At 41.3% G+C, this 57,671-nt stretch carries 39 protein-coding genes, 1 tRNA gene and 3 pseudogenes (1 of these 43 running past the window's edge); 14 read left to right on the forward strand and 29 right to left on the reverse strand.

Going from position 1 to position 57,671, the window contains the following annotated elements:
- From PHF18_RS06715 to PHF18_RS06810, 20 genes are all read right to left on the reverse strand, one after another.
- Positions 1–226: GTP-binding protein (locus tag PHF18_RS06715; RefSeq protein ID WP_300100133.1), on the reverse strand; the 226-nt coding region annotated here is incomplete at its 3' end.
- Positions 227–299: 73 nt separating this feature from the next.
- Positions 300–869 (reverse strand): 30S ribosomal protein S7, encoded by a 570-nt coding sequence (locus PHF18_RS06720; RefSeq protein ID WP_300100138.1) that lies wholly within the window; start codon positions 867–869, stop codon positions 300–302.
- Entirely contained in the window at positions 866–1,294 is a 429-nt protein-coding gene (locus PHF18_RS06725) for a 30S ribosomal protein S12 (RefSeq protein WP_300100143.1), read from the reverse strand. The genes PHF18_RS06720 and PHF18_RS06725 overlap by 4 nt, the downstream gene beginning before the upstream one ends.
- 105 nt (positions 1,295–1,399) lie before the next feature.
- On the reverse strand, positions 1,400–1,825 hold the full coding sequence (locus PHF18_RS06730) for a NusA-like transcription termination signal-binding factor (RefSeq protein WP_300100146.1): 426 nt from the start codon (positions 1,823–1,825) through the stop codon (positions 1,400–1,402).
- Between the two features lie 20 nt (positions 1,826–1,845).
- Positions 1,846–2,142, reverse strand: coding sequence for a 50S ribosomal protein L30e (locus PHF18_RS06735; RefSeq protein ID WP_300100149.1), 297 nt, complete (start codon positions 2,140–2,142; stop codon positions 1,846–1,848).
- 247 nt (positions 2,143–2,389) lie between these two features.
- Positions 2,390–3,589: a DNA-directed RNA polymerase subunit A'' gene (gene rpoA2 / locus PHF18_RS06740; RefSeq protein ID WP_300100391.1), complete on the reverse strand. Its 1,200-nt coding sequence runs from the start codon at positions 3,587–3,589 to the stop codon at positions 2,390–2,392.
- Complete coding sequence (locus tag PHF18_RS06745; RefSeq protein ID WP_300100152.1) at positions 3,589–6,231, reverse strand: DNA-directed RNA polymerase subunit A'; 2,643 nt, start codon at positions 6,229–6,231, stop codon at positions 3,589–3,591. Before PHF18_RS06745 ends, rpoA2 begins: the two co-directional genes overlap by 1 nt.
- A 14-nt stretch (positions 6,232–6,245) precedes the next feature.
- Positions 6,246–8,060, reverse strand: a complete 1,815-nt coding sequence (gene rpoB, locus PHF18_RS06750) for a DNA-directed RNA polymerase subunit B (RefSeq protein WP_300100155.1) — start codon at positions 8,058–8,060, stop codon at positions 6,246–6,248.
- Positions 8,061–8,074: 14 nt separating this feature from the next.
- Positions 8,075–9,727 (reverse strand): DNA-directed RNA polymerase subunit B'', encoded by a 1,653-nt coding sequence (locus PHF18_RS06755; RefSeq protein ID WP_300100394.1) that lies wholly within the window; start codon positions 9,725–9,727, stop codon positions 8,075–8,077.
- Between the two features lie 156 nt (positions 9,728–9,883).
- Positions 9,884–10,120, reverse strand: coding sequence for a DNA-directed RNA polymerase subunit H (locus PHF18_RS06760; protein WP_300100158.1), 237 nt, complete (start codon positions 10,118–10,120; stop codon positions 9,884–9,886).
- Between the two features lie 86 nt (positions 10,121–10,206).
- Positions 10,207–10,283, reverse strand: a tRNA-Lys gene (locus tag PHF18_RS06765).
- A 567-nt stretch (positions 10,284–10,850) separates the two neighbouring features.
- Positions 10,851–13,634, reverse strand: a complete 2,784-nt coding sequence (locus PHF18_RS06770) for a PocR ligand-binding domain-containing protein (RefSeq protein ID WP_300100161.1) — start codon at positions 13,632–13,634, stop codon at positions 10,851–10,853.
- 465 nt (positions 13,635–14,099) lie between these two features.
- Positions 14,100–17,759 (reverse strand): PAS domain S-box protein, encoded by a 3,660-nt coding sequence (locus PHF18_RS06775; RefSeq protein ID WP_300100164.1) that lies wholly within the window; start codon positions 17,757–17,759, stop codon positions 14,100–14,102.
- 390 nt (positions 17,760–18,149) lie between these two features.
- Positions 18,150–19,385, reverse strand: a complete 1,236-nt coding sequence (locus PHF18_RS06780) for an adenosylhomocysteinase (protein ID WP_300100168.1) — start codon at positions 19,383–19,385, stop codon at positions 18,150–18,152.
- Positions 19,386–19,618: 233 nt separating this feature from the next.
- Positions 19,619–20,917: an amidohydrolase family protein gene (locus tag PHF18_RS06785; protein ID WP_300100171.1), complete on the reverse strand. Its 1,299-nt coding sequence runs from the start codon at positions 20,915–20,917 to the stop codon at positions 19,619–19,621.
- Positions 20,918–21,347: 430 nt separating this feature from the next.
- Entirely contained in the window at positions 21,348–21,992 is a 645-nt protein-coding gene (locus tag PHF18_RS06790; protein ID WP_300100174.1) for an HD domain-containing protein, read from the reverse strand.
- A gap of 25 nt (positions 21,993–22,017) precedes the next feature.
- Complete coding sequence (locus PHF18_RS06795) at positions 22,018–22,779, reverse strand: 4-phosphopantoate--beta-alanine ligase (RefSeq protein ID WP_300100177.1); 762 nt, start codon at positions 22,777–22,779, stop codon at positions 22,018–22,020.
- A 128-nt stretch (positions 22,780–22,907) separates the two neighbouring features.
- The gene (locus tag PHF18_RS06800) at positions 22,908–23,864 is read right to left on the reverse strand and encodes a prohibitin family protein (protein WP_300100180.1); all 957 of its coding nucleotides are present in this window, start codon (positions 23,862–23,864) and stop codon (positions 22,908–22,910) included.
- 571 nt (positions 23,865–24,435) lie between these two features.
- The gene (locus PHF18_RS06805; protein WP_367279163.1) at positions 24,436–25,125 is read right to left on the reverse strand and encodes a LysE family transporter; all 690 of its coding nucleotides are present in this window, start codon (positions 25,123–25,125) and stop codon (positions 24,436–24,438) included.
- Between the two features lie 303 nt (positions 25,126–25,428).
- Positions 25,429–26,298, reverse strand: a complete 870-nt coding sequence (locus tag PHF18_RS06810) for a hypothetical protein (protein ID WP_300100183.1) — start codon at positions 26,296–26,298, stop codon at positions 25,429–25,431.
- A gap of 87 nt (positions 26,299–26,385) precedes the next feature.
- Here PHF18_RS06810 and PHF18_RS06815 point away from each other — a divergent pair, with 87 nt between their 5' ends.
- Positions 26,386–26,586 (forward strand): hypothetical protein, encoded by a 201-nt coding sequence (locus tag PHF18_RS06815; protein ID WP_300100185.1) that lies wholly within the window; start codon positions 26,386–26,388, stop codon positions 26,584–26,586.
- Positions 26,587–26,591: 5 nt separating this feature from the next.
- Here the strand turns inward: PHF18_RS06815 and PHF18_RS06820 are convergent, their stop codons facing one another.
- Together PHF18_RS06820 and PHF18_RS06825 are read right to left on the reverse strand one after the other, a co-directional pair.
- Positions 26,592–28,514, reverse strand: coding sequence for a PINc/VapC family ATPase (locus PHF18_RS06820; protein WP_300100188.1), 1,923 nt, complete (start codon positions 28,512–28,514; stop codon positions 26,592–26,594).
- A gap of 177 nt (positions 28,515–28,691) precedes the next feature.
- Positions 28,692–29,126, reverse strand: a pseudogene (locus tag PHF18_RS06825) (hypothetical protein); the annotation flags it as partial.
- A gap of 172 nt (positions 29,127–29,298) precedes the next feature.
- Here PHF18_RS06825 and PHF18_RS06830 point away from each other — a divergent pair.
- From PHF18_RS06830 to PHF18_RS06870, 9 genes and pseudogenes are all read left to right on the forward strand, one after another.
- On the forward strand, positions 29,299–31,464 hold the full coding sequence (locus PHF18_RS06830) for a hypothetical protein (RefSeq protein ID WP_300100191.1): 2,166 nt from the start codon (positions 29,299–29,301) through the stop codon (positions 31,462–31,464).
- Positions 31,465–32,350: 886 nt separating this feature from the next.
- On the forward strand, positions 32,351–33,274 hold the full coding sequence (locus PHF18_RS06835; RefSeq protein ID WP_300100194.1) for a UDP-glucuronic acid decarboxylase family protein: 924 nt from the start codon (positions 32,351–32,353) through the stop codon (positions 33,272–33,274).
- 14 nt (positions 33,275–33,288) lie between these two features.
- Positions 33,289–34,173 (forward strand): glycosyltransferase family 2 protein, encoded by an 885-nt coding sequence (locus PHF18_RS06840; RefSeq protein ID WP_300100197.1) that lies wholly within the window; start codon positions 33,289–33,291, stop codon positions 34,171–34,173.
- Positions 34,174–34,182: 9 nt separating this feature from the next.
- A complete protein-coding gene (locus PHF18_RS06845; protein WP_300100200.1) occupies positions 34,183–35,178 on the forward strand; it encodes a lysylphosphatidylglycerol synthase transmembrane domain-containing protein in 996 nt (331 codons plus the stop codon).
- Positions 35,179–35,317: 139 nt separating this feature from the next.
- Positions 35,318–35,599 (forward strand): annotated as a pseudogene (locus PHF18_RS06850) (transposase); the annotation flags it as partial.
- Between the two features lie 176 nt (positions 35,600–35,775).
- The gene (locus PHF18_RS06855) at positions 35,776–37,275 is read left to right on the forward strand and encodes a hypothetical protein (protein ID WP_300100203.1); all 1,500 of its coding nucleotides are present in this window, start codon (positions 35,776–35,778) and stop codon (positions 37,273–37,275) included.
- A pseudogene (locus PHF18_RS06860) lies at positions 37,205–37,369 on the forward strand (IS21 family transposase); the annotation flags it as partial. The gene PHF18_RS06855 and the pseudogene PHF18_RS06860, both read left to right, overlap by 71 nt.
- A 1,027-nt stretch (positions 37,370–38,396) precedes the next feature.
- Positions 38,397–39,227, forward strand: a complete 831-nt coding sequence (locus PHF18_RS06865) for a VCBS repeat-containing protein (protein ID WP_300100206.1) — start codon at positions 38,397–38,399, stop codon at positions 39,225–39,227.
- Between the two features lie 741 nt (positions 39,228–39,968).
- Positions 39,969–41,594, forward strand: coding sequence for a NosD domain-containing protein (locus tag PHF18_RS06870; protein WP_300100209.1), 1,626 nt, complete (start codon positions 39,969–39,971; stop codon positions 41,592–41,594).
- A gap of 65 nt (positions 41,595–41,659) precedes the next feature.
- On the opposite strand, the gene PHF18_RS06875 is transcribed toward PHF18_RS06870, so the two are convergent.
- The 6 genes from PHF18_RS06875 to PHF18_RS06900 are packed head-to-tail and all read right to left on the reverse strand — an operon-like array spanning position 41,660 to position 49,766.
- The gene (locus PHF18_RS06875; RefSeq protein WP_300100212.1) at positions 41,660–42,826 is read right to left on the reverse strand and encodes a glycosyltransferase family 4 protein; all 1,167 of its coding nucleotides are present in this window, start codon (positions 42,824–42,826) and stop codon (positions 41,660–41,662) included.
- Positions 42,826–45,249 (reverse strand): glycosyltransferase family 4 protein, encoded by a 2,424-nt coding sequence (locus tag PHF18_RS06880; RefSeq protein ID WP_300100215.1) that lies wholly within the window; start codon positions 45,247–45,249, stop codon positions 42,826–42,828. The genes PHF18_RS06875 and PHF18_RS06880 overlap by 1 nt, the downstream gene beginning before the upstream one ends.
- 11 nt (positions 45,250–45,260) lie before the next feature.
- Positions 45,261–46,685: a methionine biosynthesis protein MetW gene (locus PHF18_RS06885; RefSeq protein ID WP_300100218.1), complete on the reverse strand. Its 1,425-nt coding sequence runs from the start codon at positions 46,683–46,685 to the stop codon at positions 45,261–45,263.
- An 18-nt stretch (positions 46,686–46,703) separates the two neighbouring features.
- Positions 46,704–47,927 (reverse strand): ABC transporter ATP-binding protein, encoded by a 1,224-nt coding sequence (locus PHF18_RS06890; protein WP_300100221.1) that lies wholly within the window; start codon positions 47,925–47,927, stop codon positions 46,704–46,706.
- Positions 47,927–48,706: an ABC transporter permease gene (locus tag PHF18_RS06895; protein ID WP_300100225.1), complete on the reverse strand. Its 780-nt coding sequence runs from the start codon at positions 48,704–48,706 to the stop codon at positions 47,927–47,929. The genes PHF18_RS06890 and PHF18_RS06895 overlap by 1 nt, the downstream gene beginning before the upstream one ends.
- The gene (locus PHF18_RS06900) at positions 48,696–49,766 is read right to left on the reverse strand and encodes a glycosyltransferase (protein ID WP_300100228.1); all 1,071 of its coding nucleotides are present in this window, start codon (positions 49,764–49,766) and stop codon (positions 48,696–48,698) included. Before PHF18_RS06900 ends, PHF18_RS06895 begins: the two co-directional genes overlap by 11 nt.
- 391 nt (positions 49,767–50,157) lie before the next feature.
- On the opposite strand from PHF18_RS06900, the gene gmd (PHF18_RS06905) reads away from it, so the two are divergent.
- The 3 genes from gmd (PHF18_RS06905) to PHF18_RS06915 all read left to right on the forward strand — a co-directional run bounded on the left by gmd (PHF18_RS06905) (position 50,158) and on the right by PHF18_RS06915 (position 54,828).
- Positions 50,158–51,180 carry a GDP-mannose 4,6-dehydratase gene (gene gmd, locus PHF18_RS06905; RefSeq protein WP_300100231.1) on the forward strand — a complete coding sequence of 341 codons (1,023 nt, stop codon included), beginning with the start codon at positions 50,158–50,160 and terminating at the stop codon, positions 51,178–51,180.
- 28 nt (positions 51,181–51,208) lie between these two features.
- Entirely contained in the window at positions 51,209–52,237 is a 1,029-nt protein-coding gene (gmd, locus tag PHF18_RS06910) for a GDP-mannose 4,6-dehydratase (protein WP_300100400.1), read from the forward strand.
- A 101-nt stretch (positions 52,238–52,338) separates the two neighbouring features.
- Complete coding sequence (locus PHF18_RS06915) at positions 52,339–54,828, forward strand: oligosaccharyl transferase, archaeosortase A system-associated (protein ID WP_300100234.1); 2,490 nt, start codon at positions 52,339–52,341, stop codon at positions 54,826–54,828.
- A gap of 277 nt (positions 54,829–55,105) precedes the next feature.
- On the opposite strand, the gene PHF18_RS06920 is transcribed toward PHF18_RS06915, so the two are convergent.
- Positions 55,106–56,572 carry a DHH family phosphoesterase gene (locus PHF18_RS06920; RefSeq protein ID WP_300100237.1) on the reverse strand — a complete coding sequence of 489 codons (1,467 nt, stop codon included), beginning with the start codon at positions 56,570–56,572 and terminating at the stop codon, positions 55,106–55,108.
- A 605-nt stretch (positions 56,573–57,177) separates the two neighbouring features.
- Between PHF18_RS06920 and PHF18_RS06925 the strand changes: the two genes are divergently transcribed.
- Positions 57,178–57,671 carry the 5' end (the start) of an NAD(P)H-hydrate dehydratase gene (locus PHF18_RS06925; RefSeq protein ID WP_300100240.1) on the forward strand. Its footprint extends 1,009 nt past the window's final position, so 494 of the gene's 1,503 nt are visible here — the first part of the coding sequence; its start codon is at positions 57,178–57,180; the stop codon falls past the right edge of the window.

Genomic DNA, 57,671 nt, shown 5'->3' on the forward strand with positions numbered 1-57,671 from the left:
TAGAGGCATCGATTGTAATACCTCTTGCCTGTTCCTCTTCATCGGAGTCCATGAATAACTGTCTTCCGGCAAGTTCCTTTGAAATCATGCCGGCGCCTGCTAACAGGTTGTCCGATAATGTGGTTTTTCCGTGGTCAATGTGCGCAACGATACCAATATTTCGGATTTTCTCTGGTTCATTCATGAGCGTCGTTACGCGCTCGACCATTTTCTTCCTTCGTCCCATGCTAATACCTTTTAAAAAAATATAATTTTAGTAATAGAATTTCATTTTAAATCGGTGCAACCCGCATAATTGATTAACGTGCTGCCTTTGCAACTCTTTCCTTTGCATCCTTTCTGTTGATAGAGAAAGATTTAGTATCGCGGTTTGCAGCGCCTATGATTTCAGTTGCCAGACATTCTGCGACAGTGCGCTTGGATTTGAAAGCTGCGGCCTTTGTTCCCATGCTGATGTAGCGCAGAGAAGTGTCCACACGCCTCTGAGGTGCAGTGTCAACTGCTTTTGGAACGGAGATCCCGCCGTACTTCAGCCTGACCACTTCTTCTCTGGGACCAGCATTGGAAATGGCTTCCACGAGAACCTGGATAGGGTTCTGCTGGGTCTTTTTGTTTATAATGTCCAGAGCTTCTTCAACTGCACGGAGGGTTACCTGTTTCTTTCCGCTGTTGATTTCAGTCCTCATCAGGTTGTTTGCCAGGCGTTCAACAATAGAAATATCGGATTTGTTAAACTGCTGCCTGGCATGCTTTCCGCTGCTGTGTGGAACAATTACCGGAGTAAGGCTGACGTAGCGCTTAATTCCGAGGTCTCTGACTTCAACTTCCGTTGTGTCCCATTTGCCGAAAATTTTATACACAAAAATCATCTCCTGGGTTTTTCCAATCTGCCGATGACCAGCTGGTTCAGGGACACGTTGTTTACGGCAATTACCTTAAAACGTACGCCGGGAATGTCACCCATAGCACCACCCATGCGGCCTCCGATCCTTTCCACGGTAACTTCATCGTGTTCATCAATGAAGTTTACTGCACCGTCTCCAGGACAGAATGCGGTTACCTGACGCCCGTTTTTAATGAGCTGGATCCTTACGCATTTTCGGATTGCGGAGTTCGGCTGTTTGGCTTCGACTCCCACTTTCTCTAATACTATACCCCGACCCTGCGGTGCACCACCAAGAGGGTCAGCTTTCACGTTAAGACCAAGAACACGCCTGCAGTAGTAGTTATCTTTCCAGCGGGCATCTTTCCTGGTTTGTTTTAGAATATTAGCTGCAAATTTTCCTTTAGCCATTGTAAATTTCTCCAGTTAAAAATTGATCACAGTTTCCTATTGTGGCATTAAATGCCAGAATTGTCCTTCAACGCCGGATTAATGGATCAACGTAAATTAAGGGTATTACTGCAGGATCACATCTTCTATAGTGTGGTGACGACGGGCAAGCATCTTCACTTTCTCTATGTTCTTGCCGTTGCGACCGATGGCAAGCCCCTTCTCTTTATTGGGTACCTCTACATAAGCTAATCGCTTGCCATTTTTGGTTGTAAGGCTTACTGAACTTACGGATACCGGTCCGAAGGCATTCTTTATAAAGGTCACAGGATCCTCAGAATACTCCACAAGCTCAATTGGTTTGTCCAGGGCTTTTTTAACACGGTTAATATGCTCTCCGTTTTTGCCTATTGCAAGCCCCATATCGCCCTGCTTTACAACATACACGAGCCTTTCCTCTTCCGGAATACAGTCAAGTATTTTGGCTCGGGTCATGTTTTCAAACAATGCAATGTACTGGATGCTATCTGCAGTAAGTCTTATTTCACCCAAGACGTTGCAACTCCTTTTTATCAAGCTATGGCTGCCAGGATATCCGATTCTCCCGCATCGAGGATTGCCATGGCCGCAATCGTAAAGGGCTTCCCGCATACGGGCCCGAGTTCTACACTTGTGCCTCCGAATTCCAGGACCGGGACATTGGTTTCCTTAATTTTCATTTTAATGTCTTCGGGGCAGTTTGATGCCAGAACCACCATTTTTGCAGAGCCGTCTGCTGCTGCATCCATGGTCCGATTGGCTCCAACTATTACTTTTCCTGTTTTCACAGCCTTGATAAGAGATTTATCAACATTGATCTTCATTTTCATCAACTCTGTCTCAAATTAACTCGTCTACGCTCTCTCATTCTAAATAAAGATTTCAAGCTTGGTGAGTATATGGTACTCTAAATACCTGATGCCTTATATCAATTTTCTGGTTATGAGCCTCGCGGACTCAAGTTTCTACAGCAGGATTTGGTGAAGTTTGTTAAAGGTAATGTATACCTGATCTGAACTGGTCTTCTATCAGGTTATATATTTAAATAATTATAGGTTAAACCCGGAGATTTTCCCTTCATTCTTCTTCTGTTTTGATTTCCTCAGGTTCAACTCTTCCCGTCTTTCTGCTTACAAGATGCACGTCTCCGGTGCCCATGCGAATAGGCTGACCGACAATGATATTTTCTGTGACACCCTCCAGCTTATCCACATCTCCCCGCATCCCTGCATCCAGCAGGTGATTGACTGTAACTTCAAAAGCTGCACGGGCAAATACACTGGCTTTTTCACCTGAAATTCCGTGCCTGCCGATCTGTTTTACTTCTCCGTCACAGGTCATGATGTCTGCTACAAGCATGATATGCCGGATATCCACGGTAAGTCCCTGTTCACGCAGGGTATCTGTGGCTTCCTTGATAATTGCATTTCTTGCAGCCTCGACTCCCAGCACTTCATAGATTTCATTAATGTTGTTTGTGCTGGTTCTGGCCCTGTCTACCCCTTCAAACTGAAGTACGTCACGCAGAGCTGAGCCTTCTGTATACAGGGTGTACTCTTCACCTTCCTTTCTGACCACCACTCTCTTGATCCCTTCTATGCCTTTGAGGGTTACATTGTGGATGCTTTTTGCAAGCTGGAGCAGTTCTCTGTAAGAAGGTTCTCCCGGAGTGATAACAATCTGGTTATCTATATCAGGAGAAATGTTGACCAGCACGTTCAACTCTTCATTGAACTTATCCTTCACCTGGTCTATTGTAATATTCCTGCCTTCCATTGCCTTTTCGTGCAGGTCTATTATAAGTTTCATCTGGGAAAGATCAGTGGTCACGTCAGCGATGTGGTCTATTTTTGTCGCTTCAATTTCCCAGGCAAGTGCTCTTGTTTTTTCCCTGTGATAAGCATAATCTTCAGGATCATTTTTGGAAAGGGCGATTGTCATCATCGGAGTGCTCGGAATTTTCCGGGCATCTACGATTTCTATCAGGCGAGGCAGACCGAGAGTAACGTTAATCTCGGCCACACCGGCGTAGTGAAAGGTACGCATGGTCATCTGAGTGCCTGGCTCCCCTATGGACTGGGCTGCAACCACACCTGCAGCATCACAGGGTTCGATGCATGAGACCTCATATTCTTCCATTGCCTTTTCTATGATCTCTTCCATTTCCTTCTTGCTTACCCCGGCTTTGAGGACATCTTCCCTCAGGGCATTCAATGTGCTAGAAGGAAAAGGCAGATCTTTTATCATGCTATCGATAGTAGCTTCACTAATACTCATCATGCCACCTTCTTGTCTACCACGGAACGAACAATCCTGTGAATAGTATCGGGTTTGCTGAAGTCGCTTTTTGTTGGGTTAATCCCATCTTCCCCGTACTTAAACTGCACAAGCACACCTCTGGTGTCCCTGACCGTGAGGTCATACTGGACTTCCAGGTCCTGGAGCGCATTGACAAGTCTCCTCTGCAGGTACCCTGACTGTGATGTCCTGACTGCAGTGTCCACAAGACCTTCTCTACCACCGATTGCGTGGAAGAAATACTCCGTCGGGCTTAACCCGCTCTTGTAACTTGCCTTAACGAACCCGTGGGCATCCGATCCCAGGTCACCTACCTGGAAGTGGGTCAGAGTCCTGCCTGAGTACCCTCTGCGAATGCGCTCTCCACGCACTGCCTGCTGGCCAACACAGGCTGCCATCTGGGTAAGGTTCAGGATGGAACCTCTCGCTCCAGAACGCGCCATGATAACTGCCGAATTTTCAAGCCCCATGTGGCTGTCTGCAATTCCACCGGTCTCGTCCCTGGCCTTTCCGAGCTTCTGCATGATGCTCATTTCAATTGTTTCATCAAGGGTTCTTCCAGGAAGGGGTTCAAGCTCTTTATTCAGATACGATTTGATAAGGTTCTGCACAGCGTCTTCAGCTTTAGCGAGGACCTCATTGATCTGGATTCTGGCTTCTTTAGGAATATCTTCGTCAGCTATTCCGAAACTCAGACCTGTACGCATGATCGCCCGGATTGCGAGCTTGGTCATATCATCTATGAACCGAGACCCGACTTCGGGACCTATTTCCTTGATAATACGGTCCTGAACTTTTCCTTTGAATGCCCCAATAGCCGCTTCGTCTATTGTGCCCATAAGGAGTTCACTGTTCCGAATTATCACATAGGCATCGTTTACACAGTCCCCTTTCTTACAGGTATCACAGTGTGCACAGACCTGAGCTGTGAACTCCATATTAAGTCCTTCAGGCAGGATCTGACTGAAAATCTGTTTTCCTGTCCAGAAAGGTTTTCCATCGTCGTCGTGACCCGCCGGTTCGGGCAGGTTGCGTGCGCGGCTCCTCCTCAGAAGATCGTAAGCCTCGTGACTGGTAATATGGTTTTCAAAACGGGTCAGAAGGAAAAGCCCGGAAATGTGATCGTGAATCCCACCGATAATGGGACCTCCGAAACGCGGGGAGATGATGTTTTCCTGAACCTGCATGAGGATCTTTGCCTCGGCCCTTGACTCTTCGGTCTGGAGGGCATGCATGTTCATTTCGTCCCCATCAAAGTCAGCGTTGTAAGGAGGACAGACCGCAGGGTTCAGCCTGAAGGTTTTGTTAGGCAGAACCTTCACGGAATGGGCCATGATACTCATCTTGTGCAGAGAAGGCTGCCTGTTGAAGAGTACAATGTCACCATCTTTTAACTGTCGTTCCACAACCCAGCCGAATTCCAGCTTATCGGCAAGGTCGTCCTTGTTCATATTGGTTACCTTTATACGCCTGCCGTCGGTCCTGAGCACATAGTTTGCCCCGGGGTGAACGTCTTCGCCGTTCCTTACATAGACCTTGAGATGTTCGATGTTCCTCTGGGTTACCACTGATGGCATTGTCAAAATCCGTGCAATGGGCATGGGGACACCGACTTCATTTATGCTCAGGTTCGGGTCAGGAGAGATAACGGTACGGGCAGAGAAGTTAACACGCTTACCTGACAGACTCCCCCTGAACCTTCCTTCTTTACCTTTTAAACGCTGGGAAAGAGTCTTAAGAGGCCTGCCTGATCTGTGTCTCGCAGGGGGTATTCCTGAAACCGAGTTATCGAAGAATGTAGTAACGTGATACTGAAGAAGCTCCCAAAGGTCCTCAATGATAAGCTGTGGAGCTCCTGCTTCCCTGTTCTCCTGGAATCTCTGGTTGATCCTGATAATGTCTACCAGCTTGTGGGTCAGGTCGTCTTCACTGCGCTGCCCGGATTCCAGAGTGATCGAAGGGCGCACCGTAACAGGAGGCACAGGCAGGACTGTAAGGATCATCCACTCTGGCCTTGCATTCTTCGGGTCCATCCCGACAACCATTATGTCATCGTCCGGGATGTTTTCAAAGCGGTCCCTAATCTCGGTAGGGGTCAGCTTCTCTCCGTTTTCCAGGTATTCGGTGGGCTTTTCGAATTTGATATCGAGCTGTTCCTCATTACAGTAGGGGCAGCTCTTTACCTTGCTGGCTTCTTTATATGCCTCATTAATGAGATCATCAGGCATGTGCCCGATTCCTTCAACTGCAAGGAGTTGATCCAGAAAATGCTGTTTCTGGGCCGGGTCCAGCAGAATCTTGCTGCATTTTCTGCAGGTTGCCCTGAGGAGTTTTCTGATTACTTTGTTAAAACCAACGTGAACAACAGGGGCAACAAGTTCAATGTGCCCGAAGTGTCCGGGACACTCGCCTGCCCTGCCGGAGCATGTCTTACAGCGAAGCCCGGGGTCGATAACCCCGAGTTTCGTGTCCATAAGCCCCATGTCAATTGGAAATCCGTCGTCATCGTAAGTGTCAGCCGTAATGATGGGCGTTGAGCTCATCTTACGGATCTCCTTCGGGGACAATAAACCGAATTTGATAGAAGCAATTCTTTTTGGAATAGGAGGTACGTTTGCCATATGTCCACCTCACCTTATACAGCATCTTCAAGATTAAGCCTGGGAGCAACCCCGAGGGACTTAATCTCGTCCAGTAATAGCTTGAACGCGTAGCTCATCTCAACAGGGTATATATCCGTGTCAGCACCGCAGGCCGAACAGAATGAAACTTTCCGCTGCTTGTCGAACGTTGCAATCATTCCACAGTGCGAGCAGACAAGTTCCACAACTTTGTCAGACTCGTCCAGCAATCTTTCTTTTAGGGACATGGCAGCGCCGTGCCCTACCAGTACATCACGCTCCATTTCACCGAACCTGAGACCACCCTCTCTTGCACGGCCTTCAGTCGGCTGGCGGGTGAGCACCTGTACAGGTCCGCGGGACCTGGCATGCATCTTGGAGGTGACCATATGGTGGAGTTTCTGGTAAAGAATCACACCAACGAAGACATCTGCAGGGATCATCCTGCCGGTTGTTCCATCGTAGAAGACCTCTTTTCCGGTGTGAGCAAAGCCGTGCTTTTTCAGGGCTTCTCTAAGGTCATCTTCTTTTTCTCCAGAGAAGGCTGTTGCATTCACTCTTCTGCCTTCCATGGAACCTACTTTTCCGCCAATCATTTCCAGGACGTGCCCTACAGTCATACGTGAAGGGATTGCGTGCGGGTTAATCATCAGGTCCGGAGTCAGGCCTGATTCCGTAAACGGCATGTCAGCAATCGGGACTTTTAAGCCAATAACACCTTTTTGCCCGTGCCTGGAAGCGAACTTGTCTCCGATGTCCGGGATCCTCTCGTCCCTTACCTTTACCTTTGCAAGGCGGGTCCCGTTAATGGATTCTGTAAGAATGACAGTGTCTGCAATCCCTGTTTCGTTGGATCGCATAGTAATAGAGCTTTCTCTCCTCTGCTCAACTGCAATTCCGAAATCGGAAGGCTCTTCCAGGAATCTCGGAGGACTTGTCTTTCCTATAAGCACATCGTTGGGACCTACGGGGGTCTCAGGGTTTACAAGCCCGTCGATGTCAAGATTTGCGTACGCATCAGGGCTGCGTGCTCCACGGTATTCAGAGTCAGGAATCTCGAACTTGTCTTCCTGCCCACCAGGATACCTCCTTTCTTCCCCTTCAAAGGTCCTGAGGAAATGACTTCTTCCAAGCCCTCTCTCGATTGAACCATTATTGAAAATCAGAGCATCTTCAATGTTATACCCTTCATATGAAAGGATTGCAACCACGAAGTTCTGGCCTGCAGGCCGGTCATCAAAACCGATTGATCCGGAAGTCCTTGTCCTTGTCATCGCCCTCTGCGGGTAGTGGAGGACGTGGGCACGGGTATCCGGCCTGAGCTTCTGGTTTGCTGTGGATACTCCGATACACTGCTTGATCATGGCTGCGCCCATTGTGTTACGCGGAGAAGCATTGTGTTCCGGATAGGGAACCATTCCGGTACAGATTCCCAGCATAAGTTCGGGGTCTATCTCCATATGAGTGTGCTTGGAGGTAATGTCAGCTTCATAGAGTGCAATGTAAGCGTTTTCTTCCTCTTCTGCGTCCAGATACTCCACACAGCCTTCTTTTACAAGGTCGTCATAGGTGATTTCTTTGCTCTTCAGTTTCTGTATGTGCTCTTCCGTTACCTTCAGAACTCCTTTTTCTACAACTACGAGAGGCCTTCTTGCCCTCCCCATATCGGAGTTTATAATTAATTCCCTGGTGTTATCGTTAAGAGCTATGTTGACCTGCCTGGATATGAACCCCTGCCGCCTCATCTTTCGAAGCTCTTCTGCAAGTTCCGCAGGGTTGTCATGAGTCCCGACGAGTTCTCCATTTATGAATACTTTTGCTTTAGTCATCTGACATCAACCCCTCAGTCACCGAACGTTGATCCGGAGTCATCCGTATCTGAATAATCGTAGAAGTCATCATCTTTGTATTTGATTTCGGGTTCCGGAGTTTCTTCAAACTCTTCAACGATCTCTTCCCCGAATTCATCGAGTAATATTTCTTTTATTTTTGCCGGGATTTCGGGCACTCTTATAACTATTTTTTCGACATTAAGGTCGTAGAGTATTTTCTTTATATTCCCTACTTCTTCGATTCCCGTGGAGAGCTCGACCATCTGTGCAAAGTTTTTCACAAGACCACAATTTGGACCTTCAGGAGTCTCGGAAGGACAGAGCCGTCCCCACTGAGTTGCGTGCAGGTCACGAGCTTCGAAGTGTGGCTGGGCACGGGAAAGCGGTGAAATTACACGGCGCAGGTGGGAAAGGGTAGAAATGTAGTCGTTCCGGTCAAGAAGCTGGGAAACGCCGGTCCTTCCTCCAACCCAGTTTCCTGTTGCCAGAGGGTGCTGCAAGCGGTCAGTCAGGACATCTGCTCTTACAATTGTGGCGACATTAAGTTCCCTGTTCCTCATGTTTGCACGTTCGAGCTGGTACTTTATATCCCTTGCCAGCCTGTTGAAGGATACCCTGAAGAGGTCTTCCATAAGGTCGCCTGCAAGTTTCAGCCTCTTGTTTGCATAGTGGTCCTTATCATCTTCAGTACGCTTGCCAAGTGCAAGCTCAAAACAGGATTCAGCCATTCTTGCCAGGAAATGGGCTTTTGAGGGCCTCTCTTTCATATCGTTTCCAAGGTGAGGGAAAAGATACCTGTCAATAACGTAGTTTGCTCTTTTTATCTGGTATTCCTTGGCCTGCCCTGCAGCAACCCTCGCTCCAATCTTCTCGATTGCTTCTTCCTGGGTTTCGACTTCGGCTTCTTCAAGGTTTTCCAGCATGAACTTGATAATTTCGGGATCACTTGAAACTGCGTTTACGATATCTTCGTCAGTTACTATCCCGAGAGCTCTCATAAGTGTAATAAAGTATACTCTGCCGGATATTGAAGGGAAAGATACCTCAAGCAGGGATTTTCTCCCTCTTTCCACAATAACGAGTGCCCTGTATCCCCTTTTCTGAGAGAATACCTTTGCAACCTCTATAGAGTCACCGTAACGTTCTCCGAACTCAGCAAGGATTTTGTTCGGGGCAAGGTCTTCAAGGGTCATGACCACCCTTTCCGTACCTCCGACAATGAAATATCCCCCGGGATCCAGAGGGTCTTCTCCATAGCGAACTTTCTCAGTATCACTAAGCCCGAGAAGGTTACAGACTTTGGATTTGATCATGATAGGAAGTTGCCCGATTTTTGCTTCTATTACATCGGACTCTATCCCTTCTTTTACGACACTCATCTCCAGGTAAAGGGGGCCTGAGTACGAAAGGTTCCTGAGCCTCCCTTCGTTGGGGTACAGTTTTTCTATTGCCCCATCTGCTTCCTTTACCACCGGGTGCTCTACCCGGATCTTGCCGAGTTTGAGATAGGTGTCTTCAATGTCGGTCTCTATAATTCTTTGTTCGTCTATGATCTTTTGCAGCCCGTAATCTATAAACTTGTTAAATGAGTCTATATGGTGCTGCACTATCTTGTCCCGTGTAAAATAAGCCTGCGACAGTATACTGCTTTCTAACGCGATGATAGCACCCTCTTTGCTTTGTTAAAATGAAAATAAATAAACGATGATCCTAAGATCTTTATGCAGTTATTGAATCTTTCCGTACGATGGTGCATGGGATTCAAAAAGATGTTCAGTGAAAAAAATGTGATCATGCAAGCGGTTTTAATTCCCCCCCGCTTACTCAATCACAAGTCTGTAATAATCTGCTTCCCCTGCAGTTTGACTTTTTCTTGTGATTTTCACAACATCTCCGACGGCAGCTCCTATTTCTTTACTAACAGGATCCTGCACTTTAATTTTCGGAAGCTGTTCCTTGTCAATTAAAAATTTGCTTAAAACAGACTTTAATTCGCCCTCTGCGATTATCTCATGTTTTGGGACTGACTCATGGTCAAGCAGGCTGAATTTTGTCAAATCCTTTCCTCCAAAAATAAAGCATTTAAAAAAACTTGCTGGATAGTTCCTGCGGATGGCCTATCCGCCGGTTATAATAAAGAACATGGCGGGCCCGTAGGGATTTGAACCCTAGGCCGACTGGTTAAAAGCCAGTCGCTCTGCCGGACTGAGCTACGGGCCCGCTTTGTTTATCTCTCTACCTCTTTATTTTGCACCATTGAAGGCTAATTTTTTAGCATGCCACCCTGTTGCCCCGCTGCATCAGGGAGCACCTCTTACGCCGGTGCAACCCTCTAATTATAGCTATACTATTTATAGTTTATGCTTGGATTACTTTTGTCCCCCATATTCAAGAAAATAGTTATTGAAATTTTTTAATATGTTGGGAATTAATACATAAGTTTTTCTGAGTCTGCTGGAAAGCTATATGTACGATTATTTTCACTTTTTTAAAAGTAAAGTTAAAATTATAATTATTTCTCCAAAGATTTGGGTTAGACGGAAACTTTTGCCCCGATTTTCAATCGCTTGCCGCTTTCCCGACAGTCACCCCTCCAAAAATGAAGCATCAATTGGTATCACTGTAATCACAATATTAAATATTATCAGATAAATCAGTCATTTAATCGAATTCAGGTTAAGATTCTCGGAAACTGAAGTAATTGTTGGACATTATAAGTATAATTATTAATATAAAAAAGATGACAGATAAACAAATTTCTCGAAAGACGGAGTCTTACTGCTTTTTTTACTGTTTTTCTTCCGCTTTGAACCTTACGACGAATTCAGTTCCAGAATCCCTTTTTAATTTAAGTTCGCCCTCTAACTGGTCTACAAGGGTGATTACCAGCTGTATGCCGAGACTGACGGGATTTTCCAAATCAAAACTTTCAGGTACACCTACCCCATCATCTGAAACTGCTAAAACGAAACTGGTAGTCTTAAAATCTTCTTTTTTTCTTCCGGTTCTATTTTCCTTACATTCTCCGGTTTTGTCACTATAGAGCTTGATTCGGATTTCTCCCCTTTCTCTCTCTACAAATGCATGTTTGAAGGAATTGGAAATAAGTTCATTAACAATTATCCCTAATGGGATTGCAGTGTCCATATCAAAGAAAATATTCTCTTCGAGATCCATGCTTAAGCTGATATTGGCATTTCCAAGCCTGTATGTCTGGAAAAGGTTCTCAGAGAGTTTCTCAAGATATGACGAAAATTTCAGTTTATCGATTTCTCTGCCTTCATGCAGTTCCTCGTGGATAAGAGCCATAGATAAAATTCTATTCTGGCTTTCCCTGAAGGCTTCCATAATCTCTGAATCCTTAACATATTCTCTGTTACTGAACTTTTCAGCCTGAAGATCAAGGAGAGAAGAAATAACCTGCAGGTTATTCTTGATCCTGTGGTGAATTTCCTTTTTACGGGCAGTCTCAAAATTTACCAGAGTTTTTTCAGCTTTTTTACGTTCAGTAATATCCTGGACTATTCCCTTTATTCGAACAGGAATATTTTTCTCATCAAAAATAACTTCGGATTTGATATGGACTGTACGTTCTTCCCCATTAGCCAGGACAATCCTGTAAGTAATGCTGTAAGGTTTCCCATTCATAGCTTTCTTGGCTGAATCATCAAAGTCTTCTCGATCATCGGGATGTATATAATTTGAATATTCGTTGAAAGATGGTGCTAATTTTTGAGGGTCGCGTCCAAAAATAGTATACATTTCCTCTGACCAGTATGCTTTATCAGTTGTAATATCCCACTCCCAATTTCCAATATGAGCCATTTTTTGAGCTTCAGCAAGCCCTGTTTCACTTTCTTTTAAGAAGTTATAAGCCTCTTCAAGCTGGCTTGTCCTTTCTTCAACTAGTTTTTCTAAATATTCATATGCATCTTTCAACCTGGATTCTGCTTCTTTTCGCTTGGTGATATCCGTAAGCATGCTTATAGAACCAGTAAACTTGCCATACTTATCAAAGAGGGCTTTAGAATTTACAAGAGCCCATAAAGGCAAGCCATCTTTACGCAGTAGTTTGAATTCATGGCTCTCATTGATACCCTGCAGCCTCTTTTTCATATTCATCTCGAAAATAGCTTTACCCTCTTCATCGGTAAAATCCCGTACAGATTTTCCAATCATTGCTTCCCGACTGCACCCTAACATCTCTGCTATTTTCTCATTAGCATAAGTAGTCCTGGCTTCAGAGTCAAGTACCCATTCAAGTACCCATATACCTTCATTGGCTGTCTCCATGAGATTGCGGTACTTTTCCTCACTTTCGCGCAGCGCGTTAACCAGGGCATCGCGTTCCACCAGCGCCTGGGTCAGTTTGATATTGCTGTAACTTAGCTGTGAGATCATGTGGGCAAGCTTCGTTAAGAAAGACATGCATGTGTCTATGGTTTTCCTGCTCAAGCGTGGAACTTTTTCAAGTGCTGCTATGTATTCCTCTTCATTGAAACCGTATTTCCTGGCCTGGACCCGGAAAAGCTCATATTCCGGAATCTCCCCCTCAAAAAAGAACTGCCCTGATAAAATATTGCCTATATGCTGACCGTCCACAACGATGGGGGTCGCTACGTCCCACAGATTGTTCTTGCACTTATACAACTTAAACTCGCCAGGAGCAACCCCCGCGGATAGTTTTGTGTCACTTTCTATGCAGTGTTTGCAGGTTTCCGGGTGAACCCTGTGGAATCTGGTACAGATCTCCTCCCAACCGACACCTACCAGAACGTTTCCTTTGAGGTCAAGCAGGGCCATAGTAATGGGTACAAACTTATAGAAATCATCCAACAAGGACTGGATCGCCCGGGTATCAATGATATCAGCAAACTTCAGGCCTGCTATCTTCCGAGCAGGCGAAATAGGTAAGAGCATGCTCTCCAGCTTCACCCTTGCGCGCTGTTCACTCTGGGTCAGAGCCTTTTCTGTCCGGTTTCGCCTGGCACTTTCTATCCGCTCCCATTCTCCGTCCCTTTTGATCAAAGCGAATTGATGGTTGTTGACCACTTCGATAATTTCGGTCGCGCTGCACCTGTCAAGACAATAGGTACATAGAGCCATCATATGAAAGCTGGCAATTACATTATCTATATTTTCCTCGTATTCAACAAAATTATTCCAATCCTTTTTTTCCAGCCAGAAAGTGTTCCCGTTCGACCTTACGCCATCGTAGCTGTTAGCCAGAGCCTGACTGAGTTTTTCGGCCCAGCCGTTTAAGACCCCTTCCGAATCGAAAAAACCCTCTTTTAGATACCAATCTTTGTAAGGGACGATCTCTATTTGCCCTTTTCCCAGGTAAGTATCGATATCAGAAACAGCTCTTCTCAGGGCTTCTTTTGCATATTCTACTTCCAGAGGTTGCGATGTGACCCACATACAGAATTCGTTATTTTCCAGCCCCGCTTTGAAGTATGGAACAAGTATGTCCATCAAATCTTCTTTTGTCTGGTAGAACTGGCAGAAATGCGTCCCCCAGGGCACATCCCCAATAATATCAATTCCGGATTTTCTCAGCTTTTGATTCATTTCACACCTTCTCCGGCTATTGAGAACTGACTGTGTTTTAACTTCAAGCAGGATCTGTCCTACTATCGGGCATTATTCTGAATTAAATTCCATATTGAGATAGAAATAAGAGACTACTTGCTAAAAAGGTATCTGTAATAAGTAGCATTTATACTTCACAAATAAAAAATTTGAAAATAGGAATAGGGATTCACCTGCGTTTTCAGGAAAAACAGATTTCCAAGATGCCTTAAGAATAAAAAATACATAATAGTTGACAGTCTTCTTAACTTACTGTTTATACCCCAGATTCTTGTATTTTGAACTTTTGATAAATAGGGTTTGTATATCGAAATATAGTATTTTCTCTGCTCATTTCAAAATACGATCAGAGCATGTTTCATACGAATTATTAAAAGTTCTTATTCTTCAAAATAAATATGGCAGAGAAATAACTTCCCGAAAGACGGATTCTTACTGCTTTTTTTACTGTTTTTCTTCCGCTTTGAACCTTACGACGAATTCAGTTCCAGAATCCCTTTTTAATTCAAGTTCTCCCTCTAACTGGTCTACAAGGGTGACTACCAGCTGTATGCCGAGACGGGGGGGCTTTTCCAAATCAAAACTTTCAGGTACGCCTACCCCATCATCTGAAACTGCTAAAACAAAACTGGTGGTCTTAAAATCTTCTTTTTTTCTTTCGGTTCTATTTTTCTTATATTCCCCGGTTTTGTCTCTATAGAGCTTGATTCGGATTTCTCCTCTGTCCCTCTCTACAAATGCATGTTTGAAGGAATTGGAAATAAGTTCATTAATAAGTATCCCTAACGGGACTGCAGTATCCATATCAAAGAAAACATTCTCTTCAAGGTCCATGCTTAAGCTGATATCGGCATTTCCAAGCCTGTATGTCTGGAAAAGGTTCTCAGCGAGTTTCTCAATATAAGATGAAAAGTTCAGTGTGTCAAAACCCCCACCTTTGTACAGTTCCTCATGGATAAGAGCCATTGATATTACTCTGTCCTGGCTTTCCCTGAAGGCTTCCATAATTTCTGAATCCTCAACACATTCTCTACCTCTGAACTTTTCAGCCTGAAGGTCTAGAAGGGAGGAAATAACCTGCAGGTTATTCTTGATCCTGTGATGAATTTCCTTTTTACGGGCAATCTCGATAGTTTTAAGGTTCCCTTCTGCCTCCTTTCTTTCTGTAATATCTTTAACTACCCCAAGAATTCTGTTTACGTTACCTTCTTTGTCTCTAAGGCAGATCCCATTATCTTCAAAGTAAACATATTCTTCATTCTTTTTTCTAAAACGGTACTCTGTCCTGTAAGCTTCCCCAGAAATTATATACCTGTCATAATTTTCCAGGTACCGATTCAGATCTTTCGGATGAATACGAGATAGCCAGACCTTAAGGCTCATATTTCTAAACTCATCTGGAGTATATCCTGTACACTCTTTGATACTGCCGGTCCAATTAGCAGCATCTCCCTCTATATTATAATCGTATACTAGCTGCCCTGTCCGTTCCGTGACTATACGGTACTTTTCCTCGGCTTTTTGAAGTTCTTCTGCGGTTTTTTTGCTTTCGGTGATGTCCCTGGTGGTAACAACTACCTGCCCATCAGAAAACGGCAGATATGTCGCACTCACATCCGTCCAGATGATGCTGCCGTCCTCCTTGAGAATCCCAATTTCAGAACTTTGAATCGACCCTTTATCTTTTAAAGCCCTTACGCTGGGAAACTCCTCGGCCGAGATTTCCGTTCCATTTGACCTGATATATTTTCGGGCTCCATAATTTCCGTTGAGCAGATCTGATCTGGAGAGGCCCAGGATTCTTTCCAGAGCGAGATTTGAATCCAGGATATTTCTTTCTTTATCGGTGATTGAAACTCCAACAGGCAGCAGATTAAAAAGAGCTTTCAATTTGCCCTCGTTCTCTTTAAGCATCTCCTCTGCTTTTTTCCGCTCAGTAATATCCTGAACTATTCCCTTCACTCGGATAGGTATATTTTCCTCATCAAAAATAACTTCGCTCTGCGCATGGACTGCGCGTTCTTCCCCACTAGCCCGGACAATTCTGTAATCAATGCCATGGAGCTTCCCATTTAATCCTTTCTTAATGGCATTACTCAAACAGTCCCGGTCTTCGGGGTGTACATAATTTAAAAGTTCATCGTAAGTTGCACCTGACTCTTGAGGCTCGCGTCCAAAAATACGATACAATTCGTCAGACCAGTATACTTCACCAGTTACAAGATTCCAATCCCAATTTCCAATATGAGCCATTTTTTGAGCTTCAGCGAGACCTTTTTCACTTTCTTTCAACGAGTTATAAGCCTTCTCAAGCTGCCTTGTTCGTTCTTCAACTAATTTTTCTAAATTTTCATATGCTTCTTTCAACTTAACTTCTGTTTCTTTTCGCTTGGTGATATCAGTAAGCATGCTAATAGAACCAGTAAACTTGCCATCCTTATCAAAAAGGGCTTTAGAATTTACAAGAGTCCATAAAGGCAAGCCATCTTTACGTAGTAGTTTGAATTCGTGACTCTCATTGATACCCTGCCGCCTCTTTTTCATATTCATCTCGAAAATAGCTTTACCCTCTTTATCGGCAAAATCCCGTACAGATTTGCCAATCACTGCTTCCCGACTGCACCCTAACATCTCTACCATTTTCTCATTAACATACGTAGTCCTGGCTTCAGCGTCAAGTATCCATATACCTTCGTTGGCGGTCTCCATGAGATTGCGGTACTTTTCCTCGCTCTCACGCAGTGCCTCTTCTACATTCTTGCGCTCAGTGATGTCCTGGACGATGCCAGCCATCCGGCGAACGTTTCCGGTAGCGTCCATGCGGTGCTGCCCGGCTGCCCAGATCCACCGAACCACACCATCCACGCGCCGGATGCGGCACTCGAAACTCCAATCGCTATGTGTTGTCGTAGCCTTTTGAAACTTCGCGTCCACCATCTTGCGGTCCTCCGGCAGCACGTGATCGAGGAACATCTCGTAGGTCCACTGTGGGAGCAGTTGTTCGTAGCCGAAGATGCGGTCATGCTCGAGCGACCGGTGGGCTGTATGCTCCACCAGGTCGAGGTCCCACGCCCCGGTGTGGCTGGTTTCGAGCGCGAAGCGCAACCGATCTTCTCCCTCGCGCAGCGCCTCCTCTGCCCGTTTGCTCTCGGTGAGATCACGGGCAACATGAATACATCCAGTGAGTTTTCCTTCAGAATCATGCAACGGCGAGACGCTTTCCTGGAAATAACCGCCCAGGCACTCCTCAAAAACCTCTGCAGTGTGTTCAAGCCCGTCCTTGAGCAGTTGACGGTGAGGGCAAAAAGAGGGCGGTTCGTCCATCCCATGGACAACACGATAACAGGTTAAACCTGCACACTCTTCCGGTGTCATCCCTAATCTAGCCGCCATTGCCCTGTTTACACGAACGACCCCATATTCAGTGTCGAGTATGGCTATCATGTCTGGCACAACATCAAAGGTATATTCCCAGTTTTTTGCAGCCTGATAAGCTTCTTCTTCTGCTTTTTTGCGCCTGGAACTTTCTATCTGCTCCCATTTTCCTTCCCTTTTGATTAAAGCGAACTGATGGTTGATGACTACATCGATTATCCCGGTTGCGTTGCACCTGTCGAGGGGATAGGCACATAGAGCCATCATATGAAAGTTACCGATGATGTTGTCTATTTCTTTCTCATATTCAACGAAACCATCCCAACCTTCTTTTTCCAGCCAGAAAGTGTTCCCGCTCAATCTCAATCCATCGTAGCCGTTAGCCAGAGCCCGAGTGAGTTTTTCAACCCAGCCGTTTAAGATCCTTTCCGAATCGAATTTTCCCTCTTTTACATACCAGTAAGTGTAGGGAATAATTTCGATTTGCCCCTTCTTAAGGTAAGCATCAATATCAGGAACAGCCATTCTAAGAGCTTCTTCTGCCTCTTCCACATCCAGAGGTTGTGACGTGACCCACATGCAGAATTCGTTATTATCCAGCCCTGCTTTGAAGTAGGGGACAAGTATGTCCATCAAATCTTCTTTTGTCTGGTAGAACTGGCAGAAGTGTGTCCCCCAGGGCACATCCCCAATAATATCAATTCCGGACTTCCTCAGCTGTCCTTTCATCCCTACCCCTCCTGGCATATTTCAATCCTATTCTTATTTTCAAAAGCAGGTTCTGCAATGAGTTATGGCTAGCTTCTCAAGTGATCACTATGTTCTTTATGTTTATTCTTTTTAAATAGATTCTTTTGCAGCAAAAATGACTTTGGAAATATTCCTAAAAAACAGAAAATTTCTTCACTAAAAAAATCTTCTTTTTAAAAAATAAAACGTGTATCTCAGATGTTTAATGTATTTACATTTAAATATATCTAGATTACGTGATAATTAAAAAGCAGGTGCAGTAAATGCCATAATTTTTCCAAAGCTGGAAAAAGTTGATATTCACTGCACTTATTATGAATCAGGAGTTTAGGGGTTGCTGAAAATATTCTCTGCTGCTTCGTCTCTAAATTATGTCCCGCACTCCCATCCGTTCATGTAGCATTCCTGTTTGGAAGTGAGTTTGTCGGTGCTTATGCCCATTGACTCAAGCTTCAGGGTTGCCACATAGGTATCAAGTTCCCTGGGGACCCCGTGGACTCCGTTCAAAAGCTTGTTTTCGGCAATGTAGCGCACACAGAGAGCCTGGTTTGCAAAACTCATATCCATGACCTCGGCAGGGTGCCCGTCCCCGGCAGCGAGGTTTACAAGCCTGCCTTCGGCTATGACATTAATGCGCCTGTTCCCGATATCGTATTCTTTGATATTGTGCCTGACAGTCTTGACTGATTTTGCAAGGGAGGCGAGGGCTTCCATATCGATTTCCACATTGAAATGTCCTGAGTTTGCAAGGATTGCCCCGTCCTGCATGACCTTGAAGTGGTCGGCTGTAAGGATATCGCGGTTTCCTGTGGTCGTTACAAAGATCTCACCTATTTTTGCCGCATCTGCCATTCTCATGACCCTGTATCCGTCCATCCTGGCTTCAAGAGCTCTGATAGGATCTATTTCAGTGACGATCACATTCGCTCCCAGTCCTGCAGCCCGCATTGAAACCCCGCGCCCGCACCAGCCGTAGCCTGCGACAACAACGTTTTTGCCTGCTACAAGGAGGTTTGTGGTCCGGTTAATCCCATCCCAGGCTGACTGACCTGTTCCATAGCGGTTGTCAAAGAGATATTTGGTCATGGCATCGTTTACCGCTATTACCGGCATCTTAAGTGCGCCGTCCTTTTCCATGGCATGAAGCCTGTGGACTCCTGTAGTTGTTTCCTCACAGCCTCCGAGGATATTTGGAAGCATACCCGGCCTTTCTTTGTGGAGTTTGAAAATAAGGTCTGCCCCGTCATCGATTGTGATGTCAGGTTCAAAGTCAAGGACTTTATCTATTGCTTCATAATATTCACTCGTGCAACACCCGTATTTTGCAAAACAGCTTATATTTTTCCGGGTATCGAGAGCCATTGACACATCGTCCTGGGTGCTAAGGGGATTGCAGCCTGAAATTGCAACCTGTGCGCCGCCTGCAGCCAGGGTCTCGACAAGGACTGCGGTTTTTGCTTCCACATGAAGGGCCATTCCTACTTTAAGCCCTTTCAGGGGTTTTTCTTCCTCAAACTTCTCCCTGATGATCGCAATTACAGGCATGTGGCTTCTTGCCCATTCCATTTTCATGTTTCCGGATTCTACGAGTTCTTTTTCGGTCATGGTTATCCCGTCATGTAAGATAAATGATTGAATTGAATGATTGAATTGAATTGAATTGAATGATTGAATATGGTTTGTACTTTGATTTCTCAAAATAGTTCTATGAGTTTACTCAAATTGTAACTCTGGTTACCGACAGATTGAAGTGAACCTGTGGTTAAGTTCGGCTTTCAGGTATTTATTCTTCCTGTATGATAATGTGTCATTCGTTATGCTGCATGCCCTGATGCTTTTCAAGCGTTTGCCCTTGCTACAAGCTCTTCTGCTGCTCTCCGGGCTTCTTCCATCACTTTTACCTCATCCAGCACAAGTACCCTGTAATTGTCCATAAGGACTTTTCCGTCCACTATTGTTGTCCTGACATCGCTTCCTTTTGCAGAATATACCAGATGGGACGGGACATCGAAGCAGGGGGTAAGGTGCGGTTTTTTCATATCCACTATAATTACATCAGCCTTCTTTCCCACCTTCAACATTCCGGTTTCCGTGCCAAGGGCTTTTGCCCCGTTAACGGTTGCCATCTCAAGGACCTGGCGAGCCGGAAGAGCGGTCGGGTTGCCTGTACTCACTTTATGCAGGAGGGCAGCGGTCTTCATTTCTTCAAACAGGTCAAGGTTGTTGTTTGAGGCGCAGCCATCAGTGCCAAGGGTGACATTCATTCCCTTTTCCAGCATCTTGTATACCGGAGCAATTCCTGATGCCAGTTTCATATTACTTATGGGGTTGTGGGATACATTTACTCCCCTTTTCCTTAAAATTTCTATATCCCCATCCGAAAGCCAGACACAATGGGCAGCAAGCACATCAGGGCCTAAGAACCCCAGGTCTTCGAGCAGGTGCACCGAGCATTTCCCGTACCTTTCTTTCATTGCATTCAGTTCGGCTTCGGTTTCCAGGACATGGATATGGATGCCTGCGCCGTCCCTGCGAGCTTCTTCTTTTACCTTTGCAAGGAACTCCTCTGAGCATGTATTCGGGGCATGGGGGCCATACATGGTTTTTATCCTTCCGCCGGCTGCTCCCTGCCAGGCCCGGACAAAGCGCTTTCCTTCCTTGAGGTCAGCTTCTCCTTTTTCTTCGTTCCAGAGCTCTATCAGGCCGTGAGAGAGTGAAGCCCTGAGTCCCGATACTTCAACAGCCTTTGCAGTTTCATCCATAAAAAAATACATGTCTGCAAAGGAAGTTGTTCCGGATTTGATCATTTCCAGGCATGCGAGCAGGCTGCCCTTATAAACATCTTCTGCCTTCAACTGGGCTTCGGCAGGCCAGATATGTTTCTCAAGCCACTCCGCAAGCTGGAGGTCATCGGCATAACCCCGGAAAAGAGTCATTGCTGCATGGGTATGTGTGTTCACAAGCCCTGGCATTACTACCGAACCGTTTGCATCGATCACGATATCGGCACTTTCGTTGGTTTTTTCCCCGATTTCAGTGATCTTTCCGTCTTCAATAACAACAGTCCCGTTTTTAAGGTCCCCCGCATCAGGGTCCATCGTTAAAACATAAGCATTTTTTATTATTATGTCAGCCATATGATCATATCCGTCAGGTTTGAACTGCAACTTTATTTGACTTCAACTTTATTTGACTTCAACTTTATTGGACTTCAACTTTATTGGACTTCAACTTCATTAGACTTCAACTTTATTGGACTACAGCTTTATTGAACTGCGACTTATAAGGTAACTAACTCGAGTTTAAGATGTTATCCTAAAAAAAGTTGTCCTGAGAATTCTCCGGAATTATCCTGTACTCTTCATAAAATACAAGTCTTTATAAATTGTTTCTGGCTAGTAAGGTCTGGAGTTTTCAGGGTTTAGATTTCAGGATCCCGGAAGAAAAATCGGCTTTTGGAGCGTTATCAGAAACGTCGGGATTTTGCTGCTCCAAATACTCAGCCGAGATTTTTTGCTCCAAATCCTTCAAATTAGCTATCTAATAGGGTTTTTACTTGCAGGGGGTTTATTTGCCGGCTCCGGTTTCCAGGTTAAGAGCTTCAAGGTAAAGGTGCATTATCTTCAGCCTTTCTTCTGCAATCTTCTTTGCTTTAGCGGTATTCAACTTTTGGGGGATAGTGAAAGGCTTGTAGTGCATGTATTCGTTAAAGCCTTCAACAGGACCCCTGACATAGACCGTCTTTTTTGAGCTTCCTTTATCCAGTCCTGTTGTGTGCTTCAGCATCCTGAGAGCTCCCATTGAAAGGATAGACCTGAAAATTCCAATTGCTCCCAGGGCATCGAGCCTGTCGGCGTCCTGAAGGATCCTGGCTTCTATTGTTTCCGGGCTTTCCCCCCCGCTGAACCGGTGTGTCAGGATGCAGTATGTCACAGCTTCAATAGTCTTTTTTTCAACACCTGCCCTCCCCAGAAATTCGGAGGCTATCTCTGCACTGTAGAGGGCATGGTCTCCCCCCACCTCATGTTCTTTGATAACCCCGACGTCATGCAGAAGAGCCGCAAGCTGAAGGATGAAAAGGTCTCCCCCTTCTTCTTTCTGGATTTCCATGCAGAGGGCTTCTACGCGGGTTATATGGGACATATCGTGGGAACTGGGCTCTCCGTCATGAAAAGTAGCCGCAAATTCCCTCGTTTTTTCTATCAGGTCCATGTAAGTATCCTGCTTCAAGTATCTTTCAGTATTCTATTTCTGCAATCAGGATCTTGAGGTGTTCCTGAATTTCAGAAATAGCCTCGGAGAGGGCTTTTTTGTTCTCGTAAGTGGTAATCAGCTCCACAAGTTCTTCTTTCCTCTCCTTTTTCATTTCCTGTGCAAGCTTGGCCATATTTTCGAGAGCCCTTGTAAGGTTGTCCACTATTGAGATTGTGGCGGTTCTGGAGGTCCGTGAAAGAGGGTTCAGGTCAATTGTTATGACAGTCTTTCCCATCTCTACAAGTTTCTCACAACGGTCTCCATCCTCCAGGGGGACGAGCACAACGTCTGCCGTATAGATTCCCTTGCTGTCTACAAGCCGCCTGTCATGGGAGAGTTCAAGGCTTGCATCCGGATTCTTTCCAAGCACCTCAGAAGCTCCGTTGGCCTTCAAATGTTCTATTATGAGGTGCACCCGGGTTTCGGTCCTGTGGAAAAGATTTACTTCAATCTGAGCTCCGGTAATGTCTGCCAGGGCAACGACTTTTTCAGGAGCCAGGACTGCGACGTTACCATTTACGGAAATAACCGGGTTTTCTGCCAGAAGAAGTGCAGCAACTGCCGCCCTTTCTGCATACAGGGCAGATTCGGTGCTACGCTCGCCTATAAGGTAGTCAAAGCTTTCGCCTCTTCCCTGGGCAATAAGCCCCTGAATACTTGTAATTCCCATCTTTACCCCGGCTGCAACCTTTTCACGGGCGAGCAGGGATTCATACCTCGGGTGGTCTTGGGGTATATCGGTCATATGTGTCGTTTACCTTCTACTTTTATATTACTTTTATATTACTTTTATATTACATTTATATAACTTTTATATAACTTTTATATAACTTTTTTACTTAGATCTTGCCTTATCCAGCCTTATCTTACATTTTAATCTTGAGCTTTTTTATTCGAAACGTCCAGGATGATTCCCTCACTGCTCGGGACGATCATGGTCTGGATTTCCTGGCCCTCAAGCATCTGGATGTACTTGTAGCGGATAAGGTCAGGGTTTTTCTTGATTTCCTCATTTATCATCATGAGAGCTGCTGCTTCCCCTCGGGCCCGGATGATGGTGGCATTGGCGACCCCGTCGGCTTCGATGACCTTTCTCTCAGCCTCGAGTTCTTCTTTCTGTTTCACAAAAATCATCCTCTGGGCTTCCTGGTCAGCCTGCAGTTTCTCTTCGATTGCCGTTGCAACCCTTTCCGGGAGCTGCACGTTCCTGAGCAGGACTTCCTCAACAATGAATCCGTCATTTTTCAGACGATCTTCAAGCTCGGTTTGCATCTCTTCTGCAACAACCTGCCTCTGCTGCCCATAGATTTCCATTGCTGTGTGCCTGGAGACAACTTCCCTTATCACGGACTTGACGGTCGGACGTATGATCTTTTCGGCATAAGCCGTGCCAAGTTTCTGGTGCACACTGCTTGCCTCCGTGGAGATCAGTCTGTGGCGGATCGAAATATCCAGGCCAAGGGTCAAACCCTCTCTGGTCAGGGCATTGATCCGGTCATCTCCTACCCTTTCCCCTTCCGAAGCCTGAGAACTCATGGTATAGACCTGGCTCTGCACGGAGTACTTGGTTACTGAGACCCAGGGTGGGACGATGTGCAACCCTTCTCCGAGTTCATCTGCCTGAACCCCTCCGAACTGGCTGAATTTCACTCCTACCTCTCCCGCGCCGACGGATACTAATATCGATCCAAAGGCTACGGAAAAGATGATAAGGATCGCAAAGATGATTGCGATTGTGCGAAGAATCGGACCCGCCATCGCAGGTATCCTTTTAAGTGGATCAATAGGTCTTGAGCTACCTTTATCGTCCCAGTCGTCATTAAGATTCATAATCTTACCTTCCGCTCGGTGAATGAAATACAATACTCTTTGAAATATGTTGTTTTCATTTCCTGCATCTTTAGATACAACTCTGCAAGGTTTCCAAAAAGCAGGCAGTAGCTGATTTTATCCATTCTCTTTTATTTCGGCCCTATATTCGGCAGGTCGACATAAAAATGGAAACATTTTTCTAGACACCGTTTTTGAAACAAGAACATCTAACTGACAACCTTTGAGAATGTCTACATATACTCTAAATCTCGGTTCATATATAAGTGAAAGAGTGTGTATGAAATTATAAATATTGGTATATATATTGGATGTAATTGCCAAAATATGGTGAAAAATGGCATCTAAAAAACTTATTCAGAAAATGCAAAACACCTTCCGAATGTAGTTTATATGACCTCCATACCTTTTGTTGTCCGATCATATTTAAACTGTGGGGCCTGAGAAATTTTGTGCTCACCCGGCTTCCGGCTTTAGCGTTCTGGAGATAACTTCTGTTTTCGAACAGAGTCCGGAACAAAAAAAAGGTTGTAATAATAAATACCGATACTTTTTAAAATGACAGAACGACTCATTGTAAAATATTATTGTTATTGATCATGAACCACAGCCCAAAGCATGCCATAAAACCTCCACAGATATATACCAGTTTTTCATGTGTGGGCTGTGAAATTATTTCCGTTCCTCTGGAAAAAGATGAAGACACAGCTACAAGAAATCCAAGGTCTGCTGCCCAGTGCCCGATAATAAATGCAATTACTGCGAAGATGCCTGTAAGATACTCCTGAAGAAGGATCGCACTGCCTGCTGTTAACCACCATGCAACAAAAAATGGATTCAGTGCTGAAGTTATAATTCCTGCGGATACCGTACCTGAGAAAGGGTTCAATGCCGAAGTCATAATTCCAGAAGATACAAGACCCGAAGAGAGATTCATGCTGCTGGCTGAAATAGAGATATCCATTGTAGAGGCTTCTTTTGCTTTTTTGATCATTACGAGCCCGAAGACCACCATCATTAAACCGCCCGTTATAGCCAGATACGAGATTACTGATTTTCCAAAGAACGATGATGCACCTATCAGAATAAGTACGAAAAATACGAGTTCTACAAGGGCATGACCTAGGAATATCGAAGGCCCTGCTCGCCATCCTTTCTGAAAAGACGCTCCGATTGTCGCAAACATCATTGGCCCGGGGATAATGGCTGCAGATATGCCTACTGTGAAACCAAGAATAAGAGCTTTAGTTAATTCGATTATGAAACCACCCGGAAACTATCTGAATATAAAAACATAGAGAGTAATTATATAAAAATGTTTTGAGGCTGATCAGATAGTATCGTTATGGAATCAATCAGGAAAAATGTATTTCGGCTTACAGAAATCGATTTATTCAAATAGATTTTATGGATTATTACCAATTGATGATTATAGAGAATATTCGGCAGAATCTTATTTGTAATAAAATAATTATTACTAACTACTTAATGTTAATTGTTCACTTCTAACTGCTAATTGCTTTATAACTGAGTAAATTAATTTATTTTTAAGTACTAATTTCCATCATCCGTTCGTTAGCGATTTTTGCTTCCGGTTAACCATATAAAATTTCAAAAGTACAGCTCCTGCCATAATTACTGCAAGCCCTGTTGAGAAGTAAGGAGACCTTATTACATCCCAGCGACCAGACCAGATAAGAAATCCTGTAAGGAAAAGGACAGAAGACCCGGCAATTCCTGAGATTTCTACCGGAACTTTTATCGAACCCAGGGTAAAACGATCTCGATTTTCAATGGCTTCAATGCGGGATTCAAATTTTCTTATACACTCTTCGGATACACTTTCCTGAACTTTAATGTCCCTGACTTCATTCCCTAGTTTTTCAATATCTGGCTCAAGGTTACTGTGCACAAAATCAGAAAGTTCAGAAATAGCAGCCTGTAGAGAATGGAGGCTTTCTGAGAGGCGCGAAAAAAGAGCACTTATATCCCTTACCCGGTAACTGGCTCCTGAAACTTCCGAAGAACTATCATGAAAAATTATGGAACCATTTGAGGCTTCTGAAGAGGGAAGCACTGCACCGAAGGCAAAAGTTGAAATATCCTCTTCAGAGAGCGACGTAACAGAGTCTGAAAGCAGAGGATTCTCCGGAAGAGTAAAAAAAGCTTCAGGAGAAATAGAAGGCCCCTGTGGAGAAACTGAAGAACCTGCAGCAAGATTTACAGAGTTTACTTCTTGAAAAGAATCTGGAGATATTCCTGAAAAAGCCTTTCCAGCCTTCAAAGTCTGAGGTGCTTCAAGGGATAAGCGGCGCTCAACTGCCCTCAACCGCTTTTCAAAGCTTCTGATACTCTGGTCAAAAACCTCGATTCTCCCCTGCAAATCGCCCCTGATTTCGGGCTCTAACTGATATGATTTACTCAATTGAACCACCACTCCATAAAATTATTTAATATTAAATCAGACCCCGACAGTATATAAATTTTTTGACAACATTGCAGAAAGTATAAGAAGTATACCTTGAAAAAAAAAGAAAGAAAAGGAAGCTCCATATTAATCAGTAATCTGTCCCTTGACCCGGAAACCGATTTTCAATCCATAAGTTATAAAGCTCTTCCAGCTTGTATCAGCCCGTCAAAAGAAAGAGGAATCAGAAACAAAAAAAAGAAAAAAGTGAAGTATAAAAAAGAAGCTAAAAATAAGGGAATAAAAGGAAAATGAGAGAATCAGATAGGTCTGACCTCAACAATGTCTCCGCTGTCCTGAGCTTCCATAATTCCCGATGCAAGATCCGAGTTTATCCTGAGTTTCACATCTCCATGCCGGCTAACAGTTGCGCTGAAGAGATATTCGTCTTCGATGAAAATCTCCACGTCTTTTCCTGCTAGTTCAAGAGCCCCAAGGATAAGGTGTTTCTTTGTCCTTTCGATGATGGGATGAACCGGGGATGCAGGAGTACCTTTTTCAGGCACAGATTCTCTTGCCTTTCCCGGGAAAGTTTTGCGTTCAGCCCCACGTTTCGGACCTTTTGTGCTTCGTGGAGTTTCGGCTTCCAGTTCCCTTACGTCGATATGGAGCCCAAGGATATTTTCGATCCTGTCAATTACACTCCCACCTTTGCCGATAACCTTTCTCATATCGTCGTCATGGACTTTTACGATTGCACTGTCGTCTGAGGTCACTTCCACTTCAACAGGACCAGTTGCATACCTGCTAATAACGTTCCTTATCCCTTCTTCAGCAAGCTTCCAGGCAGGTTTCCGGCTTTCCGGAGAAGCGCCGATTGGCATGACCACAACCTGCTCCCCATATGTGTAAATCTCATACTCACTCTTGCCAGTTTCGAAATCCGCAATGGTAATTACCGGCCTTGCAAGATCCTGCTCGGTCATCCCGTAAGGGACCTTAACTATAAAGGCGAGCACCAGGACCTTTGCAACCTCTCCTTTATCGATGAAAATTACAGTATCGACTACCTGCGGGATCACACCCAGTTCAACCCTTCCGATAAGGCGCTGAATGGCATCCACAGCCCGGGTTGCATGCACGACTCCGATCATCCCGACTCCTGCAAGGCGCAGGTCTGCAAAGATCAGAAAATCCCCGGTTTTTCGTACTTCATCATAGATAGTGTAGTCCGGCCTGACCAGAAGCAAGAGGTCAGCGGTGTCTTCCATCCTCCCATTAAGGGGAGAATACTGAGTGATCTCAGGAGGCACCTGCAGGTCCCTTGGAGATTCCATGGTCTTGACTACCTGCCCGTGGTCATTCAAATAACGAGCAACCCCAGCAGCGAAAGTAGATTTCCCGGCTCCCGGAGGTCCTGCAATAAGGACTCCACGCTGGCTTACTATACGCTCTTTCAGCTTCTCGCTCAGACGGTAATGTTCAAGGTCAACAACAACTGTAGGTCTGACGACAGTTATCTCCATATCATCGGAGAAAGGAGGATGTGTAATTGCAATCCGCATGTTTCTTATTTGCAGGACCGTAGCCCCGTTCGAGGACATTTCGATAAAAGATTCAGGGTCCAGCCTCGCCCTCTCGATAAGTTCTTTTGAGATACTGGAAAGCTCCTGGGAAGTTGCAGGCTCTTCCCGGATCCGTACATAACGCACATCCCCCACAGGACCTTTCTTGCCCATTGGAGAAACCGCATTTTTGAGATGTACGGACATCGTATCATCAGTAAAGAAATGCTCTATTTTAAGAGGGCCGAATTCTGATGTGTCCAGAACTTTGGGATGAATGTACTCAACATCAAGCCCTTTTGCCTTAGCTATCAGAGACTGCACGCGGTCTTCACTAACGAACAGCCCCCCTACCTCAAAAGCTGTACGCCGGATAAGGGCATCCACCCTTCCTTCCTTAGAAAGCCTGATTTCCTCAGAAGTGGGCTGAACCCCGCTAAACTGAAGATTAATCTCCCCTCTATCTGATAGCTTCCGAAGTTCCGAAAGCTCTTCAAGCCCTTTGAAACCTATTTCTCTGCCCCTGTTTGCCTGAGCTTCAAGCTCCGACACCACAGCTTCGGGAACAACGACCTCAACGCCCCTGAACTCACCACTTCTGATGCGGGACGAGAGCCTCCCGTCAATTATCACGCTGGTATCTGGAACAATTCTCGATATCCGCTTCTCATCAGCCATATAAAGGGATATAGAGCCAGAAAGTATATAATAAAACTTCTGCTGCTTTTTATCCTTAGTTTTATAGCGTCCACTAATTGGCACTGATATTTTCCCTTCTTTTTTGACCCAAATGGGTTCGGGTTTAGTGCCTTGAAGAATTATACTCCTCCAATCCAGATTTAGATCCGTTTCTTAAAAATCACAAACCGAAAAAAGACCACTCATAATATCCAGGCGGATTTCCTCTTTGTTACATCCCAGAATTTCAAGGGTATTATAAAGGACTCTTTCAGGGGATCTTTCAGGGGATCTTTCAGGGAATCTTTCAGGGGATCTTTCAGGGAATCTTTCAGGGAATCTTTCAGGGAATCTTTCAAGGCTCAAGATCTCAAGAATTTCTTCCCGATTTAACCATTTGCCAGCTTCTTTGATGCTAAAATTATCAGTGAGCTTATAGCTCAACACTCCTATCAATAAGCTATTGAAATTAAGACCCTTGCTTTTATGTTTGCCAAAAATATCACAAAAATTAAGTTTTTCATAAAAGGACTAAAGCAAGAATAGATCTGATAGGAACACATATATTGTTGTTAGGAATTTAGGGAAGGCTCTCTATGTTGTGATTTTCATTGGACTGAATAACACAAAAGGGAGAGTATTTATTGATCTCTAACTGTCAAAATCAGGTTTGATCAGATGAATGAGATTAAAAGAGAGTTTGTAAACTGATAGATAACTATTTTCATGTGGTAGATGTAAAGAAATCTTTTCCATGGACTATGGTATTATGCAGAAAATAAGAATGAAAGCAAGAGAAAGCCAGAAATTCACCTGGAAGCTTAAGGAAAAAAATTTAAAAGAAAACGCCGGAATCTTAATACTATATACTTTACTAACTTTTATACTCACTTATCCTGTAATTTTTAAAATATCCACTAGTATCCCAGGTGGGTCAGATGCATTTCACTGGATAAGAATACTTTGGTATGCGCCAGTAGCGATCTTCAATCCCGGACTCACAAAATTAACACATGATTACTTAATATTTCATCCCTATGGGATACCAGCGTCCCCTTTTCAATCTGCATTTAACCAGATCCTTACATACTTGTTATCCAGTGTGATGGCCCTCCATCAAGCATATAATATATTATGGTTATTCTCATTTATTTTTGGAGCATATGGCACATACTTACTTACAAAATACCTATCAAATGACAAACTTTCTTCATTCATAGCTGGACTCGTGTTTGCATTTTCACCCTATCATTGTGCACATTCTCTTGGTCATTTCGGGGCAACCAGTATCGAATGGATACCTTTTTGCGCCCTATACTTGATGAAAATGTTTAGAGAAGGAGGAATTCGAAACAGTTTTTTTGCAGGAATATTCTTTATTCTCGTAGCCATGAGCGATCTTCAATACATGGTGTTCATGGGAATTTTTGTGTTGTTACTGTTTTTATATGAAATCTACATTGTTTTAAGAAACGAAAAACAAGATTATAAAGAAAAATTAGAAAGTATTTTTTATAAGTACTCCTTATTTGGAGTAATTTCATTCTTAGGTTTAATACCCCTTACAATGGAAAATATTCTAACAGCAATATCTAATGATAATTTTTTAAAAATGGATCCGTTTGAAGCTATTACGTACTCAACTGATTTACTGAGTTTTTTTCTTCCATCTGTTTTACATCCAATATTTGGGGATTTTACTAAGGATATTTACAGCAATTTCTCAGGAAATACCAGTGAAAATACAACTTTTATTGGATACACTGTCATTTTACTCTCTTTATTCGCGATCGGTAGACTAAAAGAAAACAAGTATGTAAAATTTTGGTCGATATCTGCATTGTTTTTTTCGTTACTCAGTCTTGGCCCACTTCTTCACATAAACGGTAGTACATCGTTTACAGTGTTCCAGACTACTATTCCTCTTCCACATTTGGCCTTGTATTATTTGGTCCCATTTATGGACAACTGCAGGACAACTGGGAGATTTTTTGTAATTGCTTCACTCTCATTTGCAGTTTTGACGGGGTATGGAATTTCAGAATTACTAAAATCGAACAAAAATAATAAAAAAATAATTGCAGTTGTAATAAGCAGTTTGATAATTTTTGAATATTTAGCAATTCCTTTTCCGATGTCAGTTGTAAACCAACCATCATTTTACAAAGAGATCTCACAGGATGAAGACAATTATGCACTGCTCGAAATACCTGCAACTCTAAAATATGTAGCAAGTGTAAATACCATTTATTATCAAACAATACATAAGAAACCGGTCGTAGGTAACGTGGCTGCCAGATATCCCTCCAATGCGAGAGATTTTGAACTTAATACACCTGTAGTAAGGGAATTAACTTATTTGCAGCCTCTTACTGTTGATATCCTGAACCCGGATATAAATCAGGTTGGAACATCCATTTTGAATTATTATAACATATCATATATTGTATTACATACAAATTATATGAATGACAAAGAAGTTGATTTAGCCGAGAAATTGATACAGAAAGCACTCCACACCGAACGGAAAACATATGAAAAAGATTCTTTAATTGTATACCGTGTCAAAAAAGAGCCTGTAAAGCCATTTATGATTTTAAAGGATAATTGGTATAATCGAGAGGAATGGGACGGGGTCCCGACCAGGTGGATATCGAACAATGCTACGTTAATGATATGCTCAAACGAAAAAGTAAATAAAACCCTTAGTTTCCGAATACTCAGCTATCAGAATCCAAAAAACATCGAAATCTATGTTGAAGATGACTGCTTTGAGAAAACTATACCAACAGATTTCACAGATATAAAAATACCACTAACTTTAGAAAAAGGAGAAAATATCATAAGATTTTCTACTCAGGAAGAATCATTTTCTCCGGCACAAATTAGCGATGATAGCCAGGACACAAGAAAACTTAGCTTTGCAATACAAAATCTCACAATATCATAACAGTTATTGTAGCTTTTAGGACTTACGCACTTGAGATACAAAATCAAGTACGACAGACGTTGTAGCCAAATGAGGATTTTGGACAGTTAAAGGTTTAACGCTATTGATTTCTCGTTTCAACCACGTAAGTCCTAGCTTTTTAAAAAAGCAAATTGGGTTAAATCATAAAAAAAGTATAAAAGTGACACCGCACATATCTGACATGACCAATTACAAGACATACCCGGGGTTGAGGATAATTTTTAACGTGCCCGTATTAAACACTTTTTTCAGATAAGGGCTTCTATTTAGTTGGAATACGACTCTGTTCCAAAATCGAGTAATTTTTACATTTCTGTATTGAAATTCTAAATTCGCAAGAAGATCCGGTCTTTAATCAAAATAAATATTCGAGATCTAAGACCTCAATCCAAAAATCTTATCACAAGAATTGTAACCAATTATAAAATCCAGTGATTTTTAATTTTACATTCATCACTGGATTTTGGTACTGAGTCTTAAATGAGCATAAATAAAAATATAACATACTAAGTTAAGAAAAAATATATAATAGATTTACATACAGTATGAAGTCTGCAGAATTAATTTAGATCGCAATTCCAAAAACTCTACAAGGATCTCAAAATGGAATTCTTACTAATGATTTCTGCTACTGGAACATGGGCACATATATCCCCCGAACCCATAGAACAAAATCAATCTGGATTATTAGTGGTACGCCCATAATTGACCATCTTCTGGATTGCATGGTCGGTCTGATTCGGGAAATATTTTCAATATCCATTATGTGTAAGTCTTAACAGGAGACAATGCGGATCTTGTAGGAAGCATGATTTCTTGAATATAAGTAATTCTTCATCGATAAAGTATTCAGAAGCTGGATAACATGAAAGTTATAGTAACTGGCGGAGCAGGATTCTTAGGTTCGCACCTTTGCGATCTGTTACTCACAAAAGGGTATGATGTGATCTGTATAGATAACCTTGCAACAGGAGATATAAGAAATATTGAACATATAAAGTCAGAAAAATTCACATACATAAAACATGACGTTACAAAACCGATATATTTTGGTGACAAGATTGATTACGTTTTTCACCTGGCCAGTCCTGCATCACCTATTGATTATCTCGAACTGCCTATTCAAACATTGAAGGTTGGTGCACTTGGCACTTACAATATGTTGGGACTTGCTAAGGAACAAAAAGCGCGTTTTTTACTTGCGTCAACCTCTGAAGCTTATGGGGACCCACTTGTAAATCCTCAGCCGGAGTCATATTGGGGTAATGTAAATCCCATTGGGCCACGTGGAGTATATGATGAAGCTAAGAGATATGCAGAAGCCATTACAATGGCTTATCATCGTTATCATAATGTCGACACCCGGATTGCGCGTATTTTCAATACCTATGGGCCACGTATGCGGGCAGGTGACGGAAGAGTCGTTCCCAATTTCATAAATCAAGCCCTGAAAGGTGAGGATATTACAGTTTACGGAGATGGTAGTCAAACCCGTTCATTCTGTTATGTATCTGACCTGATAGATGGGCTCCATCGGTTAATTAGGTCAGATTTTGTGGAACCAGTGAATATAGGCAATCCAGATGAAATGAACGTGCTGGAATTTGCAGAAATGGTTATTAAAATCACTGGCAGCAATTCCAGGCTCGTCTTCAGAGATTTACCCGTGGACGACCCTAAGGTTCGAAGACCGGATATTAGCAGGGCGAAGGAAGTTCTGGGATGGGAGCCAGCAGTAAAACTATGTAAGGGACTTGAACAGACGATAGAATATTTTAGTGACAACTAAGGAAAAGTGACTTTATGAAAACATCTTTGGTTCTTCCTGCATGGAATGAGGAAGAAGCGTTACCTTTAGTTATTGAAGAATATATTGATAAAGTAGATGAGATCATTGTTGTAGATGATGGTTCTTCAGATAATACTTTTAACGTCGCTAAAAGCTGTGGAGTTCTGGTCTACAAACACGAGGTAAATAAAGGAAAAGTAGCAGCATTACGCACTGGTGTGGCAAATGCTACTGGTGACATAATTATTTTTTCGGATGCTGATTGCACTTATCCAGCAGAATATGTACCTCTATTTGTTAATGAGATTGAAAATGGTGCAGATCTTGTATTGGGTTCTCGATTTATGAATGGAATAAATAATATGCCTCTTCTGAATAAGATCGGAAATAGGTTCTTTTCACTCATGGCAGCATATATAAGTTGTATTAATATTACTGATGGTCAAACCGGTTATAGAGCATTTAAAAAGGATAATTTTGAGAAACTGGATGTTCATGCTGTTAGTTTGGAATATGAAACAAAAATGACAGTAAGAGCAGCAAAACTTGGCTACAAGATCGTGGAGATTCCTATTGAGTATCGCAGTAGAGTTGGTACATCTAAACTAAGGCCAATTAGAGATGGCGCCAAAATGTTTAGAGGCCTAATGTCTGTTGCTTATCGTGAAACATCTTTGCTTGCAAAAACAATAATGTTGCCGAGTCTATTTTTTATTATTTTAAGTGTTTTTTTTGGAACGATCTCATTGTATGAAAAAATCATGTTTGGTGTCTTAGAACATGAGTACTATCCATTGCTAACATTATTGTTTGCTTTTATTTCAATGCAATTGATTTCCATTGGACTGATTATGGATTATTTGACAAAAAAATTAGATAGAATAGAAGAAAAATTGTGAAATACTAACATGTCATCCACAAAACAATATGTCAAGCATATTATTTCATTTGTATTCGGATTGTGTATTATAGGAGCTTTGATACACTATGGAGGTACAGATAATTTTATTCTCTTGATATCAAATATGTCAAAAAAAATCTTAATAATCTCCATATGTATCTATTCGATTTCATGGATTTTTAGAATAATTCGATTAAAAGATGTGACTTCACACTTCAAAGCAGACATTAAGTTAAAAGACTTGTTTCTGCTGCATATTTCAGGTTATGCGCTGAACGTACTGCTTCCAGCAAAAATAGGCGATGTTGCCAATGTTCTTTATTTGAAATTGTATGGTATGAAAATAGAGGATTCTCTCGCATCAGTCGTATTCACTCGAATACTCGATTTGCTTGCGGCAGGGATTTTTACAATGTCCTTTATATTTATTGGATTGAAGGAGCCAATTATCAACAAGTATGTATCATTATTGATTGGAACCTGCTTAATAATAGTTATAGGGATGGTATTCTTCAGAAAAATTTCAATTTTTTCTCGCATCTTCAATATAATTGAAAATAAGATTACATTTAAACTTACAAAAGGTTTTATCTCAATTGGGAAAAGCACACATGTTAGCTTAAGTAATTTGTTTGCTACTCGCATATTGTTAGGTAAATGTATTTTACTATCGTTATTGATCTGGTTTTTCGAAATACTCACTCTTTACTTCATAGCTTTGAGCATGAATATTTATGTGCCGATATTCTACATGATATTTGGAGTTGCGCTTGCCAATATTGCAAAAATTATCCCAGCTACACCTGGCGGAATTGGTCTTTATGAAGGAGTCATAGTTATTGTATTTTCGGCTGCCAACGTCGGATACAATGATGCTTTAGCAGTAGCTGTGTTAGACCATCTTGTTAAAAATTTATACCTAATAGTGATTGGAATACCTGCCACATCAATGATAGGATTTGATACAGCGAAGTCTATAAAATTGGATTTAAAGAGCTTGTGATGTTAATGTGGATGTATAATAAAAAAATCAGATAATCAGGCTGTCTCAAAACTATGCTTGATTCTACAATTGGGTAAGAACTATTAGGAATATTTATCTTTTTAAAAAAGCAGTGTAGCGAAAGTTCTGTAAAATATGATTGACTCTGTATCCTTTTCTTTTCACCACAAAAAAACAGGATGCAGAGATGGTAAATTTATTCTCACTCATAAAAGATTATCTTGTCGATCAGGAAGATGGAATTCGCCAGCTAATTACCTGATTTTTAAACCTTGTAATGGAAGAAAAAGCCCTTTTCCAGGCTGGGACACAACGTTATGAGCGAACGGATTTCCGTAAAACCAGTCGAAACGGCTACAAACCCCGAACTCTCTTGACCAGGTATGGAGAACTCGAATTGTTAAAGCCTCAATTCCGTGAGTTATATAGCAATTGAACAGTAATCAACGGAACAGTAAGTAATCAATGGAACAGTAATCAAAAAAGAAGGCTAAGAGGTATAGAGCAAAATTTACAGAAAATTAGACACACTGCCGATGGAAAATTATTTGAGAAATATGAATATGAAAATTATCGACATTTATTGGAGTTAAAGGAATGGAATTCGCAGTATATGTAAGAAAAATATTGGGATTTAGTGGCTATTTAAACCCACTACTAAATTCCTTCAGAATGCTTGTACGAAAACATGAATTAGTCTTTTTGTTTACATTATTTTTTATTGTTTACAACATAAATTTGAGATCGATACCTAGTGGAGATACCATACCTGCATCTCTTTTGCCATTTTGTGTTTTGGAGCATCATTGTGTGAATTTCGATGGTTTCGGAGCATACATTGGAAAAATCAGTGTTCCTTATATGTTTGGACAAATGGATGGTCATTATTTATCTCAATATCCAATAGTTACTCCTTTAATTGTCACTCCTTTTTATTCAGTGATATATATTATACTAAAATTATTCCAGTGCCCAATAGATATGCTTAACTCAAGTTTTCAATTTATTGTGATTTTGATGGAAAAATTAAGTGCTTCCGCAATTGCCTCACTTTCTGGAATTTTTGTATATTTGGCTACAAGAGATTTAACTACCAGAAAAATTGGACTCATTTCAGCGTCAATCTATGGTTTTGGAACCAACACGTGGACAATAAGTAGTCAGGCCCTCTGGCAGCACGGCATGGTGGAACTTCTTCTTGCAGCTATGATTTACATTACAATAAAAAATGAATTCCTGGAAAGTAAATTAAACTATATTTTCCTTGGGCTTTTTTCGGGACTATATATATTTAATAGACCTTCTGATTCTATTCTTGTTTTACCGATCATATTATATGTCTTTCTTAAAATGAATAAAAAAAACATAATGTGGTATTTTACCTCAGTACTTATATCAAGTAGCTTTTTTTTGTTTTATAACATCCATTATTTTGGCAGTATTTTAGGGGGCTATTCCTGTTTAACTCCTGCAATGAAATTAAATTGGGAAATTTTTCCTCATTTTGTTGGATTATTGTTTAGTCCAAATCGCGGATTATTCGTATATACTCCAGTAGTTTTGTTTTCAGTTTTGGGCTATTTAAAGATCAAGAACCTTTCAAATGAAAAACTCAAGTTTACCTTTTATGCGTTTGGTTTAGCATGCATACTCGAAGTAATGGTCTATAGTATTTTTTCTAATTGGTGGGCAGGATGGAGCTATGGCCCTCGTTTTTTGATAGTACTTTTGCCTGTTCTTGCCATATATTTTGGGCTGTATCTGAACGATGCATCCAAAAAAGCAAATAATTATTCTAAGTTGTTAAAATTTGTATTCATTGGATTACTTATTGTATGGTCACTGTTTGTACAATTCGTTGGAGCATTTTATTATCCTATGGGCAATTGGGATGGAAGTCCAAATGTTGATGAAAATCCTGAAAAACTCTGGGATTGGAATGATACTCAAATCATGAGAAGTTTTCATGCAGGTCCTTATAATCCACTAATTCTGATAAATCATCATTTTACCATGTTCCTGACACAATTCCATAACCCAGTGTCATTTGAATGCGTTTCAATACTTAGGAAGAGGTACACAGGAGACCCTGTATGACAACATGAAACAGGTTGTAATCAGGAAAGCACTGAAATCATCAGATTCTGAATGGAACTCACAATTTGAGGATTTCTTCAAGCATTATGGATTCAGTTGAATAGGAAGGAAAGATTACTCCATTCCTTCCCTTCCAGGAACGAATCGTGCTACTTTCACCGCAGTTCACTCGCGCGTTTTACAACCCATTCTGGCGGCTTTAAGTGAAAAATTGCTGGTTCTTTTGAGGAATAACCCTTCCAACAAAGAGCATATTCACGTAATCATATTCAAATCTGGATAAGAGTTTTTCATTCGGACTTTTATCGTAAATATTAAGATCCAATCAAAATTGCGCTGGCGCACCCACAGCAAGCTAGCGGGGTATTCGACTGAAAAAAATACAAGAGAAACGTAGTATTTTTGCATCAACTTTAATTTATATCTTAGTTAACCGAATCAGGCCATTTTCTTTTTTGAGTGTTGTATGCTGGTTATCTTATACTTTATGTACATTTATGCAATGAATATTAACCATTTGCAGCTGATATAAGAGGTTATTTTGCAAGAAATTGCGAACTTATTAATATATTTACAAAAGTACAAATAGTAGAAAACCGTTGTATATTTTAGAGAAAACGCTACAAAAATGATTCAATGATCATTTACGAAGTCACACCTTACCCTGAAAAACATTTTCGCTTTTAGGTGATGGCTGGTATGGTCTTGAAGAATGGAATGGTGTTCCATCAAGATGGATGCAGATTCTACCATTTATATTTACTCAGATGAAGATAGTTCAGTGAAACTAAGTTTAGATGCTCTAAGTTTTCAAAGTTCAAGGACGCTGGAAATCTTCGATGGGGACTACTTGATTTCGAAATAAATAATCCTCCAACCAAGTTTATTTCCACAGAAACGACTGTAAACTTACACCACGGTGGAAATATCTTTCGGCCCCACGTTCAAGAGAGATGTGAAATACCAGGTGAAATTCAAGGCTCAGGGGACTCAGACAATAGAAATATAAGGATCTCAATTCAAAACATTAAAATTACAAAATAATATAAGATGTTTTTTTGGTGATATGTGTGAAATTTAGCATAAGTAAAGTAATATTATATTCAATAATCTTACTTGTCATGATAATTTTCTCAGGTATTGCCGGAGCAATAGAGGAGAACAGAACTGAAAAGTCTTCTCTACCTGACAGTGTTTTGGTTTATGACAACGCAGGAACCTGGGCAATCTGGAACTCCACCACTAATTCGGCTGATATTGTTGGATTCGGCTGGAATGGGACAAAACCTTTAGTTGGAGATTGGGATGGAGATGATATCAAGGAAATTGGAATATACAACACTGATGGAAATAACTTTATCCTGAAAACAGATTCCGATTTTGAGGTTATAGGGCTGGGCTGGGCCGGCGTCACACCAGTGGTTGGAGACTGGAACGGTGATGGAAAAGATGACGTCGGGGTCTACAACAACGCTGGCACCTGGGCGCTATGGAACACTGAAACAAACTCAGCAGAGATAGTAGGTTTTGGTTGGCAAGGAGTTCAACCAGTTGTTGGGGACTGGGACGGAGATAGTATAACTGAAATCGGAGTCTATCACTCTGACGAAAAAAGCTTCCTCCTGAGAACAGATTCCGGATTTGATGTGATAGGGTTAGGATATCCGGGAAGTATTCCCCTTGTTGGAGACTGGAACAGCGATGGAAAGGAAGAAGTCGGAATATATTTAAACGGTATCTGGGCACTCTGGAACTCCAATACCAACTCTACATACAATGATGGATATGGCTGGAATGGAACCATGCCTATTGTGGGGGACTGGGACGCTGATGGCACAACAGAAACCGGAATTTATAATCCACATGGGTACAACTTTCTCCTGAGGGTGGATACAGACTTTGAGACTATAGGGCTCGGCTGGTATGGGGTTACACCACTCTCCAGCTATTGAATAGTTAAGAGTACATTATAACTTTCAGAAAACCCATTTTTTAGTTTGTGTATTGGGTTTTGATCAACAGATAAATTTCCTCATCTGTTACAATTTATTATATTCGAAATGTCATCACCAAAACTTGTAGATCTCATAACTTATAGAGTGGAAAATATGGATATAAAGCTCGAAAACAGATTTAAACCCTATATATTTTCCGTCCATTTTTTCCGCGTTCCTGTAAAGTTTTAAATTCCTTTCCCCTGATTAAAAATGGATTTCCAGTTGTTAAAAAATAGATACAGTCCGATTTATTATTAGGACATGAGAAAATTATGATAAAAATTGTAATAATTTGACCCAAAATTTATATAAACCTACATTCGGCAGTTAGCACATACTCACAAATTAATATTTTTGATCGTTATTTTTTATAGATTCAATTGGAAATCAGTATCATGAGGACTATGAATTTAATGAGGTTGTTCATTTCGTCAATTTTTAAGAAAAATATATTAATAATTTCATGGATAACATTTAGGAGTTTTTAATTAAAAAAATTCCAAAAGTTCAGAGTAAATTGATATCAATAGAAAAATCAAATGGATTTTTACGTTTACCTGCCGAAAGAAGATAGAAATATCGTTTTATTATTTTGACAGCGTAGTAAATTAGTTTGCTGGGTGAAGGTAAAAAGTGAGATTTTTTGAGTATTAATCCAAATTAGAATATTAAAGAAATGTTATACAGGGTTATGTCATGTGGCAAGTGAAAAGAACTGAAATAGTTTTGTTTGCAGCAGTTTTTGCAATTTACCTGGCAATTGCAGGCAGTGCATCAGCTGCAACAATTTATGTAGACGATGACGGATCCGCAGATTATGCAACAATACAGGCTGCGGTAAATTATGCAAAAGAAGGAGATACGATAAGCGTAAAATCCGGGACTTATTCTGGAGACATTACAATTACAGTGCCAAATCTGGTTCTTGTATCAAGTAGTCCATATAATGCCATAATCAAAGCTAAAGGGAATGCTTTCAATTTGGATGCTAATTATATTACAATAAAGAACTTCAATATAATAGGTCCGGGTGGCTCGGGTTCCTCAGGCATTATAGACAATTCTTTCTTCTGTACTATTCAGAATAATAAAATTTCTAATTTTAATACAGGCATTGGAGTTTACACGGGGAACGAGGGGGGAGGCGGCTCAATCATTAATAATGATATTTCTGATTGCGATGACGGAATTTTACTCTGGTCCAGTAATGATAATAAAATAAGTGGGAATCGACTTTCAAACTGCAAAACAGGATTAGATATGGTAGATTCTTATGATACTATAATTTATAATAATAATTTTAACAACACCCTAAATGTACAATTTATGGATATAAGTACCTGGAATACTACGAAAACACCTGGAAAAAACATTGTTGGAGGCCCTTATATTGGTGGTAATTACTGGGCAACTCCAAAGGGTGACGGTTTTTCCCAGACACATTCCGATAGCAATGGAGATGGTATCTGTGAAGAACCATATTACATGAATGAGGTAAACATTGACTATATGCCCTTGTTCAAATCAGTTATAGGTTCAAAAGCTCCTGAAGAAGTTGGTGTTTATAACAATGCAGGAACCTGGGCACTCTGGAACACCGCTACAAAATCGGCAGATATTGTTGGTTTTGGGTGGGCAGGGACAAAACCGATAGTGGGAGACTGGGAAGGAGACGGGGGAATAGAAGTTGGTATATATAACAACGCGGGAAACAATTTTATGCTGCAAACAGATGCCGGTCTCAAGGTAATCGGGCTTGGCTGGTCTGGTGTTACACCAGTTGTGGGAGACTGGAACGGAGATGGAAAAGATGACGTAGGGGTCTACAACAACGCCGGAACCTGGGCACTCTGGAACACCGCTACAAACTCGGTAGATATAGTCGGATTCGGATGGGCAGGGTCAAAACCGATAGTGGGAGACTGGGACGGAGACGGAGTAACAGAAGTTGGTATATATAACAACGCGGGAAACAATTTTATGCTGCAAACAGATGCCGGCCTCAAGGAAATCGGACTCGGATGGGAGGGCGTTACACCAGTTGTGGGAGACTGGAACGGAGATGGAAAAGATGACGTAGGGGTCTACAACAACGCCGGAACCTGGGCACTCTGGAACACCGCTACAAACTCGGTAGATATAGTCGGATTCGGATGGGCTGGAACTCAGCCTGTTGTAGGAGACTGGGATGGAGATGGTGTAACAGAAGTTGGGATTTACAACACAGGAGGAAATAATTTCCTGCTACAGAAAGATTCCGGCTCTGGTTCTGTAGGACTTGGATGGACAGGGGTGACTCCATGTGTTGGGTGTTGGGGATAAACTCCCAACATCTTTCTTTTTGATTCAAATTTTAATTTTCAGGTGGAGATGAAAAACAAAATGATTCACTTTTTTGTCAGTTCATCTAGCAACTGTAAATACTTCATTTCCACTTTTTCCCAGGTATAATTCTTTGTAATATATTCCTTTCCATTATTCCCCATTTTATTCAGGACAATGGGATTTGAGCACAAAAAATTCAGGCATTCCGTGAATTCATCGTAATTCTGATACCAGAGGCCTGCGTTACTTCTCATGCAGTGGCCTTTTAAGACCTCACATTCTCCGTTTACAAGTACGGCGGTCCCACAACCCATGGACTCAAGGGTAACTAAGGATAAACTTTCATAGGGGGAAGGCATAATCAAAAACCGCGCATTTTTAAGAAGAGAATATTTTTCAGCCTCGGAAACAAAACCAAGGTATTTGATCTTATCGTGCTTTGGAACACCTATAGCATCATAACCTGCCAGAACCAGGGACGGGATTTCTCGAGATTCCTTTAATAATTTTAGGTAGTATTCAAACAGCTGGTAACATCCTTTGGAACCTTCAATCCTACCGAGATAGAGAACGTAGTTCTGATCTTTTAGGCCCTTATATTCCGGAATAACTTCAGGAACCTCAATACCGCACCCAACAATCTCAAAGAGTTTTTCTTCTTCTTTTAGACCCGTTTTTGCTTTAATTAAATTTTGTTCTTCAGGAGTGCTGTATATGATACCTCTGACATTACGGAAAATTTCTTTTGTAGTGGACAGGTCAAGAGCAGGATCATTTTCTGCGAAAGGAGCAATCAACGCTTTATTTCCTACTTCCTTGAGTCCATAATAGCTGGGGTAATACCTGAATGTAAAAAAGACAAAGGCATCGTAATTGTCTTTGTTTTTGGAGATGTATTCTACCAGTTCAGGACAATAAGGTCCCTGTTCATCAATCCATGAAATTTCATCTTTTAGGTTGTGAGTAGCAAAAAAGGCCTTTTCCTGAATCTTGATGTGCGTAGTCAGATCACGCTTTTTTGAATTTGCAAATCTTCTCACCAGGACACCATTTATTGTTTCAGTTCCTTTTTTATACTCATTTTTCCATGTATGATAATCTTTTGCACAGGTGGAAAGAACCTCAATTTCATGATATTTTATCATATGTTCAGCAATAAGTCTGGTCAGATATTCTGCACCCCCAATTATATCTTCGCCGTACCTCTGGACGACAAATGCAATTTTCATTAATTAACTTCCTCCCTTAATTTTGCAATAATTGATTGTGCTATTATTTCCCAGGAATATTTTTGTTCAACCAGGTTTCTTGCATTTATTTTTAATCTTTGTTGCAATTCTTCATTCTCCAGTAACAGGGAAATTTTGGCATGGAACTCTTCAGCAGGACAGATGAGAGCATGAACTTCATTTTCGGTATCTAAACCTCTTGCCCCTACAGGGGTACTGACTACAGGGATTCCTGCACTCATATAGTCCAGCATTTTGAGGTTTGTACCTGATCCACTGAACATAGGGTTTATGGCAATATCTGCCAGTTTATAGATCTCATACTTTTCGTCCTCATCAACAGTTCCAAAAGCCAGAACGTTTTGAGGGAGTTTCCCGTATTCGTTTAAATAATAATCTTTGACACTCCCAACCACTAAAAATTTATATTGCGTATGTCTTCTGCACAGTTCATCCGTTATAAACTTTAAAGCTTCAAGATTTGGGGGGTGCCAGCTCCCAACAAAAATAATAGTTGTAAAGTCTGATAATCCTGTAATTTCCTTTTGTTTCTCTCTTTCCTCATTTTTTACAAAATGTATCCTGGTGGTATCAACTCCATTTGGAGTAACCAGAATTTTTTCAGGATTAGACCCATAAACTTCAATTAAATTCTGTTTATCTTCTTCAGATGTGCAAAGTATTAGATCTGATTTTAAGGCTGCTTCTTTTTCAGTAGTATATATTTTAGATATATACCTGGAGTCTTTAACGTAATCTTTTTTAAGTAAATATTCAAGATTGTGAGCTTCATAGATTACTCTTTTATTGTGATCTATGAACTTATTTAAAGGCCACAAATATGGATGTGAAAAAACTACAATATCCGAATCCACTTCTAGTTCTTTTATTTTTTCTACATACTCTTTTGAATAATCAACAAAATCTATCATAGCCACATCATAAAGATTTACCCCAACTTTCTTCTCTGCCACCCACTGATACCTTGCATGTTCTGTACTCTGGGGAATACAGATTTGCCTTAATCCATTATCCAGAACAAGATTCTGATATTGTTTATTTGTCTCAATAATTGAACAGATTGTCACATCAAACTCTTTTGCCAGTAGAGAATAGATATTATATAGCCTGTGCTGTCCTCCACCTCTCGGTGGATAGCATGAATAAGTGGACAGCACAAGAATTTTCTTTCGATCAGGAGTAGAAATCGTCTTTTTATCCGGAATAGAAATATCCTCTCTATAGGGAGTAGAAATCGTCTTTTTATCCACCAGACAATATGCAAAATTCTTCCATGTTATATTTTTTACAGCCTGATATGCAACAAAGCCCATTGTTCGGGCAGCATCTGAATTTTCGATAAGATAATTTATTTTTTCAGCAATTTTTTGAGGTTCAGGTTCCACAATATATCCGGTTTCGGAATCTTTTACAAATTCCAGAGGGCCCCCGCTATCTTTTGCAGTAATAACCAGCTTTTTGCTCATCATCCCCTCAATTGTAATTAAACCGTAATCCTCATCATAAGGGACAAAGAGAACTGCAAGAGAATCAGAATATAATTTTATAAGTTCGTCTTCACTCACAAAACCAAGGAATTCTATTCTGTGATCGTTTTCGGCCATTTTTTTGAGTTTTTCGTCATCGGGGCCTGTTCCCGCAATTTTCAATTTTACGTTATGAGGAACATACTTCATTGCCTTTACTAGAAGATCAATACGTTTTGGACCATCAAGACGGCTTGCAGTAAAAAGATAACTATACGAATTACACTCAAAATTCTCTATTTTTGAAGGGGGATAATTTACATCTACCTGCACATTGGGAGGGAAGTAATCTGCTCGTTTTTTTACATTATTCGACATTGTGAGATGTCTGTTGACTCTGTCAGGAGCAAGGGCATATTCATCAAAAAAGTGAATGATTTCTCTGATAAAAGGTCCCGGGAATTTGAAAGTCTCTTTATCGTACTTTTTTTGTTCTTTTTTTAACTCAAAAAGCTTTTCAAATACATTGTCAACATTCTTTTCAGTTTTATTACCATTATGAATAAGGTCCAGGACCTCTTCAACAAGTCCTGTTCTCAGTTTGGATGAAACCGCATAAGCTTCATTGCAGAAATGATAGGTGTCAAACAGTCCACGTAAATGATGCACCATATAAACTGTATGATTCTGGTGTTTGAGCATCCAGGAAGGATATTTGGTAGAAATTACCATATCAAAATAAGACAGATCAAGTTGATAAAATTTATAATAGGAGTCAATTAAGTCCCAGAAATTATTTTCTTTAACTGGTACTTTTATCAATTCACATTGATGGGATGTATTTTTATTAATTGAATTTTGCATCCCTAAAAAAAGTAATTCTGCTCCTCCAAGAGTAAAGGGCACAGGACTCGGCGCAACAATTGCAATTTTCATTATTTCCACCGTCACTTTTTACCAATTACGGCATAATCCTGTGCCCCGAACAGGATATTATTTAGCTTCTCAGTGTTGTGATTATAGGTTTCAAGATGTGGTTTTACCCATTCTTCGGTGTCATTATTCAGTGGAACTTTTTTTAATCTTGTTTCTTCCGATACCGGAGAGATGAACTTAGTATCCACATCTTGGAAACCTGCTGAAGTTAGCAGGAACTTAAGTGTTTCTGGATGTATCGGTTTTTTATGAGTCATGTCTATGTAAAAATTAGCAAATGATACCAGGGAAAGCGGATTTACGGTTTCCACAAAAATATAGTATCCATACTTGAGTTTCTTAAAGCATAGCTGAAGCAACTTAATCAAGTAATTGGGTTCCAGATGTTCAACCACCTGATCGATAAAAATTCCATCAAGACTTTTATCATCAAGCTTTTCCAGATATGAAATCGCTTCATCCTTCATCACATTAAATCCCTTTGAAAGACAGTAATCCACCATGGCATCCTCAATGTCAACACCTTTTGCACCAATACCATGCTCTTTTGACACTTCCAGAAATTCGCCCCTTCCACACCCAATATCCAGGACATTAGAACATCCAGTGAAATAATGTATAAAATTAGATTGCCGCTGTTTGATATCTTCTCTTGAACCTCTAAACTGTTCTTCAAATTGAAAATAATTAATATCTAAATCACTGGAATTAGAAGTTTCAATCTTTAGATTTTTATACCTTTCTTCCAGTTTTCCACCAAGAATACTGGCTAACCATGCCTTATTTTCAAGGTCCAGATTCATTGAAGAAATTATAGAGTTAACTTCTGCCCTTATACAATTATCCATTTCAGACTTAAGTTGTCCAATCTTATTCCCAAATTCAGACTTAAGCTGCTCTACCTGAGCGTCTAATTCAGACTTATCTGCCTTAGCGTCTAATTCAGACTTATCTGCCTTAGTATCTAATTCAGGTCTGAGCTGCTCTATTCGAGAATTTATTTCAGCTCTGAGTTGCTCAATCTTATTGTTATAATAGCTGAACTTCCCTGCAGTATCATTAAGAAGGCGAACAGTACTTCCATTAAACTCTGTTTGTTTCCAGATAATGGGGTCCACATATCGTTTGATTTCTCCATGCACCGCTTCTCTACCTTTAATTAAGAATTTCCCAACAACTGGACGATGAGAACTGATGAAATAACTGTTATTCTGAATTTCCCAGTTTGAATTTATATAATCGAGATCTCTTTGAATGTTACTCTCATTTGCAGGTCCTTCAGGTAAAGGGCTTTTTTGAAGATCTTCAATATTTTTCTTTGAAAAACCCCCTGCTTCTTTTCGCTTACGGATGTTCGCCCTTATTTTTCCCATTATTTCTTCAACGTTGATTTCTTTTTCACTGGTTTCGTCTTTGTTGATTTCAAATATATCCATAAAATCTCACATCCGAACTTAGATCTTCCAGTTGCAGGGTACCTCAAAGAGTCCAGCATCTCTACCTGTTGGAATTACATCAAAAGAATATTGTTTATCGTGCCAATCATAAGGTTTTTGATCGTGAGTATGCACAGCTACTGTCAATAGAAATCTTCCTGTAATCATAGGAATTCTCTCTATTATCAGGTCAACATGCCCTTTGCCTTCAAGAGTCTCAATTTCGACAGTTTTTAATTCCGTATTTGTTCCAAAAAGATTTTCTCCGTTTTCGGAGTACAGAGCAATGCCAAATACCGGATCAAATACTTTTTTATGTGCATGGTAGAAGATTTTGATTGTCATTGGATCAAAAGAGTTAAATCTGAAACCTTTATTGCCAAATTTATCATAGAACTCCACATTTGTGATCTCAACGGTCTTATCTCCCCACCGGGGATTTTTATCCTCAGGGGAATCTTCTGTTTCAGCAGGCTCGGATTCATTCTTAATGTTTGAAGGTGTGGATGCTTCTTCTCCACCACCATACACATAACGGTCAATTACATCTCCTGTATCCCCTAAGACTATCTGCTCCCCTTTATTTAGAAGTAAAGTCCTATCACAAAACCTCCTCACTGCCCCGAGATCATGTGAAACAAAAACAATCGTAACTCCATCCTTTCGATACTGACTAAGGACATCCAGACATTTCTGCTGAAATTCCATATCTCCCACTGCCAGAACTTCATCCATCAAAAGAATTTCCGGATCAGTTTGAATTGCTGTTGAAAAAGCAAGTCTTACCTGCATACCTGAAGAAAAGTTTTTGAGTTTAGCATCCCTGAAGTTCTCAAGTCCTGCGAACTCGAGAATCTCGTCCAGTTTATCATTAATCTCTTTTTTTTGCATGCCCATGATGGTTGCATAGATTTTTATGTTCTCTGCAGCCGTGAGATCAGACTGAAAGCCAACTCCAAGTTCAAGGAAAGGAGTAAGTTTCTTTAGAGCAGTGACTTTACCTGATGATGGGCGCAGGATATTTGCAATAATTTTCAATAAAGTACTCTTTCCACTTCCGTTCTCTCCAATAATCCCAAGAGCTTCTCCCTCTTCAACTGTAAAATTGATATCTCTAAGTGCGTGGAAAGTTTCATAAGTTGGAGGTTTGAAGGCCCCGGTCAAAGTCTCAAATAGAGTTGTTCTTTTTTCATGAGGTATGCGAAATGTTTTGTGCAGGTGTTCAACCTCAATTGCCGTCATCAGATTTCCTCCGCAAATCGGGGTTCTAATCTGGAAAAAATAATGTATCCGACTAGAAGAAAGAATATTGATGAAAGGAACATAAATAAAAGGTCCTCAATTTTAGCTGGAGAAGAATAAATAATAGTATCCCTTGCAGAAATAAGAATCCGTGCAATTGGATTCAATAGAACAAATTTCTGTAAATATTTAGGAAATATATCAATGGTATAGAGTATAGGAGTTCCAAAATATCCAATCTGTAAAAGAACCTGCCAGATAAACTGCACATCCCTGTAAAATACATTCAACGCGGAAAGTATCAGAGAGAAGCCGAGTGAAATGATAAACAGGAATGACAGGATCAGCGGCACATAAACAAGGTTGATGGAAATTGGCACCCTGAAAAACACCATAAACATTATAAATATTAAAGACTCGAAGATGCTCATGAGCAGAGCCGTGATGCATGAGGAAATAACAAAGATATCCCTTGGAAAGTAAATTTTCTTAACCATACTTGGTTTTCCCACTATGGAAAACATTCCAATGGTAGTAGCCCTGCTAAAAAAACCCCATAAAATGATTCCAAGAAGCAAAAATAGCTGGTAGTATTCAACCTGAACCCTCATCAAGTTCGAAAAAACCACATAAAGAACCAGGAGCATAAGCAAGGGTTCCAGAAGAGACCAGAAATAACCCAGTATGGAATTTTTATATCTCAATTTGAATTCGCTCCATGCCAGTTGCCAGATAAGGTTCCTGTAGCCATAGAGCTCTTTCAGGTGCTTAACGATCATTATTTACCACATTTTTTATCTTTTCACTAAAAATCGAAAGATCAAAACATTTTGCCTGCTTAAGACAGGCATCCCTGTAACTCTCGGGTTCACGAGATATGAATTTGACAGCCTCTATAGCGCTGGAAATATCTGCATTTATAAGAATACCCGTATTTTCGGTAACCGTCTCTTTAAATCCACCTTCGTTTACCGCGACAACAGGCTTTCCACTTGCCATTGCTTCCACAGGAGTGAGCCCAAAATCTTCGTCAAGCGCTGTGCAGATGAAGCCCCTGCACCTGGCGTAAAGGTTAATTAATTCCGGTTCTGAAACTTCTCCAAGTATAGTCACGTTGTGAGGTAGCTTATTACTTATATTTTTTGCATACTTTTCAGCGTGATCGCCTTTTGCATAACCACCCACAATAATGAGTTTTTCATCAGGCATTTTTCTAAACGCTTCTATTTGCAATTCGATTCTTTTTTCAGGGTAAAGCCTATTTACCGAGAGCCAGAAATCCCCATAAGCCTCACATTTGAACTTTGAGACATCAACCGGGGGATAAATTATGTCAGCAGTCCTGTGATGATATTTCTCAATTCTTTTCTGAGAATTTTTTGAGATCGTGACAATCTGGTCAATATTATTCACTGATTTTTGATCCAGCCACCTGTGGCCGTGTACCCAAGCACGAAAAGCCTGTCTTGTAATAAAATCCTGCCTCTGTAAGAAAGTGTCGTAGAGATCGTAAAAAGCCCTTACAGGTGTGTAGCAGTACCACATATTAGGGTGGTGCCTATGGGCTGCATAATGACTCCAGTTCCCTGTGAAGATGAAAAAATCATAATCATTTGAGAAGTCACAAGAATAAAATTTTTCGGTTGCAGAAATCTGTTTTAGTGGGGGGATTTTCTTTGTTTGTCCAAGAGATATCACATTTACTTCTTTATTCAGTTTATCAACTGCATCCAGATCTGTAGTGATAATATCAGCGTTCAATAACTTTGCTAAAGTGATGACAACTTTCTCTCCACCACCAATAGCACCGAAGTAATCATGAAAGATAGCTGTTTTCATATTTGTTCTCATTTTTTAAATTATTTCACGTTAAATTTAAATTGGGATTTATATGTGTTTCGAAGCAATCTTTAATTTGAATAAAAACTCAGTTATTTACTGCGAAATATAGTTAATTTTGCTAGTTAGATTTCCTTAAGTGAACTTTTTTTACCTTGCATGGCCACCAGTTACAGCCTGAATAAGAGACTTAACAAGAAAAACTTGGATATATCAGCCTGAATCTTACGGAGTAATAACAATTCGACAGGAAGTTAACAAAGATTTGGTGTATCAGTTAGTTTATATAGATTAAGAAGATATGCTTTTTGCAAAGGGAGCTACGTTTTTAAGAATAATAAATGTCCTATCTCCTCCAGGATAAGAATGGGGAGCAAAATAAGGTGATTCCTTGATGAAGGTCGCACTGATAACAGGCATAACTGGCCAGGATGGCACATACATTTCAAAACTTTTATTAGATAAGGGGTACGTAGTGCATGGAATAAAGAGAGAATCTTCTACCAGAACAGAAGATAAGAACAAAGAGCAGAAAAACGCAAATCTTCATTTTCACTTCTGTGACATGACCGATTATTCAAAGCTTGTTAGAATAATTCAAGAGGTTTGTCCGGATGAAATCTATAATCTGGCGGCTCAAAGCAATGTACATACCTCTTTTGACCGACCAGAATATACAGCAGAAATTAATGCACTTGGCACCCTGCGCCTCCTTGAAGCCATACGTACTCTTGGGCTGGAAAAGAAAACAAGGTTTTTTCAGGCTTCCACTGGAGATCTATTTGGAAACTCACTGGAATTCCCACAAAATGAAAATACTCCCTTTCACCCCCGAAACCCTTATGCAGTGTCCAAATTGTATGCTTACTGGATTGCCATAAACTATCGTGAAGCTTATGATATGTTTGTCTGCAATGGTATCCTTTTTAATCATGAATCCCCAATAAGGTCCGAAAGTTTTGTTACGAGAAAAATTACCAGATCTGCAGTTAGAATAAAAAAAAGACTTCAAGAAAAGCTGTACCTTGGAAATCTGAATGCAAAAAGAGACTGGGGTTTTGCAGGAGACTACGTTGAAGCTATGTGGCTTATGTTGCAACAGGATGAACCGGATGATTATGTGATTGCAACAGGTGAAACACATTCAGTACAGGATATGGTGGAATTTGCATTCAGAGAGGTCGGGCTTGAGATAGAATGGGAAGGAGAGGAGCTTGAGAAAAAGGGGATAAATGCTGCAACAGGTGAGATCCTTATTGAGGTAGATCCCCAGTTTTATAGGCCTCTTGAGTCAAGCTTATTAGTTGGAAATCCTTCAAAAGCCAGAGAAAAGCTTGGATGGATGCCAAGGGTAAATTTTGACGAACTGGTCAAAATGATGGTCGAAAAAGACCTTGAATGCGTAAAATGTTAAAATATTTGTTTAAAATTGTGTGGTAAAAATGTCTAAGGTCGCATTACTTACAGGAGTAACCGGGCAGGATGGAGCATACCTTGCCGAACTTCTGTTAAATAAAGGATATACAGTGCACGGCATGCACAGAAGATCATCTCTGAGTAATACAGGACGTATAGATCATCTCCTGCAAGATCCACATCAAAAGGACTCCAAGTTTTTTTTGCATTACGGAGACCTGACTGATTCAGCAAACGTTATCAGACTTATTAAGGACATCGAGCCTGATGAAATTTATAACCTTGGCGCCCAAAGTCATGTCCAGGTTTCTTTTGAGGTCCCGGAATACACTGCAAATTCGGATGGAATTGGAGCCCTTCGTATTCTAGAAGCAATAAGAATTCTCGGGCTTGAAGACAAATCTAAGTTCTATCAGGCATCAACCAGTGAATTATTCGGGAAAGTACGTGAAGTTCCCCAGAAAGAAACAACTCCCTTCTACCCCCGAAGTCCCTATTCAATAGCTAAACTGTATGCTTACTGGATTACCATAAACTATCGTGAAGCTTATGATATGTTTACCTGTAACGGTATCCTGTTTAATCACGAATCTCCTTTGAGAGGAGAAACTTTCGTTACCAGGAAGATTACAATAGCAATATCAAAGATTAAAAAAGGCCTTCAGGAGAAACTCTACCTTGGAAACCTCAATGCCAAACGTGACTGGGGATTCGCAGGTGATTACGTGGAGGCCATGTGGCTCATGTTACAGCAGGATAAACCCGAGGATTATGTTGTAGCGACAGGGGAAACTCACTCCGTTAGAGAATTTACGGAACTTGCATTCAGAGAAGCAGGTATCGACATAGAATGGGAAGGAGAGGAAGTTAGCGAGGTAGGAAGGGATGCTGACAGCGGAAAAGTACTCGTAGAAGTTGATCCGATGTTTTACAGACCTACTGAAGTGGACCTGTTGATAGGGGACCCTTCAAAAGCCAGAGAAAAACTTGGCTGGAAAACAAAGGTCAGTTTTGAAGAACTGGTCAAAATGATGGTAAAAAGCGATATGAGATAAATACCTCTCGAGTGGGATAGAAATCCATTTTATTAAAAAGCCTGATTTTTATAAATAGACGCTAAAATATATAATTAGTTAAAAAAATAAATGTGAGTGATATGGAGAAGTCAGAAAAAATCAATCAAAACAAAAACGCACGAAATGGATTTTCAAAAAATATCTTCGTGCTTGGAGCTGCTCTCTTAGCTGGCTTCATCATGCGCATGCTCACCTATGCTTCACTCACTGCAGATGGGATAACCTTCACGGGATATGATGAGTTTTATCATATGCGGCGCATTCTATATACGGCCTCCAGTTTCCCTCATTCTCTAAACTTTGATACCTATCTTAACTATCCTAATGGTTTTGAGATTGGGTGGCCGCCACTCTTTGACCTGTTAGGTGCCCTACTTGCAATAATTCTGGGAGGAGGACAGCCTGACACGCATACTGTCGAATTTGCAGGGGCTCTTTTGCCTGTACTGCTCGGAGTCCTGACAGTAATTCCGGTTTATGTGCTAGCAGCTTCAGTCTTTGACAAAAAAACAGGGCTTCTTGGAGCTGTCATTTTTGCGGTTCTGCCAGCTCATGTATACATATCCCGTTTTGGGACAGTCGATCACCACGTAGCTGAAGTTCTCCTCTCAACGGCTGCCTATGCACTTTTAATACTTGCCTTAAAGCTGGCAGGGGAGAGAAAACTTTCATTAAGTTCACTCAAAAACATATCCTCAGATAAGAAACTTATAAATCCTCTGGGGCTTGCAGCGGCTTCAGGGCTCTTTTTTTCGCTCCTGATCTTTACATGGGTAGGAGCACCTGCCTTAATCAGTTTTGTTGTCCTTTATGCACTGGTTCAGGCAACACTTGACCTTAAAGCAGGAAAAAGTTCAGATTACCTCTTCGTCTGCTCGGCTGTAACTCTGTTTGCAACGTTTTTGTTTACAATTCCCCTCTCGGCAGGAGCAGCCCGTCCGGGACTTGAAATGAGCGCGATGTATCTTTCCTGGTTCCAGGTGGTCTATGTACTGATCCTGCTCGCCGGAGTACTCCTTCTCTGGGGCTTTTCAGCATATGTCTCAAAGAAAGAAATGGACTGGAAGTACTATCCTGGCATTTTAATACTCGTTTTCGGCTCAGGGCTCCTTTTCCTCCGGCTATTTTCCGTTGAATACTACGGTTTTGTTATCGAAGGACTGAGGTTCTTTTCCGGAAAAGGCGACTACATAGGCACAATTTCCGAAGCAGTGCCCCTATTTCTTACCTCACAGGGAAAACTTACCTTCTCATCGGTGCTGGGGAGCTTCGGGCTTTCTTTCCTGACGGCATTTGCGGGATTTTTCCTTTTAAGCCTTGAGTTGAAAGGCAAAAAGTCAAAGCCTGAAAAGGTATTTTTCCTTGTATGGACACTTTTTTATGCATACCTTGCCCTTTCCCAAAGGCGTTTTACCTACCTTTTTGCAATAAATGTCTCAATCCTTACCGCATATATAATGTGGGTTTTGATGGACTCTCTTGATTTCGGAAAAGAAATAAAAAAGCTGGTAAAATCCGGAAAGGAGACAGAGAATAATTCGAAATCTGCCTCGCAAAAAGGAAAAAGGACAGTATCAAAAACTAAATCAAAATCAAAAGCCAGAAATGCGGCAGAGTCTAAGAGCACAGATGAAGGACCTGACTATTTCAAACTTGTTTCAGGAGTGGCACTGATAGGACTTGTCTTTGTGCCCTCCATATGGTTAGGTGCTGCTTTTTCAAAGGATGCAGTCTCAATTGGCCCTGAATGGCAGGACTCCCTCAAATGGCTTGAAGCCTCAACACCTGCAACTTCCTATTATCTAGAGCCTTCAGAAACCCCTGAGTACGGGGTCCTCAGCTGGTGGGATTATGGAAACTGGATTGTATATGTGGGAAAACGGCCTGTGGTCTCCAATAACTTCCAGACAGGTATAGAAGATTCTGCGCGCTTCTTCATAACTGATTCCGAAGAGGAAGCAAAAACAATAATTGAAAAGCTCAATGTGAAATATGTAATAACCGACACACTGATGGCAGAAGGTAAGTTCGGGGCTATTACTAAAATAGCAGGAAAAGAAATTGGAGACTATTACGAAGTCAAAACCACTACAGAAAATACAGGCCTCATAACCGTTGCAACCCCCAAACAGGCTCTTCTGCAGACTCAAATATATAAGCTTCACAAACTTGACGGGACATCCCTGGGAAATTTCAGGCTAATCCATGAAAGTACGTTAAATACCACAGAGAATGAAAGTAGTAAAAAAGACACTGTGAAGATATTTGAATATGTCCAGGGAGCCACACTAACAGGCACTGCAAGCCCTAACCAGGCCGTGATGGCAACACTTGAGCTCAGCTCAAATACAGGCAGGAAATTCACATATCAGAAAGGTGAAATGACAGATGAGAATGGTTCATTTGAAATAACCGTGCCTTATTCGACCGAAGATACAGGAAAAGGGGTTCATGCAACCTCTGCTTATTCACTGACAGCAGGAAAAAACTTAACTATTGCAGAAATTCAGGTAACTGAGAGCGACATTTTGGACGGAAATAGGATAGAAGTCAAAAATTCCCCTGAATGAAGCAGAAAACATATAATAAGTAATAAGTGTTAAAAGTGAAAAAATAAGTGTTAGAAATGAAAAAATAAGCGTTAGAAGTGAAAAAAGAGGAATAAAAAAAAGATCTGAAAAAATAGAGGGAAAGAGAAAATCCCTCCTTCTTTTCTCTCTTAGAAAGTTAAATGATGATTTTTCTACTGAAAACGTCTGCTTTTCTCCCGAAGTTTGTCTCTGCAGGTGGGAAGACCCCGTCTTCAAAAATCTGAGCCTTTAGGCAAAGATTTTAGGGAGAGGGAGTTCACTCTCCTGTACTTTCAACTCCGACGGCACTCAGGAATCTCTTGACGACTGCTTCGTTAACGAGCCTTAAGAGTGTCTGCCTGTCTTTTGTGGAACTGAAAACTCCGAGGGGGATCTGGGCACCTGCTGCATTTGCATGCCCTCCTGCGTCTTCTCCGAAGGCCTGGCGCATAATCTCTCCCAGGTTGACCCTTATATCGTTGCTGCGCCCCGAGATAAAGATGCGTTCCTCAGTGACCCCGAAGACAACAGTTGTGGAGATTCCTTCAAGGCTAAGGAGGTAATCCGCAGCCTGAGGAAGAGTATCCCTATCGCGAATGTTCCCGACATTTGAGAGAAGGTAACTCCCGAGTACCTGACGGTTTCGGATGGCTTCCCCAAGCACTTCGAGGGTTTCAATAGCCATTGAAGGCTGCTCGAGCTGGTCCAGGATCCCATGATTCGAAAGCGGATAGAGGTAAGAAGCAGCCGAGAGGTCTGCAGGGTCGGTTTTCCGCTTGAAGTCCTGTGTGTCAGTCCTGATCCCATAGAGTAAAGCCGTTGCCAGGGTCTTCGAGATATTGATATTGAGCTGCTGCAGGTACTTTGTCATGATAGTAGCTGTTGCTCCGAAGTTGGGCCGGATATCTATGTAATCAGCTTTGATCTCGGTTTCTCCTGGGGGGTGATGGTCTATAACAATGCCTACATAGGAGCTAAGAGGGACCATATTGTTAACGCCGGCGATTGAGCAGTCTATCAGGGCAATTTCATCAAAGTTTTTCAGGTCATGCTCTTCCATCTTGCCGAGGTCAATCCCGAGAAGATTTACGAAAGCCTTGTTTTCCTGATGCCCTATCTTTCCATGGTAGAGGATATTTGCTTCAACTCCAAGGCTTTTTGCGATTTCCTTTAAAGCAAGCCCACTGGATATCGCATCAGGATCAGGGTTGTCGTGGATAACGATAGCAAGTTTTTTATCCCTGATCCCTTTCAGCCATCTGGCAAGCCTGTTGCCCCTGTGAACTGACTCAGCTCTCTCAAGGGAACGAGAAAGGGAGCTGGCAACAAGCTTGGAGGGCATAAAAACGTAATCAGAACCCAGCCCTTCCATCTTTTCTTTATTGATGATGTCCGAGGCACGGGAAAATATCTGGATATCCGGGTTTACTATTTTCTTAAAGTTTTCAATTCCTTTCCTGTTGGCCTCATTGTTGGAACTCAGGAAGAGTATTGCAACGACATTTTTAAGGTCAATATTATTAATGAGCTCGGGGTCAGAGATATCTCCAAGAATAGTTTCAAAGCCTTCTTCTCTGAGAGTTTCAACCTTGGCTTCATCATTATCTACAATGATTACAAGCTTATTGCTTTCCCTGAGCTCTTTTGCAAGCGCAAAACCAATACTACCGCTGCCCAGAATAAGGTACCTGGGTTTAACTGTGCTCTTAAGGTTGCTATCCGCATCTTTTGAAGAATTCGACAAAAGTCATCCTCCTGCTCTCATGTAAGTCCAGACACGTGCAAAGGAAAGCAAACATTTAATCAGATTCCTGCCTGCTTACAATTTTTTACTTTACTCTCTATTTGAATCTCAATAAAGGAATAAGATAAAAACATTACATTGTTAGACATAAGAATATTTAAGATTATTTCAATACTGAATCCGATTTACGAAATAATTTTAATTTTAATTTTAATTTTAATTTTAATTTGCAGAATTATCTTCGTTTTTAGAATTTAAGTGCTGAATATTAACCTGTGATCTTCAAATATGCTAACTTTAGTTATTAACTCCTCTTACTTTACATTTGTCACTATTTATGAAGTGGTTTATTACGGAATTAACAGTCCAGGCAACAAACTGGCCTTAATTCCTGTATAAACCTGTTTATTACGGCATAAACCGGATTCTTAAGGTTTAACCTGAATTCTGCCTGTATACATGTTATATTTGAATATAGCGTATATAGTTGATGACATTAGATGAGTTTTCCTCAGTATCAACTACCCGCTAAATCTGAAGATTTAACGGGTTTCCTGCTGAAGATTTATAAAGGCAATAAATAAAAAGACATTCAGGCAATCAGCATGAAATATATCAGTTCTTTACGGATGAAGGCTATCGATACCAACTGTTCATATCTGGGCCTGTTCCCGCTTCAATTAATGGAAAATGCGGGCGCGGCTATTGCACAGAGTATAAAGGAAAAGCTTGGTAGCGGAAAGGTACTGTTTGTGGCAGGTAGAGGCAATAACGGAGGCGATGCTTTTGTTGCTGCCAGGCATCTTGCAGGTATTCCCGGATACAATGTAAGGGTTATTCTGCTTGGAAAAGATCGGGATATAGGGACTGAAGAAGCGTTTAACAATTTCTCCCTGTTAAGGTTCAGCAGAGTGCAAACCCTTGAAATCAGAGATTCAAGCCAGCTTGCAGCCTCTGGGTGGTTTTCGGAAGCCGACATGCTGGTGGATGCCATCTTCGGCACAGGCATTAAGGGAAACATAAAAGAACCAGAATCAACTGCAATTGACATTATAAACAGCGAAAGAAAAGCCGGAAAAGCCGTAATTGCCGTAGATAT

Origin of the sequence: Methanosarcina sp. (genome assembly GCF_028693135.1) — an archaeon.
In the GTDB taxonomy this organism is placed as follows: Archaea; Halobacteriota; Methanosarcinia; order Methanosarcinales; family Methanosarcinaceae; genus Methanosarcina.

Excerpts from the sequence above, each read along its gene's own strand:
- PHF18_RS06720 (WP_300100138.1), bottom strand. The coding sequence starts at position 869 with ATGATTTTTGTGTATAAAATTTTCGGCAAATGGGACACAACGGAAGTT.
- PHF18_RS06725 (WP_300100143.1), bottom strand. The coding sequence starts at position 1,294 with ATGGCTAAAGGAAAATTTGCAGCTAATATTCTAAAACAAACCAGGAAA.
- PHF18_RS06735 (WP_300100149.1), bottom strand. The coding sequence starts at position 2,142 with ATGAAAATGAAGATCAATGTTGATAAATCTCTTATCAAGGCTGTGAAA.
- rpoA2 (WP_300100391.1), bottom strand. The coding sequence starts at position 3,589 with ATGAGTATTAGTGAAGCTACTATCGATAGCATGATAAAAGATCTGCCT.
- PHF18_RS06745 (WP_300100152.1), bottom strand. The coding sequence starts at position 6,231 with ATGGCAAACGTACCTCCTATTCCAAAAAGAATTGCTTCTATCAAATTC.
- rpoB (WP_300100155.1), bottom strand. The coding sequence starts at position 8,060 with ATGACTAAAGCAAAAGTATTCATAAATGGAGAACTCGTCGGGACTCAT.
- PHF18_RS06770 (WP_300100161.1), bottom strand. The coding sequence starts at position 13,634 with ATGAATCAAAAGCTGAGAAAATCCGGAATTGATATTATTGGGGATGTG.
- PHF18_RS06775 (WP_300100164.1), bottom strand. The coding sequence starts at position 17,759 with ATGAAAGGACAGCTGAGGAAGTCCGGAATTGATATTATTGGGGATGTG.
- PHF18_RS06780 (WP_300100168.1), bottom strand. The coding sequence starts at position 19,385 with ATGACCGAAAAAGAACTCGTAGAATCCGGAAACATGAAAATGGAATGG.
- PHF18_RS06785 (WP_300100171.1), bottom strand. The coding sequence starts at position 20,917 with ATGGCTGACATAATAATAAAAAATGCTTATGTTTTAACGATGGACCCT.
- PHF18_RS06790 (WP_300100174.1), bottom strand. The coding sequence starts at position 21,992 with ATGGACCTGATAGAAAAAACGAGGGAATTTGCGGCTACTTTTCATGAC.
- PHF18_RS06795 (WP_300100177.1), bottom strand. The coding sequence starts at position 22,779 with ATGACCGATATACCCCAAGACCACCCGAGGTATGAATCCCTGCTCGCC.
- PHF18_RS06800 (WP_300100180.1), bottom strand. The coding sequence starts at position 23,864 with ATGAATCTTAATGACGACTGGGACGATAAAGGTAGCTCAAGACCTATT.
- PHF18_RS06820 (WP_300100188.1), bottom strand. The coding sequence starts at position 28,514 with ATGGCTGATGAGAAGCGGATATCGAGAATTGTTCCAGATACCAGCGTG.
- PHF18_RS06830 (WP_300100191.1), top strand. The coding sequence starts at position 29,299 with ATGAAAGCAAGAGAAAGCCAGAAATTCACCTGGAAGCTTAAGGAAAAA.
- PHF18_RS06835 (WP_300100194.1), top strand. The coding sequence starts at position 32,351 with ATGAAAGTTATAGTAACTGGCGGAGCAGGATTCTTAGGTTCGCACCTT.
- PHF18_RS06840 (WP_300100197.1), top strand. The coding sequence starts at position 33,289 with ATGAAAACATCTTTGGTTCTTCCTGCATGGAATGAGGAAGAAGCGTTA.
- PHF18_RS06845 (WP_300100200.1), top strand. The coding sequence starts at position 34,183 with ATGTCATCCACAAAACAATATGTCAAGCATATTATTTCATTTGTATTC.
- PHF18_RS06855 (WP_300100203.1), top strand. The coding sequence starts at position 35,776 with ATGGAATTCGCAGTATATGTAAGAAAAATATTGGGATTTAGTGGCTAT.
- PHF18_RS06865 (WP_300100206.1), top strand. The coding sequence starts at position 38,397 with ATGATAATTTTCTCAGGTATTGCCGGAGCAATAGAGGAGAACAGAACT.
- PHF18_RS06870 (WP_300100209.1), top strand. The coding sequence starts at position 39,969 with ATGTGGCAAGTGAAAAGAACTGAAATAGTTTTGTTTGCAGCAGTTTTT.
- PHF18_RS06875 (WP_300100212.1), bottom strand. The coding sequence starts at position 42,826 with ATGAAAATTGCATTTGTCGTCCAGAGGTACGGCGAAGATATAATTGGG.
- PHF18_RS06880 (WP_300100215.1), bottom strand. The coding sequence starts at position 45,249 with ATGAAAATTGCAATTGTTGCGCCGAGTCCTGTGCCCTTTACTCTTGGA.
- PHF18_RS06885 (WP_300100218.1), bottom strand. The coding sequence starts at position 46,685 with ATGGATATATTTGAAATCAACAAAGACGAAACCAGTGAAAAAGAAATC.
- PHF18_RS06890 (WP_300100221.1), bottom strand. The coding sequence starts at position 47,927 with ATGACGGCAATTGAGGTTGAACACCTGCACAAAACATTTCGCATACCT.
- PHF18_RS06895 (WP_300100225.1), bottom strand. The coding sequence starts at position 48,706 with ATGATCGTTAAGCACCTGAAAGAGCTCTATGGCTACAGGAACCTTATC.
- PHF18_RS06900 (WP_300100228.1), bottom strand. The coding sequence starts at position 49,766 with ATGAAAACAGCTATCTTTCATGATTACTTCGGTGCTATTGGTGGTGGA.
- gmd (WP_300100400.1), top strand. The coding sequence starts at position 51,209 with ATGTCTAAGGTCGCATTACTTACAGGAGTAACCGGGCAGGATGGAGCA.
- PHF18_RS06915 (WP_300100234.1), top strand. The coding sequence starts at position 52,339 with ATGGAGAAGTCAGAAAAAATCAATCAAAACAAAAACGCACGAAATGGA.